Here is a 57,671-nt window from a genome sequence, read left to right as displayed (position 1 = left end):
TTTTGAAGATTTTAAAGTTAAGTATTTAGAAACATCTTTAAAAAAAGAGTTGGATGAAAGAATCTATTTAGTAAAAAATATAAAAAACAAAGTGGATGGAGATTTTTTAAATATTATTTTAGAAAAAGAGTCTCCAAGATTTATGAATTTAACATTCGAAGAGGTATTATCTAAAGAAATTGAATTCTGGGATAGTTTTGATAAAAAATATGAATTTTTAAGAAGAAATGTAGTTAATCAAATAAAAAATTTTTACCTTATTTCTACGAGTAATTATGCTCAAAATAGTTTGAATATGAACATGAGTAGAGTAAACTATATAAGGCAATTGAAAGTACTACATTTAAATGCTATATTAAATAGAACAGAAAAAATTCCAAATTTTAATTTTAATAAAGAAGATAATATTCAGAATATTTATTCCTACTATTATTATTTTAAAATATTAGAATTAAAAAATAAAAAAATAAGTACAGAATTAATAGCTAAAAATTCTAAGTTAATAACAAATGACATTCTTGAAATTTATAAAAGTATAATTAATAAAGAAGGAGAATGGTTAGAAAGTTCTGTTATATTTTATAGATTTCTATTAGACGTAGAAAAATATAATCTAATTTTTTTAGATTTTGAAAGTTTAGAAAAAATGAAAAGTGAGATTCAAAATGTAGTAAAAAAAGAAGTGATTAATTCTTCTGGAAATCTAAAAAACAATGAATATATAAAATATTTAGATGTTTTATCAACTGCTGAGCAAGAAAAAATTATAAAAAATGAATTGAAAAAAATAAATAATAATTCATTTTATTTATTAGAAAGTCCTACAGGTGTAGATATAACAGCAAATTTAAACTTGGCTTTATTATTGTATAAAAATAATTTTGTAGTAGAAAGTGATAAAATATTCTATAATATAGATTACTTCGTTAATCTTAATGATATTTATTCTAAGCTCGATTTAGAAGAAATATTCTCATATTTATTAAATATTCATTATAGGGGATTAATATGAAAATGAACGATATAATAGGAATTAAAGAACATATTGAGTCAATACTTTTATTAGGTGGAGATGAAATAAAAATAAGAGATTTAAGCAAGTTTTTTTCAATAACTGTGGAAAAGATTTTAGATTTATTAGAAGAATTGAAAAAAGAGCGTTTTAATACTGGAGTAAATTTAGAGATAGATCAAGAGGTTGTACGTTTAATAACAAACCCAAGATGCGGTGAAATAGTAAACATGTACTTTAAACAGGATATAAAGCCCAAAAAATTATCGAATGCAGGATTAGAAACACTATCAATAATAGCTTATCGTCAACCTGTAACTAAAAGTGAAATAGAAGCAGTTAGAGGAGTTTCAACGGATAGAGTTATTCAAACACTAGAAGAAAGAAAATTTGTATGTGTTTGTGGAAAAAAGGAATCAATAGGAAAACCAAACTTATATGAAGTGACAGATAAGTTTTTAGGATACCTAGGAATATCAACGGTAGATGAGTTGCCACAATATGAAATAATGAAGGAGAAATTAAATGGAACCAATGAGAATAAATAAGTACCTAGCTCAAAACGGATATGCATCAAGAAGAGAAATAGACAAATTAGTAGAAAATGGAGATATCAAAGTTAATGGACAAGACACTACACCTGGTCAAAAAGTAACTGATGATGATAAAATTTCTATTAAAGGAAAAATATTTGAAAAAGTAAAATCAGAAGATAAAGTTTATTACCTACTACATAAACCAAAAGGTGTTTTAAGTGCTTCAAAAGATGATAGAGGAAGAAAAACTGTTGTAGATTTTATAGATACAAAAGAAAGATTATATCCTATTGGTAGATTAGATTCAGATACAGAAGGAGCTATAATTTTAACAAATGATGGAGATATATTTAATAGAGTTATACATCCAAAAGGTGAAATATACAAAGAGTATTTTGCAATTTTAAAAGGTGAAATAAGAGATAAAGATCTTTCAAGAGTTGCAAAAGGAATTTTACTTGAAGATGGTCAAACATTGCCAGCTAAAACAAAAATATTAAAAAGAGTACAAGGAAGAAGTGAAGTTATAATTTCTATTAGAGAAGGTAAAAATCGTCAAATCAGAAGAATGTTTGATGCTGTAAAACATCCAGTTGTTTATTTAAGAAGAGATGCTATTGGTAAAATAAACTTAGCAGATTTAGAAGTAGGTAAATATAGAAAACTAACAGGACACGAGATAAAATACTTAAAATCACTATAGAAATAAAGGAGGAAAATACATGGCTTTAACAAGAGAAGAAGTTCTAAATGTAGCTAAATTAGCAAGATTGGAATTTAAGGAAGAGGAAATCATAAGATTTCAAGCAGATTTAAATAATATATTAAACTATATAGATGTATTAGCAGAAGTAAATACAGATGATATTGAACCTTTAGTACAAGTTCATGATACTGGAGTTAAATTAAGAGAAGATGTTATAAAAGAATCATTAACATCAGAAGAGGCTATGAAAAATGCCCCAGCTTCAGAACATGGAGCATTAATAGTACCTAAGGTAATTGGAGAATAATTTAATGGAGGATTTATCTGTGGAAAAAATATATAACTTAACAGCTTTTGAAATAAGAGAGAAAATTTTAAATAAAGAGCTTACATCTGAAGAGGTTGTTACAGCAATTTTTAATAGAATAGAAGAAACTGATAAAGAAATTGGAAGTTTTGTATCTTTAAGAAAAGAAAAAGCTTTGTTAGAAGCTAAAGAAGTCGATAGAAAAATAAGATCAGGAGAAAAAGTTGGAAGCTTAGCAGGAGTTCCAATTGCAATAAAAGATAATATGGTATCTATAGGAGAGCCATCTCAATCAGCTTCTAAAATTTTAGAAGGATATGAGGGAATATATGATGCAACTGTTGTAAAAAAATTAAAAGCAGCTGATGCTATTATAATTGGAAAAACAAATATGGATGAGTTTGCAATGGGATCAACAACTACAACATCAGTATATAAACAAACAACAAGAAACCCATGGGATTTAGAAAGAGTTCCAGGAGGAAGTAGTGGTGGAGCAGCAACGTCTGTTGCTGCAAGACAATGTTTTATTTCTTTAGGATCTGATACTGGTGGAAGTATAAGACAACCAGCTTCATTCTGTGGAGTTGTAGGATTAAAACCAACTTATGGAAGAATTTCAAGATATGGATTAATGGCCTTTGCTTCGTCTTTAGATCAAATAGGACCTTTTGCAAAAACAGTTAAAGATATAGCATTAAGCTTAAATGTTATTTCTGGAGCGGATGATTATGATTCAACATCAGAAGAGGTTAAAGTTCCAAATTATTTGGATTATTTAACTGGAGATATTAAAGGAATGAAGATTGGTGTTCCGAAAGAATATTTTATAGAAGGACTAAATCCAGGAGTAAAAAAGGTTGTTGATGAAGCTCTAGAAACTTTTAAATCTTTAGGAGCAGAAATAATTGAAATATCATTACCACACACAAAATATGCAGCTCCAACATATTATGTTTTAGCACCAGCAGAAGCAAGTTCAAACTTAGCTAGATTTGATGGAATTAGGTATGGGCATAGAACAATAGATGCAAACAATATAGATGAATTATACATCAAATCAAGAAGTGAAGGATTTGGAGATGAAGTAAAAAGAAGAATTATGATAGGAACTTATGTTCTAAGTGCTGGATTCGTTGATGCATACTTTAAAAAAGCTCAAAAAGTTAGAAATTTAATAAAAAATGATTTTAATGAAGCTTTTGATAAAGTGGATATTATATTTACTCCAGTAACACCAGGACCTGCTTTTAGATTAGATGAAAAAAAATCACCAGTAGAGTTATATTTAGAAGATATCTTTACAATACCAGCAAACTTAGCTGGCATTCCAGGAATTTCAATTCCAGCTGGAATGACAGAAGGATTACCTGTAGGGATTCAACTGTTAGGTAGAGCATTCGGAGAAAAAGATATCTTAAAAGCTGGAGATGCTTTTGAAAAAGCTATAAAGGAGAGAGTATAATGGCCAAACAATGGGAATCAGTAATAGGACTTGAAGTACACCTTCAATTAAAAACAGGAACAAAAGTATGGTGTGGATGTAATGCAGATTATGACAATTCACCAACAAATACACATACTTGTCCAATATGTTTAGGACATCCAGGAGCATTACCAAAATTAAATAAAAAAGTGGTAGAGTATGCTATAAAAGCAGGATTAGCTTTAAACTGTAATATAAATAATGTAAGTGGTTTTGATAGAAAAAATTATTTTTATCCAGATACACCAAAAAATTATCAAATAACTCAATTTGAAAAACCCTACTGTGAAAAAGGTCATTTAGATGTTAAATTAAATTCTGGTAGAGAGTTAAGAGTTGGAATTACAAGAATTCAAATAGAAGAAGATGCTGGAAAATCTATACATGCTGGCTCAGAGTCACTAATAAACTTTAACAGAGCATCAATGCCTCTTATAGAGATAATATCTGATCCTGATTTAAGAACTTCTGAAGAAGCTTATGAATATTTAAATCTTTTAAAGAGTACAATAAAATATACTGGGATAAGTGATGTCTCAATGGAGTTAGGTTCTTTAAGATGTGATGCAAATATATCTGTAATGGAAAAAGGAAGTAAAGTTTTTGGAACAAGGGTAGAAGTTAAAAATTTAAACTCATTTAAGGCAGTAGCTAGAGCTATTGATTATGAAATTGGAAGACAGATAGATGCTATTGAAAATGGAGAAATAATAAATCAAGAAACAAGACTTTGGGATGATGAATCTCAAGTTACAAGAATAATGAGAAGTAAAGAAGATGCAATGGATTATAGATATTTTGCAGAACCAGATTTACCAAAATTAATCATAAAAGATTCAGAAATTGAAAGAATAAAAGCATTAATGCCTGAATCAAAAACAGCTAAATTAAAAAGATTTGAAGAAAATTATGGTTTACCAAAATATGATGCAAATATATTAACAGACGAAATAGAATTAGCTGATTATTTTGAAAGAGTTGTTTTAATAACTGACAATGCAAAACTTTCTTCAAATTGGATAATGACAGAAGTTTTAAGAGATTTAAAAGAAAGTGGAAAAACAATAGATGAATCTAAAATATCATCTGAAGAATTAGGTAAAATAATTAATCTAATTCAAAAAAATGTAATCTCTTCAAAAATGGCTAAAGAGTTATTTACTATAAAATTAAATGATAGTAGAGATCTTGAAGTTATTGTAAAAGAAGAAGGTATGATTCAGGTTGTTGACTTAGGGGAAATAGAAACGATAGTAGATGAAGTATTAGCTCAAAACCCTAAGATGGTAGAGGACTTTAAAAACTCAGATGAAGGTAGAAAACCTAGAGTTTTAAAGGGGTTAATAGGACAGGTTATGAAGTTATCTAAGGGAAAAGCTAATCCACAGATAGTGACAGATCTAATGGAGTCAAAATTAAAATAGGCGGTTTATAATGAAAAAAAGCAAATTGATCTCTTTAGGGATTATGGTATTTGGACTAACTTTTTTATCACAGCCACTTCATGCAGTTACTAAAATATTGAAAGAAAAGTATGAAAATATAATACCGATGAGTGTTTACGTAAATATAATGAACAATGAAGCAGAACCAGAATATTTAAATTATGCATTTATAAAAAGTGTAGAAGCACCAATAAGACAGGATTCTTCAATATATTCTAAAGAAATTGTAAGGTTTCCATTCAATACAAAATTACAAGTTTTAGAAAAAGTTGAATCAAGTGGAAATGAATGGTATAAGGTAGAGTTAAAAGATAATAATGGAAACAAAGTATATGGATATGTTTCTGCAATGCTTGTAACTTTAAGAAGATTTAGGTTTGATGAAATGAATAATAGAGTTCATAAATTATCACAATTTTTACAAACAGAATCACAAAATGGAAAAGAGTTAGTATCTGTAAATACTTATGTACCTAATCCAAGTAATCAAAATATGAGTAGAGAAAAAGATAAATATGGAGTTTCAGCAGATCAGAATGCAAGAGCAACTTCAAATGGTGAAACTATATTTATACCCGATAGGTCTTTAATGTCTGTTGAATCTACAAAAGGAAATGATGTGTATGTAAATGCACTTTCAATACCAGAAAAATCATTAAAAATTACTAAAAATGCAATAACAAGATACCCTGCTGTAAATGCAAATTTCAGAAAAGTTATAGCAATTGATTTAGATAATGAAAACCAAGGAATATTCCAAAAAAATTCTGATGGAAGATGGGAATTGATATCATACACATTAAATAAAACTGGAATAGAAAGTGCTTTAGGATTTGAAACTCCGAAGGGTTACTTTATAGTACCAGTATTAAAGTATGAAATGGCTTATAGAGATGAGTACAATAATGCTGCAGGTATGGCAAAATATGCAATTCGTTTCTCTGGTGGAGGATATATTCATGGTACACCTGTTAATTTTGAAGAAAATATTAATAGAGATTTTTTCTTAAGAGAAAAAGATGGTTCGTTGGGAACAGTTGAAGGAACAAGAAAATGTATTAGAAATATGGAATCACATATAAAATTCTTGTTTGATTGGGTAACCAATGGTAAAGTTAATAGAAAATCAAATGAACAAAGACCAGATGAAAATGTAATGGTAATAGTATTTTAAAGGTGGGTGAGCACTATGCTCACCCTTTTTGATATGCATAGCATAACTTCTTATTATATGATATAATAAATTTGTTGAAATAAATAGATAAGGTGATAAGGAAAATGTATAGACTTCAGTATTTAATATTTAAAGTTATTCGTCGTATTTTACTTCTATTTTCAGAAAAAACAAGGTTTAAATTTGCTGAAAAATTAGGAATTTTAGGTTATTATCTTATTAAAAAGAGAAGATTAATAGCTTTGGCGAATTTAAAGCTAGCTTTTCCAGATAAGCCATATAATGAAAGAAAAAAAATAGCAATGGAATCATATAAAATAATGGCTAAAGGTTTTATATCATCACTATGGTTTGAAGATTATTTGAAAACAAATGTGAAATTAGAAGACTTTGAAAAGTTAGTTTTGTTGAAAGAAAAAAATAATGGTTTAGCAGTAGCTCTAATTCATATGGGAAATATGGAAGCAAATTTAAAAGCAGGAGAAATTTATGATATTGTAACTGTTGCAAAAGCTCAAAGAAATCCATATATAGACAAATTCATAACAGAAGCTAGAAAAAAATTAAAGATTACTTTGTTAAAAAAATCAAAAAAAACTTCAAGAGAGTTGTTAAAAGAGATTGAAAAACAAAAAGTAATAGCTTTGTTTACAGATCACAGAGATAAAGGAGCAGTTGTTAATTTTTTTGGTGAAGATACTGTTTCTCCAACAGGAATAGTTAATATAGCATTAAAGCATAAGTTGCCGTTAGTTATAGGTTATAATGTTATGCATAGGGATAATACTTGTACAACATTTTTTACAAATGAGATAGAATTAATAAGAACGAGCTCATTTAAAGATGATGTGAAAGTAAATACTCAGTTAGTAATGAATGTGATTGAACAAATAATAAAAAATCATCCAAACCAATGGATGTGGTTTCATGATAGATGGAAATTATATAAAAAATTAAATAAAAACAACATAAAAAGTTAATTAGGAGGAAAGATGTTATTAGGAATAATTGGAGCAATGCATGAAGAGGTAATTGAACTAAAAGAGGTTATGGAATTAATTGAAACTAGTGAAATAGGAGGATACCAATTTTTTAAAGGAACCCTTTTAAATAAAGAGATAGTTTTAGTAGAATGTGGAATAGGAAAAGTAAACGCGGCTATTTGTTCGACATTATTAATTCAAGAATTTTCAGTAGATAAAGTTTTATTTACAGGAGTAGCAGGTGGATTAAATCCAGATATAAATATAGGAGATATAGTTATATCTACAGATTTAATTGAGCATGATTTTGATTGTACTGCTTTTGGTTATGAACAAGGAGTAATTCCAAGAATGGAAAATTCAAAATTTAAAGCAGATTTAGAGCTTATAGATTTAGCAAAAAAAGTAGCTACAGAAAACTTTGGAGAAAATAGAGTTTTTGTTGGAAGAATACTAAGTGGAGATATGTTTGTTGCATCAAATGAAAAGATAAACTGGTTAAGAGAAACATTTATTGGTGAATGTACAGAAATGGAAGGAGCTTCAGTAGCTCATGTATGTCAAATTTTAAATAAACCATTTGTAGTAATAAGATCAATTTCTGATAAAGCAAATCATGATGCAAATATGAATTTTGATGAGTTTGTAAAATTAGCAGCCCAAAATTCTAAAATAATAATAGAAGGAATGCTAAACGCATTATAATTTTATAATTAATAAGGGGGAAATTTTGTGAATATTGAAAAGTTATTAGAAGAGCTATATTCATACTCACTTCATGGAATAAAACTAGGATTAAAAAATATTGACGATATATGTAATGCTATGGGTAATCCTCAAAATAATTATAAAACTATACATGTAGCAGGAACGAATGGAAAAGGTTCTACGTCAACAACAATAGAAACAGTTTTAATAGAATCTGGAAAAAAAGTAGGGAAATACACTTCACCTCATATTCTTAAATTTAATGAAAGAATATCTGTAGATGGAAAAGAAATTACAGATGAGGAAATTGCATATTACTATTCTTATATAAAAAATGTAGTTAAGGAGTTAGAAATAACTCCTACATTTTTTGAAATGACAACAGCTATGATGTTTAAATATTTTTCAGATAAAGAAATTGAATATGCAATAATAGAAGTAGGTATGGGTGGAAAATTTGATGCTACTAACATAATTAAAAGTGATATATGCGTTATAACAAATGTTAGTTTAGATCATACAGATTTTTTAGGAAAAACAATATATGAAATAGCAGGAGAAAAAGCTGGAATAATAAAAAAAAATTCAAAAGTTATAGTAGGAAGTTGTAATCCTTATTTTATAAAAGCTATTGAAGATAAAACTAAAATATATATAAATGTCATAGAGAAATATAAAGATATAAACTATAGTTTAGATTTTAATAATTATAAAACTATTATTGAAATAGAAAATAAAATATATAATTTTTCTTTATTTGGTGATTATCAATACAAGAATTTTTTATGTGCATTTGAAGTATTAAAACAATTAAATATTTCAACAGATATTATAAAAAAAGGAATAGAAAAAGTAAAGTGGCAGTGTAGATTCGAAGTTGTTCCTATAGATAATAAAATTTTAATATTAGATGGAGCTCATAATGAAGATGGCATGAAAACTCTTTGTGAAACACTGAAATGTGGTTATAAAAAAAATGAAATTGTAGCGGTTGTTTCTATTTTGAAAGACAAAGATTCCAATAAAATATTAAAACTTTTAGAAAATAATGTAGATGAAATTATATTTACTTCTTTAATTGAAAATCTAAGAGGCCAAAGTGCTTTAGAGCTTTATAGTTCGTCAAAAATTATAAAAAAGAATTATAAAGAAGATATTTTAGAAGCTTATCAATTAGCAAAAAAACACTCAGGAAAAGTAATTTTATTTTGTGGATCATTTTATCTATTGAGTAAATTTAAAAAGGAAGTATTTTTAAATGAAAAGTAAGTTTTTTTTTAAAATTATAATAATAGTTTTAACAATAGTTTTGAGTTATTATTTATATAATCAAATTATAATATTAAAATCTGAATATATAAAAAGAGAAAATCAGAAAAAAATATTTTTAGAAAAAATAGAGGAAACTTATAAACAAAGAAACGAAGATTTTTATAAACAAAAGTAGGGGAGTAAGATGGAAAGAATAAGAATGAGAAGATTTCCAAATATAAAAGACCTGTCAAAGATTTTAGATTTAGTTCCATTGTTAGAAGTAAATATGGAAATAGAAATAAAAACACAAAGTATTTATAGAGCTGGTTATGAATTAATTGGTTTTTTTTGTGATGGTGAAGAGCTAGAAACAAATATAAACGTTTTAGGAAGAAAAGAGCTTAATTATTTAGAAAAAATGGATAAAATACAAAGAAATGAAATATTACAGAAGTATTTGAGCTATTCATTTCCAGTTTTAGTAGTGACAACAGAAAATGAAATTGTTCAAGAGATTATAGAAATAGCAAAGAAATATAATAAACCAGTATTAAAATCTAATAACAAGACAATTGAATTTATAAGAAATGCTAAATTTTATTTACAAAAAGTCTTAGCAACAGAGATTTTAATTGATAATTGTATATTGTTAGATATCTATGGGGTTGGAATATTATTAAAAGGTTATGAAGATGCTAGATTAGGTGCAACAGTTGAATTGTTAGAAAGAGGCCATAAGTTTATAACAGATACAAAGTTAAAAATTCAAAATATAGCAAATAGATTTATTTTAGGATCAAATACATCAGATAAAGAGAATGGGGATAGCAATTTTTATCTTTTTGGAAAAGATGGTAATGATATAAATGTGACAACTCATTTTGGAATTAAGAGTACAAAAAAAGAAAAAAAGATAACACTTTTGATTGAATTAGAGAAATGGGATGAAAAAAAATTTTATGATAGACTTGGATTAGATGAGGTTTATGAAGAATTTATTGGATTTAAACTACCTAAAGTCACAGTTCCTGTTAGAAAAGGAAGAAATCTTGCGATAATAATAGAAACAGCAGCAATTAATTATAGATTGAAAAAAACAGGTGTTAATTCAGCAGAATATTTTTGGAAAGAATCGAAAAAAATGATAGAAGAAAACAAAGAAAATAAAAAGAGAGGTTTAGTTGTGAACGATAAGACAAGTATGCCAGTTAGATATATAAAATCTAGATTTAATTTGAATGTTTTAAATGGAGAGGAATATTTAGATATAAAAAATATTACAACGACAGGTGTTTATAGACCTTCTTTAGCATTAACAGGATATTTTGATATATCTAATGATGAAGGGTACAAAGGTTTACAACTATTCACAGATACGGAATTTAAATACTTAGATAGTATCTCAATTGATAGTAGAGATAAAAATTTGGATAGATATTTAGAAGATGAATTTCCAGCGATTATAGTTTCAGGAGTAAAAAATATTCCTGATTATTTTTTAGAAAAAATAAGACAAAATAAAATGATTTTGTTAGAAACAAAACTAGAGAAGCCGAGTTATGTAGTAGCTACTTTTAGTGCATATCTAGAAAATTATTTTGCACCATCAATTTCATTACATGGAGTTTTTGTTGAATTATATGGTTTTGGTGTTCTACTTACAGGGAAAAGTGGAATAGGGAAAAGTGAAACAGCATTAGAATTAATACATAGAGGACATAGATTGATTGCAGATGACTCTGTAAAATTTGAAAAAGGTATTGTAGGAGATATAACAGGAAGAGCCTCAAAACTACCGTATTTTATGGAAATTAGGGGATTAGGAATAATAGATATAAAAGCTTTATATGGTGTTGGAGCAGTAAGAATAAGTAAAAGACTAGATGTAATAATAGAATTACAAGAATTAAAAAGCGAGGATTATTTAACTGCAATGGATTATCAAGAATCTACAGAAACACTTTTGGGGAATGAAATTTCTAAAATAAAATTGTATATATCTTCTGGAAGAAATGCTGCAGCAATGGTTGAAATAGCCGTGATGAATTTGATGGCAAAAAGAATGGGATATAATTCTGAAGAAGTTTATTTAAAAGAGTTAAAGAATAAACAAAGTATAGAAAACAATTAAAAATTGTGGGGGTTAAATTGAAAAGAAAAAAACTTAAAGTTTTAATAGAATATATTTATATCTATATAGGAACTTTGATAGCATCGATAGGTATTAAAGCTTTTTTAGTTCCATCTAATTTAGCTCCAGGAGGAGCAACAGGTCTTGCGATTTTAATTAATTATGTAACAGGAATTTCGGTAGGAGCATTAGTTTTCACTATAAATATTCCACTGTTTTTAATAGGAATAAAAATATTTGGAAAATCTTATGGCTTTAAAACTTTAGCTGGAATTTCATTTTTATCTTTGAATATTGAGTTAGTTAGAATTTTTTTACCTCAAATAGATAAAGTGGTAGATTTCACAAATTCAAGTAATATCTTATTGGGAACTCTTTATGGTGGAGTATTAATGGGAGTAGGTATTGGAACAGTAATTAAAAATGGTGGTACAACTGGTGGAAGTGATATTATTTCAGGAATAGTAAATAAATTCTTTAAAATACCTATAGGGCAAGCACTAATAATAATAGATTCAATTGTTGTACTTTTAGCAGCATATATATTTGGTATAGAAAAAGCATTATATGCTCTTATAAATTTGTATACAACAGGAATAGTGATAAATAAGATGATAAATGGATTGGGGAATGCTAAAATGGCATATATAGTTACAACAGAAGTTGAAAAAGTTAGAAAAATAATAGTTGAAGATTTAGGAAAAACAGGAAACTATTATAAAGCAGAAGGACTTTATTCAAAAGAAAATAGAAATGTTGTAACAACTGTTTTGAAAAATCGAGAAATTTTCTTATTAAAAGATTTAATTACAGAAGTTGATAAAGAAGCTTTCGTAGTAATTTCAGATGTTTATGATGTTGTAGGAAGAGGTTATACATTTGATAAAGAGAGTAGTAAAAAAGAGGAGAGATTAAGTTGATAATAAAAGTTAAAGAAAAAATAGAAAAAAGTAAAAATATAATTATAGCGGGACATATAAATCCAGATGGTGATACAGTAGGAGCAGGATTAGCTCTTTTACTTGGATTAGAAAAAAAATATCCAGAAAAAAAAATAGAATTTGTTTTACAAGATAGTATACCGAAAAACATTTCTTTTTTAAAAGGATCTGAAAAAATAAAGAAAATAGAAGAGGTAATAAATCCTAATTATGATTTAGCTATCCTTGTAGATTCTGCTACAATTGATAGAGTTGGAACAGTATTTAACTTGGTAGAAGATGTTTTTAAAATAAATATAGATCATCATATTAGTAATTCTAAATATGGTGATATAAATATAGTTAAAGAAATATCTTCTACGTCAGAGATGATGTATACAATTTTAAAAGAACTAGATGTTGAGATGACCTTAGAGATGTGTGAAGCGATTTATTTAGGATTAGTAAATGATACTGGTAATTTTGCTCATAGTAATGTTACAGATAAGACATTTTTAGTTGCATCAGAGTTGATGGCATTAGGAGTCAACAACAATAAAATTGTAAATGAATTTTTTAAGACAAAATCTTTTGAAAAGATGAAAGTTTTAGGTACTGCTTTAAGTGAAATGGTATTCGTAGAAAATAAAAAATTAATGTATTTTAATCTTTCGGCAAAAAAGTTAAAATCTTTAAATGCTGTAAAAGATGATACTGAAGGTGTTGTTGAAGAACTTATTAATTATAGTGGAAGTGAAGTTTCTTTATTTTTAAGAGAAGATGAAAATGGAAAAATAAAAGGAAGTTTAAGAAGTAAATATAATGCTGATGTTAATAAAATAGCAGCTCTTTTTGGTGGTGGAGGTCATATAAAAGCAGCAGGTTTTACAAGTGAGTTATCAGTGGATGAAATTATAAAAAAAGTAGTAGAAAATTTATAAATAGTGTATAATTTTATTAAAAAGGATGGTGTATAAATGGCAGATTTTGATATAATTTTTTTAAAGCCTAATAGATTTGAAGATTGCCTAAAATGTGTAGAGCATATAAAAGCAGAAAAAATAGTACATATAAATTTATGTGATTTAGACTCAGAAAAGTCTCAAAGAATTTTAGATTTTATTAGTGGAGCAGTTCATATACAAGAAGGACAAATTATTAATCCAGGAGATAAGATATATTGTTCACTTCCTAAGAACAAAAGTTATCAATTAGATTATAGAGAAATTAAAAATAATATAACGAATCCAAGATTTGATGAAGAAGAGGAAATAATTCCAATATACAATAGAAGATAAAACTAAAAAGGCCAAAAGGTCTTTTTTTTTAAGAGAAAATCTATCGTAGGAAAATAGATTAGAATTCTTGGTAAATTACAAAAAATAAAAAAACTTGGCAACTTCCTATCCTCCCAGGGGGCTGCCCCCCAAGTACTTTCAGCGTTTACGGGCTTAACTTCCAGGTTCGAAATGTGACTGGGTGTACCTCCGTAGCTATCGTTACCAAGCTATACAATTATAATAACATTTTTTCAAACAAAAGTCAATAAAAAAAATGGGTAAAACCCATTTTTTTTATTTTATAATTTCAAAAACTAAATTGTTATCGATATAATCAACTTTAATAGTTTCTCTTTCTTTTACTTCACCTTTTAAAATAATTTTAGCAATTTCAGTTTCCAAATATTTTTGGATATAACGTCTTAATGGACGAGCTCCAAATAAAGGGTCGTAGGCTGTTTTAGATAAGAAGTCTATTGCAGCTTCAGTAGTAATAAAATTAATTTTTCTATCTTTTAATTTTATTTCAAGAGTTTTTAAAAGTTGATGAACTATATTTTTAATTTCATTAATTCCAAGTCCTTTAAAAATAATGGTTTCATCAATTCTATTCAAAAACTCAGGTCTGAAATTAGAAAGAAGCATTTTATTAATAAGTTCTCTTGTTTCAGGCTTTAAAGAAGGATCTTCTAAAATTAAGTGACTTCCAATATTAGAAGTCATTATAATTAATGAATTTTTGAAATCGACAACTTTTCCTTGTCCATCAGTTAAACGACCATCATCTAAAACTTGAAGTAAAATATTAAAAGTATCAGGATGAGCTTTTTCAATTTCATCAAAAAGTATAACAGAGTAAGGTTTTCTTCTAACAGCTTCTGTAAGTTGTCCACCTTCTTCATAACCAACATATCCTGGTGGTGCACCGATTAATCTAGTTACAGAGAATTTATCCATATACTCACTCATATCTATTCTTAAAACATTTTCTTCATCGTCAAATAGGAAGTATGCCAAAGATTTAGCTAAGTAAGTTTTACCAACACCAGTGGGTCCTAGAAAAACAAAAGAACCAATAGGTCTGTTAGGATCCTTAAGTCCAGCACGAGCTCTTAAGATAGTTTCAGAAACAGCTTTAACGGCTTCATTTTGTCCAATCACCTTAGCATTTAAATTTGCTTCTAACTGTAATAGTTTTTCTTTTTCACTTTCCATTAATTTTGAAAGAGGAATACCAGTCCATTTTGAAATAATTTCTGAAATTTCCTCAATTCCAACTTCTTGTTTAACCAATCTACTCGTAGAAGATTCTTCAATACGTTTTTGTTCTTCAATTAGTTTTTTTTCTAAAGTGGCAAGATCTCCATATTTTAATTCAGCTAATTTATTTAAATCATATTTTCTTTCAGCTTCTAAAATTTGAAGTTTAACTTTTTCAATTTCAGACTTAATATCCTTAATTTTATTTAAATCTTGTTTTTCATTTTCCGATACAATAAATATATACATTCAAAAAAATTATTTTATTTTTAAATTTATTTATATATTTATCTTATTCACTGTAAAACGCAACTCTTACAGCAGTCTTTTCATTTCTGATAGACCTCTTATGCTTTCACATAAGCGTAGACTATATGTTTTTCTCTAATTTATATTTTATAGAGAACGGAATTTTTCCACTACCATTAGCTTGTAGTGTACTCCCCCTCAAGGGGATAGTCGTTAGACGTCTTGCATATCGTTTTAAGACTTAGCACTTTCGTAACGGAACTACCATTAAACCACCCTTAGTGCCTAATGTATCTTATCTATCACTTATAAGACCTAATTAGATTTTTTTCAACATAGGCTATCCTTATTGTTTTTTCTGCTTTCGCCACATTCACACTTACCATTTCTAGTTATGTTGTAGTCAACAAGGCTTTAGGTTTTCCACCGTTTTAACACCTTTAGTACGCACCCCTCACGAGATACGCAGGGCTTTTAATTAATTAAATTTATTACAATTTAATGTAACTATTTTGTTACCCATTGAATTTTTAAAATAGATTTATTTTGAATTAAGTTAGAAAGTTCTTTTTGTAAAGTTTCAAGTCTTTCTTTTGAATATAGATCAGTTTCTTTTTTTAAAGCTTCTTTTTCAATTTCAAGTTGCATAACTTTCCGAGTTAGTTGATCTAATTCTTCAGGCATAGAATCCATCTCAGTTCTAATCATAGCTGCAGCTTCATCAATTAGGTCTATAGCCTTATCAGGCAGCTGCCTATCTGTGATATAACGGTTACTAAGTACAGCCGCTTCAACGATAGCGCCATCGCTTATTCTTATACCATGATAAACTTCAAACTTTTCTTTTATTCCTCTTAAAATAGAAATTGTGTCTTCAACAGTAGGTTCATTAACCAAAACAAGTTGAAAACGTCTTTCAAGTGCGGGATCTTTTTCAATATATTTTCGATATTCATCTAAAGTAGTAGCACCAATAACCCTGATTTCACCTCTAGCAAGCATAGGCTTTAAAAGATTACCAGCATCCATAGCGCCATCGGACTTTCCAGCTCCAACTATAGTATGTATTTCATCTATAAATAAAATAATTTCACCATCAGAATCTTCAACTTCTTTTAAAACCGCTTTTAAACGCTCTTCAAATTCACCTCGAAATTTTGCACCAGCAATTAGAGATCCCATATCTAAAGAAAAAACTTTTTTATTCTTTAAAGAATCAGGAACATCTCCATTTAAAATTCTTTGTGCAAGACCTTCTGCAATAGCTGTTTTACCAACTCCAGGTTCACCAATCAAAACAGGGTTGTTTTTAGTTCTTCTAGAAATAATTTGAATAGTTCTTCTAATTTCACTATCTCTTCCTATAATTGGATCAATTTTTCCTTTTCGCGCAAGTTCAACTAAATCACGACCATATTTTTCTAAAACTTCATACTTTACTTCTGGATTAGGTGAATCAACTTTTTTATTTCCTCTGATTTCTACAATATTTTTTTTAAATAAAGTATAATCAATACCTAAACTATTTAAAAAAGAAGTTTTAGATAAAAGTGATAGAAAAATATGTTCTACACTAATATATGAATCACCCATAGATTCCATTAATACCTTGGAATCACTTAAAACTTCATTAGTTTTTTGATCTATTCCTATTTGTGTAAAAGTTCCAGTTACTTTAGGTAGCTTATTACAAATGTTTTCTAGTGATGCTTGTAAAATTTTACTATCTAATCCCATCTTTGTTAAAACTCTAGTTATTAAACCTTCTTTGTGGGCAACAAGTGCTAGTGCTAAAATTTCAGGCTTAATATTTTGTTGTGAATAAGTTTGTGCTAAAGTTTGTGAATCGGTTAATGCAAGCATTGAGTTTTCTGTAAAATTATTAGGATTCATAAAATCACCTCTTCTTAAAAAATATTTTTTTACTTTAAATTAACAATTTTATCTTCTTCTCCAATATCTTTAAGATGTTTATTTCTTACAATTTCTAAAACAGTCATCATTTTTTTTTGGATATGATCATATCCAATATCTTTTATATGTGGCAAAATACAATCTGAACAGTCTTTAATTCCTCCAACAGTATGTTTATACTGACCACCGCACTCATTTCCTAACATATAAAGTGGACAATAACAGAACAAGCAGTTAAAATCCTCTTTGTTCTCTATTTTATGGCACGGAAAAAATTCACAATTTTTATTCTGATTAAACTTATAATTCATAAAGAACCTCCTAAAATAAAATATAATTAAAATATACTACTGTATAGTTATAAAATCAAGAAAATAAAAAAAAATCTAAAGTTTAACTTTAGATTTTTTTTTATTTAAATATTTCAGTTGCATTTTCTATAGGTTTATTTAAAACTACTTTTATAGCAACAATAGCAACTTCAAGTTGATCAAAATCAGGCTCTTTAGTTGTTATCTTTTGTAATGCCATTCCAGGCGCTGCAATTAATTTAATAAACCAGTTATCTAGATGATTACTAGTATATCTTTGAAGTTCATAAGAAATTCCTGCAATTAAAGGCATAAATAGAACTCTTAGAACTACCTTAGTAAGTAATTTTGCCGTAAAACTACTCGGTGGTGGAAGAATGAAATCTAAGCTTGTAAAAACTATTATAGCAATAAACATAACTATAAGAAGAAAGCTAGTTCCACATCTAGGGTGTAAAGTTGTAAACTTTGCAGCATTTTGAGGAGTTAAATCGAGTTGCTTTTCATAAGCATATATGGATTTATGTTCTGCTCCATGGTATTGAAATACTCTTTGAATATCTTTAGAAAAAGAAATTAAAAATATATATAATATAAAGAATGATAATCTAAGTCCAGCTTCAGATAAATTACTATATATTTTATTATCTTTAAATAAAAAACTACTAACGACAGAAGGTAAAATAATAAAAAGGCCAATTCCTAAAGCTAAAGAAGCAACAGTTGTCATAATAGCTTCTTTTTGAGAAAGTTCTCCTTCTTCAGCTTCAGCTTGATTAGCTGAAAAAGTAAGCTCTTTCACTCCTAAAACTAAAGAGTCAAAGAGAGTGATTGCACCTCTTATAAAAGGTATTGTAGAAAGTATATTTCTATTTTTTGATATTATTGTTTTTTTATAAACAATTTTACCGTTAGGTTTTCTCACAGCTGTAGCAATTAGGTTAGAATTTCTCATCATAACCCCTTCTATAACAGCTTGTCCACCTATACTTGAAAATTTTTCTTTACTCATTTTGAACACCCCTAATTAGTTAGATTGTATTTTTATCATAAGGTTTTCCAGAAGCACTAGGTGCAACGGCTTTACCAACAACTCCAGCTAAAGCTAAAAGAGTTAATAAGTAAGGTATCATCTGTATAAATTGAGGCGGAATAAATGTAACATATTGTTGTATAACTGTTTGCCCTGCATCAGCAAATCCAAAAAGTAAACTTGCAAATAAAACACCTTTTGGTTTCCATTTGCCAAAAACGAGAGCAGCTAAAGCAATAAAGCCTCTTCCAGCTGACATCTCTTTAGAGAATTGACTAAGAGAACCAATAGATAGGTATGTACCACCAAGACCAGCAAAAACTCCTGATAGAACAACACCTAAATATCTTACATTAGCAACACTGATACCCACAGTATCAGCAGCTAAAGGATATTCTCCAACAGCTCTCATTCTTAAGCCTGTAACTGTTTTATATAAAAAGTATCCAGATCCAATTGCAAGTCCATATATAATGTAAGTTAGTAAAGAGAAATTAAATAATAAAGGAATTCTAGTTGCAGAAGGACTATTTGAAGCTTGTTCAAATAAAACTCTAAGCATAAAAATTGTAAATCCAGAGGCAAAAAGATTAATAGCAACTCCAGATACAGTTTGGTTTCCTCTATATTTAATACTAATTATAGCATGAATTAAAGCAACTAATCCACCAGATATAGCTCCAGCGAAAATACCAAGAACCCAACTACCAGTATAATAAGAAACTACAGCAGAGGAAAAAGCACCAATAAGCATCATTCCTTCAAGACCAATATTAACAACACCACAAACTTCAGAAAACATTCCACCAATAGCTGTAATAAGAATTGGAGCAGCTTGCCTGATTGTAGCTAAAATTAAACTAAAAATAATATTCCCCATTATTCTGCTCCTCCTTTTGATCCTTTTTCTAACCAAGATCTAATCATATTTTCAGCAGCAATTAATAAAATAATTATAGCTTGAATCATTATAACCATTTGGCTAGGGACACTTGTATTAAATTGCATAGATCTTCCACCAACTCTCAAAGCAGCAAATAAAATTGCAGCTAATAAAGCTCCGAGAGGATTATTTTTTCCAAGTAAAGCAACAGCGATTCCATCAAATCCATAAGTTGCAGTTAAACCAGTTTTATAAGCATATTGTCCAACTCCACCAAGAACTCTTTCAACTCCACCAAGTCCAGCAAGAACTCCAGAGATACCAAGAGTTAAAACAATAATTTTTTTAACATTAATACCGTTATTTTCAGCTGCGGTAGGATTGTAACCAACAGCTTTTATATGGTATCCTAAAACTGTTTTCTCAAGAATAAACCAAACTAAGAAAACACAAACTAAAGCGATAATAAATCCATAATTTAAAGGAACTCTAACATCTAATAGTTTTCCTAATCTAGCTCCTACAACCACAGCAGGAGTTTGTGGATTAATTCCAGGAGCTTTAAGTGGATAATTTAAAGCGTATTGTTCAAAACTAACCGCTATATAGTTAAGCATAATAGTAGAAATAACTTCATGAACACCCAATTTAGCTTTTAACCAACCAGCAATTGAAGCCCATAAGAATCCAGCAGCTCCTCCAATTATTAAAATAACAAAAACATTACTGACAAAAGTATTGGCAACAAAACCACCAACAGCAGCAGCAGCAAGTCCAGCCATAGTCATTTGTCCTTGAGCACCAATATTAAACATTCCACCTTTAAACGATATAAGAACAGATAGTCCAGTAAAAATAAGTGGTGTAGCTTCTAATAATGTTCTAGCAATTGGAGTAACTCCGTCAAAAGCTCCTGTGAATAAGTAATAATAAGCTTTTGTAGGACTTTCACCCATATAGAAAATTATAATTGCTCCGATTAACAATGCTAATAAAACAGCAATAAAAGGAACAATTGCATTTAAGATTTTTTTATTTTTAATCAATTTTACCACCCGCCATAAGAATTCCAATTTTTTCTTCATTTGCTTCTTCTCTAGAAAGAATTCCTGTTATTTTTCCAGCACACATAACTGCTATTCTATCTGAAAGATTCAAAATTTCAGATAACTCAGATGAAACGACCATAATGGCTTTACCTTTTTCTTTTTCGTTTAATATAAGTTTATGAATTGATTCAATAGCACCAATATCAACACCTCTAGTTGGTTGTCCAGCAATAATAAGACTGTTATTTTTCTTTTCTAGTTCTCTAGCAACAATAATTTTTTGTTGATTACCACCAGAAAGTCTTCCAAAATCAGTATCAACACTTCTAGGTCTAACATCATACTTGTCCATAAACATTTCAGCGTCTTTTCTTAATTTAGAGAAGTTAAGAAGTCCAAATTTAGAATACTCATCTCTTTCTAATCCAAGAGCAAAGTTTTCCATTACACTAAATTGTGAAATGGCAGCTCTTTTATGTCTATCTTCTGGAATATGAGCTAAACCAAGTAAAGATATTTTTCGAGGAGTTTTTCTCTTTAATATAATATTATCAAGAATCATTTCGCCAGAAAAATTTTCTTTAAGTCCAGTTAAAGCTTCAACAAGTTCAGTTTGTCCACTTCCTTCAACTCCAGCTATTCCTAAAATTTCACCTTCTTTTATTTCAAAGGTAGCATCTTCAACTTTAATAACTCCAAACTGGTCCTTAACACCAACATTTTTAATTGATAAAACAGTTTGTCCGATTTCAACTATAGGTTTTTCAGTTGTAAATAAAACAGCTCTACCAACCATAGCATTGGCAATTTTTTCTTTAGTGGCTTCAAGAGTTGAGAAGTTAGCTATGTCAGCACCTCTTCTAATAACAGTTATATTATTTGATATATCTAATACTTCTTGAAGTTTATGAGATATAAAAATAATAGTTTTTCCTTCTGCAATTAAATTATCCATAATTTTATAAAGTTCTTTAATTTCTTGTGGTGTTAAAACAGCTGTAGGTTCATCAAATACTAATAAATTAGCACCTTTAAAGAGTATTTTAAGTATTTCAACTCTTTGCTGCATACCAATTGAAAGATTAGAAATTAAAGCGTCGGGATTAATTTCAAGACCATATTTTCTTGAAACTTCAAGAACATCTTTTCTAGCTTTGTGTATATCTAAAGATAATCCTTTTTTTGGTTCTACACCTAAAATCATATTTTCTGCAACTGTTAAAGTAGGAACGAGCATAAAATGTTGATAAACCATACCAATCCCTATTTCTGCAGCTTTACCTGGTGAATCTATTTGCACTTCTTTTCCTTTGTAGAATATTTTTCCAGAAGTTGGAGTATAAAGACCATTTAACATCTTCATAAGCGTTGACTTTCCAGCCCCATTTTCTCCAACGATAGCATGCTTTTCACCTTCTAAAATTTTTAAAGTAATATCGTCATTGGCGACAACTTGTCCATCTAAGAAAGTCTTCCTGATGTTCTGCATTTCTAAGATATAATTATTCACTTAGAATCCTCCCTAATTTTTTTTTAAATTACGTTTAAAAAAATAATCTCGTAAAATTATATTATTTTATACTAAAGTAGTCAACTGTTTTTATTCATCTCGTTTTATTACTACAAATGTGATATCATCATTTTGTTCACAACCGTTTTGAAAACTATTAACTTCAGCAAGTAGTCTTTTCTTGATTTCTTTAGAGGAAAGAGAAGAAGTTTCCATTAATATATTTTTTAATCTTTCAATTCCAAAGAGGTCTTTGTTAATATTTTCAGCTTCTGTAATACCATCTGTATAGTAAATAACAACATCACCAATATTAAGTTTAATTTCACCTTGTTTATAATTATAGTCATCTAAAAATCCAATAGCAACTCCTTTTACAGAGTGAGACTCAATAGACTGAGTAAGACTGTTATAGACTACTAATGGATTATGGCCAGCATTTGAATAAGTTAAAATTTTTGTATCATAATTATATTTGCTGTGCATCATAGTGATAAACATATCTTCTGTAATATCAGGATAAATCAGCTTATTAAGCTTTTTAACATTGAAACAAGGTTCTTCACCTTGAAGTTCAAGAGTTTTTAAAACAGATCTAACCAATGCCATAAGAAATGCTGCAGGAACTCCTTTTCCACTCACGTCAGCAATCGTAATACTAAAAATTTTTTCATTTAAGAGAGAATAGTCATAGTAATCTCCACCAATTTCTTTTGCAGGTTCAAAAAAAGTAGCGACATCAAGACCTAAAACTTTTTGAATTTTTTTAGGAATAATTCTTTTTTGAATTCTTGAAGCTACTTCTAACTCTTGGGACATTCTTTCTTTAATAACTAAATCTGAATATATTTGAGCATTATTAATGGCAATAGCTACTTGTATAGTAAGTGCAGAAATAGTTTCTTCATCACTTTTGATAAGTTTAGATTTATCTTCAATGATAAAAATAACACCTAATTCTTTACCTTTTACATTAAGTGGTGAAGCAATAATTTTTTCATCACATGTAAGTGGAAAGCCTTTAAGAAGTTCAATATAGACATTTTTATAATCTTTTCGAGTGAATTGAGATAAAACTTCTTCAGGATAACTTAATTCACCTTTGAAATAGATATCACCTTTAATTCTTTTATTTTGAAGCTTACCGTCTTCCCAAAGATACAAAGATATTCTTTTAGCTCCAGTTAAAACAAAATAAGCATCAAGAATTGTAGAAATTATTTTATCTAGTTCCATAATTGAAAGAACAGTTTTAGACAAAGAATTTATATTAGATAAACTAGCTACTCTTTGCTCTAGAACTTGATTGCTGTATTCAAGTTGTTTAGATTTAGTAAGTAGAGACTCATAAGTTACTTCGAGTTCTTTTTTATAATCTTTAAGTTCTTCAATAGAGTTATCAAGCTCTAAATCTTGCTTTTTGATAGCCGCAGTAGCTCTTTCATAATCATTTTTTAAATCTTCTGATAAATCATCTAAAAATTCTTTGCTTATAAAACTTTTTAAAATTTTACTCGTTTCTTCAAAATTTCTTTTTTCCATTTTTTTTATAATTAAAAAGAAAATAAATGATAAAATAATAAAAGCAAAATATGTAATCAATTATTTAGCCTCCCAATTATAAAACTTAACATCCAGAGAGTCAATTTCATTGTTTACTTTCAAATCTTTTCTTTGCCATTTTAACAAATCGGAAACTGACTTAGAATTTCTAGAAATTTCTTTTAATTTATTAAAAGAAGTTATAAAAATTAAGTTTGAAGTAAGTGTAAAATCTTCTGTTGATAAAAAGTTTTTACCATTTCCGTTGAATAGAACTAATGAGTTAGGAAGAACTTTAAAACCTGAATACCCATTAGACTCTTGGAAGATAACAGGATTAGTAAGTAAATTTATATCTGATGTATTAGAAGCTAAATATAAAGGTTTATTTTTAATGTTAGATTCTTCTAAATAAACAAAATTATTTTTTAATTTATTAAGAGATTCAATTATAATTTTTCTACTTATTAAAATATCTTGCATAAGTAAACTTTTATCAAGCTCTGTATATAGAAATTCAGAATTATACATAGTTTCATTTTTTGTAATCTTTAAAAGTAGATAATATTGTTGATTTAATAATTTTTGAATATCTCCAGCGTTTGTAGGAGTAGGAATATTCAGTTCTTGAAGAATTAATTTGTCGTTATCATTTAAATCTTCAACAATTTTCATTCCAATAATCTCTTGATCAAACCATCCATTTTTTAAAATAGAATTAAAATCATCTTGAATATCTTTGGTTATAATTAAATTTATACTATTTTTTTGAACTTCATTAAGTTCTGATAGATTTTGGCTTAAATCATTGTAAAAATTAATTTTATCTTTGTAAAGTTTTGGATAAGATAAAGAAATTAAAGTGAAGTTATGTTTTCCTTTTAAAAGAGAGCTTTTAAAAGAAATATTTTGACTATGGTCTTTTCTATTTGAAAATTGAGAACATCCAATTAGAGTAATTAAAGAAAAAAGTAAAAGAATTTTTTTCATAATTATTAAATCATCTCCTTTATTTTTAAAATTTCAGACTTTAAAGAGTGAGTATAAATCTTACCAATTACCTCGCTCTTTTTCTCTGTGCATAGAATAAATATTGATATCTTCGATATTGTTTAAATCTTTTTGTAATCTTCTAACAAAAGAAACGGATCGGTGTTGGCCACCACTACATCCAATACCAATAGTTAGATGTCTCTTTTCATCTTTTATATACGATGGAATTAAAAATGTAACTAAATCTAAAATTTTATTGTATAAAGTTTGAGAAGATTCAAAACTCATAACATAATCAAAAACATCATCATTAAAACCATTTTTTTCTCTTAATTCTTCTAGATAATAAGGATTAGGAAGAGTTCTTACATCAAATATCATATCTGCATCAATAGGAACACCATGTTTGAAACCAAAAGATTGTAAATGGATATTCAAAAGAATATTTTTAGAAAAAGAAGCAACAGCGGTTTCAATTTTTCTCGAAAGTTCTTTAGCGCTTAAAAAACTGGTATCAATAATTAAGTTAGTTTTATCTTTTATATCTTCCATCAAGAAAATCTCATCTTCAATACTTTGTAATAGTGTATTTTTAGTTAAAGGGTGTTTTCTTCTTGTAAGGTTATATCTGTTTAAAAGACACTGTATAGAAGCTTCTAAAAAAATAATTTTGTAATCAATGTTTAAATTATCGATTTCTGTAAAGAAGGTGTTGAAGTCATCCGCATCAATAATAGTTCTAACATCAAGTCCCAAAGCAATTTTTTGTACTTCTTTATTTTTAGCGGAATTCTTTAAATCTTTTAGAATTAAACCAGCAAATCTAAAAGGAATATTATCCATTGTAAAAAAACCCAAATCTTCCAAAGTTTTTAGTCCTGTAGACTTTCCAGAGCCACTAAGTCCAGTTAAAATAATCAACTCCATAATAATTTCCTCCAAATCTATTTTATTTTATTATACAATAAACTAGATTAAAATTATATAAGAAAATAAAAAATGGATAGAAAATAACTATCCATTTTAAAATTATAACAAATTAATTTTAGAGATGCTATCTCTAATTAAGTTTAAATCTATAAATCTAAATTCTTCAAGAGAAACATTTGATTGTTCTTCTTTTGGAATAAAAGTAACTTTTTTTACAATATCGAGAACACCAAGCATTATTTTAATAGAATGAGAATTATCTTCAATTTGTTTATTCGTAATTAATATCGATTTAAAAGGATTACTTTGATTTTCTAAATTATATAGAATTGGATCACTTAAAAGTCTATGACCTTCTAAACATTTTGATTCAACAAAAGTCAAAACTTCATTAATATTATTATCATCTAAAAAAATAACACAATCTGTTTCTTTGAAAAAATTGAAAACTTTATTGTTGTTTGTAATTATATTATAGTCCATAAATTCCTCCTTAGTTTGTGAATGTAATTTTCAGTAATTATATTACAACGTAAATAACAATATATCAAGATTAAAAAAAATAAAATAAAATTATAAGATGAACAATGTATTTTAAATGCACTAGTAGAGCTAATAATGTGCAAAAAAAATAATTGACAAGTTTTTAAAATTAGTATATACTTTCTCTTAGAGCAAAAAAAGGAGGATGAAATATGATTTTTAAAAGCGGCAGAAAAGTAAAAAAAAGAAAAAAAAATCACTTGTCAGTTTTAATTTTATTTATTTCATTTTTTAATAATTTGCTTATGTTTTTCAATTTTATAGTTATTAATTTTAATATTTATATAGATAAGGAATATGATTTTCATATTCCTTTTTTTATGGAAAAAATTTGGGAGGTTTAAATGAAGGGGAAGTTAATTCTTGAAAACGGAATGTGTTTTGATGGAAAAATTTTTGGAGAACTTGGTGAAAGTGTAGGAGAACTTGTATTTAATACAGGAATGACAGGTTATCAAGAGTTATTAACAGATCCATCATACTATGGGCAAATAGTTGTTATGACTTATCCAATGGTTGGAAATTACGGAATAAACCTAGAGGATATGGAGTCTACAGGAATAAAGTTAAAAGGATTTATCATCAAAGAGGATGCTAAACTTCCAAATAATTTTAGATGTGAGATGACATTAGATGGATTCTTAAGACAACATAATGTTGTAGGATTTAAAGGGGTAGATACAAGACATTTAACTAAAATAATTAGAGAGCAAGGAGCTATGAAAGCTCTAATAACTGCAAAAGAGCTTACTCAAAAAGAAATAGATGCACACTTTACAAAGTTTAATAATAGCGATGCTGTAGAACAGGTAAGTACGAAAGAGATATATGAAATTTCAGGAATTGGAAAAAGAATAGGTGTAATAGATTTTGGAGTTAAGAAAAATATTTTAAGATGTTTTGAAAAAAGAGGAATTCATCAGATTGTTTTTCCTTGGAATGTAACAGCAGAAGAATTACTTTCTCATAAATTAGATGGAATATTTTTATCGAACGGGCCAGGGGATCCTGCAGAATTAACAGAAGTAATAAATGAAATTAAAAAATTAGTTGGGAAATTACCGATTGTTGGAATATGTTTAGGGCATCAACTTTTAGCTTGGGCTTTAGGAGGAACAACAACAAAATTAAAATATGGTCATAGAGGGTGTAATCATCCAGTTAAAGATTTAGAAAAAAATAGAATATTCATAACTTCTCAAAATCATGGATACGTTGTAGATAAAGTGCCTGATTCAATGGAAGTTACTCATATAAATTTAAATGATAACTCAATAGAAGGTATGAGAAGTAAAGAGTATAAAATACTATGTGTACAATATCATCCTGAAGCTTGGCCAGGTCCAGCAGATTCAGAGTATTTATTTGATGATTTCTTAAAAGTAATAGAGGGATAAAAGTTTAGGAATTATTTTAGTAGAATTTTCAGGAGGAGAATAAATGTTAGATAAATCAATTAAAAAGACACTGGTAATCGGATCAGGACCAATTATAATAGGACAAGCAGCAGAGTTTGATTACTCAGGGACACAAGCATGCGAAACTTTAAAAAAAGAAGGAATAGAAGTAGTTTTAATTAATTCTAATCCAGCTACAATAATGACTGACAAATCAGTTGCAGATAGAATATATATAGAGCCAATTACAGTTGAATTTGTTGAAAAAGTAATTGCAAAAGAAAGACCAGATTCAATTTTAGCTGGAATGGGTGGACAAACAGCTTTAAATATGGCAATTGAACTTGAAGATAAAGGAATACTTAAAAAATATGGAGTAAAAGTTATTGGAACCTCAGTTGAGTCTATCAAAAGAGGAGAAGATAGAAAACTATTTAGAGAGGCTATGGATAAAATAGGAGAGCCTGTAATAGAGAGTAAAATAGTTGAAACTTTAGAAGACGGATTTAAAGTTGCTAAAGAGATTGGTTATCCTATTGTTGTAAGACCAGCATATACTTTAGGAGGTACTGGAGGGGGAATTGCTGACACACCTCAAGAATTGGAAGATATATTACTAAAAGGATTAAAACTATCTAGAGTTGGTCAAGTTTTAATTGAAAAATCAATCTTAGGTTGGAAAGAGGTTGAATATGAAGTAATTAGAGATAAAGATGGAAATTGTATAACTGTTTGTAATATGGAAAATATAGATCCAGTTGGAATACATACAGGAGATTCTATAGTTGTGGCACCTTCACAAACTCTTTCAGATAGAGAATATCAAATGCTAAGAACATCAGCATTAAAAATAATAAATGAAATAGGAGTAGTAGGAGGATGTAATGTTCAATTTGCTCTTCATCCAAAATCATTCCAATATGCAATTATAGAGATTAATCCAAGAGTTTCAAGATCATCAGCACTAGCTTCAAAAGCTACAGGATATCCAATAGCTAGAGTTGCTACAAGATTATCTTTAGGTTACACTTTAGACGAAGTTATAAATGAAGTAACAGGAAAAACATTTGCTTGTTTTGAACCAGCATTAGATTATATAGTTGTAAAAATACCTAAATGGCCTTTTGATAAATTCAAAAAAGCAAATAAAAGATTAGGAACAAAGATGATGGCAACAGGAGAAATTATGGCGATTGGTAATAATTTCGAAGCAGCTTTTTTAAAAGGATTAAGATCACTTGAAATAGGAACTTATAACTTAGAGCACCCTGTTGTTAAAAAGATGACGATGGAAGAATTAAAAGAGATAGTTGTAAGACCTGATGATGAAAGAATATTTGTAGTGGCGGAAATGCTAAGAAGAGGTTATGTAAAAGATAAGCTTCAAAAATTAACTGGAATAGATAAGTTCTTTATGGAGAAATTAGAGTGGCTTGTGAGACAAGAAGAAATAATGAAAAAAATGGAACTAAAAGATTTAGATGAAAAGTTCTTAAGAAATATAAAGAAAAAAGGATTCTCAGATAAAGGAATAGCTCAGCTTTTAAATATTACTGAGCAAGATATAAGAAGAAAAAGAAGAGATTTATCAATAAATCCAGTTTATAAAATGGTTGATACTTGTGCAGGAGAGTTTGCAGCAGATTCATCATATTTCTATTCAACTTATGACCAATTTGATGAAGTTGAAGTAACAGATAATAAAAAAGTAATAGTTATTGGATCTGGTCCAATTAGAATTGGACAAGGTATAGAATTTGATTACTGTACAGTTCATTCAATTAAAACTTTAAGAAAAATGGGAATTGAAAGTATTATTATAAATAATAATCCTGAAACTGTTTCTACAGATTTTTCAACAGCTGACAGATTATACTTTGAGCCGTTAGTAACAGAGGATGTTATGAACGTAATTGATAAAGAAAATCCAGAAGGAGTAATTATACAATTTGGAGGTCAAACAGCTATAAAATTAGCTAATGATTTGAGAGATCGAGGAGTTAAAATTTTAGGAACTTCAGCAGAAATGGTAGATGCAGCAGAAGACAGAGAAAAGTTTGAAGCTATAATGGAAAAACTAGATATAAAAAGACCTAAAGGAAAAGCTGTATGGGATATTGAAGCTGGAAAAAAAATAGCAATTGATGTTCAGTACCCTGTTCTAGTAAGACCTTCATATGTTTTAGGTGGTCAAGGTATGGAAATTTGTCACGATGAATTTAATCTAGTAAATTATTTAAAAGCATCTTTCGAAAGAGATCCAGAAAATCCAGTTCTTATAGATAAATATTTAAATGGAATAGAAGTTGAAGTTGATGCTATTTGTGATGGTGAAGATATTCTAATACCTGGAGTTATGGAGCATTTAGAAAGAGCAGGGGTTCACTCGGGTGATTCGATAACAATATATCCACCACAAAATCTTTATAAGGGAACAGAAGAAAAAATTGAAGAAATTACAAAAAAATTAGCTAAAGAATTAAAAATTAAAGGTATGATGAATATTCAATTTATCGCTTATGAAAATGAGTTATATGTAATAGAGGTTAATCCAAGATCTTCAAGAACAGTTCCCTATATAGCTAAAATATCAGGAGTTCCTGTAATTGATTTAGCAACAAAAGTAATAATGGGACAAAAACTTAAAGATCTAAATTTTGGAACAGGGATATATAAGAAACCATCAGTTGTAGCTGTAAAAGTACCAGTTTTCTCTACAGAAAAGCTTTCAGGGGTTGAGGTTTCTTTAGGACCAGAAATGAAATCAACAGGAGAGGTTTTAGGAGTTGGACATACAGCAGATGAAGCAATATTTAAAGGTCTTTTAGGTGCAGGAAGAATTCAGTGTATAAGAAATAAAAAGATTCTTTTAACAATAAGAGATAAGGATAAAGATGAGTTTTTACCTGTAGCAAAATCTCTAAAAAATTTAGGATGTCAATTGTTTGCAACAGAAGGAACACAAAAATATTTAGAGGAAAATGAAATTGAAGCAGTAGCAGTGAAAAAGATAAATGAAGAATCTCCAAATATTTTAGATTTATTAAAAAATAGAGATGTCGATTTATTAGTAAATACGCCTACAAAAGCAAATGATGCCCAAAGAGATGGGTTTAAAATCAGAAGAACTGCTATAGAATATGGAGTAGAAGTTTTAACATCTCTTGATACGTTAAATGCAGTTATAAGAGTTCAAGAGTTAAATGTAGATAAGATGGATCTAGATATATTTGATATATCTAAAATATAAAAATAATAAAATACTCAAAGGGAGTAGTCAAAAGTATAATATCAACATCACGATTGAAAAATCTGGTATTATACACCTAAATGGTGACAAGACTTTAAGTGTAAGTTTTAACTTATACTTAAAGTCTTTTTTTTATTTTAAAATGAAAATCTAGCTAAAATTAGTAAATAAAATATGAAAGTAAAATGTTTAAAGGAGGATTTTGATGAATTTTTTTTATTCTAAAAGTAATGATGAGGTAATGAGGTATTTTAATACTTCTGAATATGGATTGAAAAGTAATGATTTGGAAGTATTAAAAGAAAAATATGGAAGTAATATTTTAAATAGCAAAGAAAAAAAGAGTGGTTTTAGAATTTTTTTAGAACAATTTAAAGATTTTCTAGTAATTATTCTTTTAGCTGCGGCAATAATATCTTTTGTTTCTGGGAATAAAGAAAGTACATTAGTAATTTTAATAGTTATAACCATGAATGCTATATTGGGAACTGTTCAGCATTTAAAAGCTGAACAATCACTAGAAAGTTTGAAGAAAATGTCTTCGCCAAAGGCAAGAGTGATTAGAGATGGTCAGAAACAAGAGATAGACTCTTCTCAATTACTTCCTGGAGATATAGTTCTTATTCAAGCTGGAGATATAGTTCCAAGTGACGCAAGAATATTAGAATCATATTCATTGATGGTGAATGAAAGTTCTTTGACAGGTGAATCAGAAAGTTTAGAGAAAATATCTACTGTTATAGATGATCAAAATTTAACTGTAGGAGATCAAAAAAACATGGTTTTCTCAGGTAGTTTAGTTACTTATGGAAGAGCAAAATTAATTATTACATCAATAGGAATGAAAACAGAATTAGGAAAAATAGCTTCACTATTAGATGAAACAGAGGATGCAGCAACACCTTTGCAAAAATCTTTAGAAAAATTTGGACATAAACTTTCAATAGCAATAATAGTTTTATGTATAGCTGTATTCTTTATGAGTATAGCAAGAGGAGTAGCTTTATTGGACTCATTGATGTTTGCAGTAGCACTAGCAGTAGCTGCTATTCCAGAAGCTTTAGGTTCAATAGTTACAATAGTTTTAGCAATAGGAACTCAAAAAATGGCAAAAGAAAATGCTATAATAAAAAAATTACACTCTGTTGAATCTTTAGGATGTGTATCTGTAATTTGTTCAGATAAAACAGGAACATTAACACAAAATAAAATGAAAGTAAAACAGCTATATGTTGATAAAAGAAATATAGATGCAGATAAAATAGATTTGAATTCTAAAATAGAGATGGGGTTATTAAGAGCAGCAATTTTATGTAGTGATGCTGTAAATATAAATGGACAAGAGATTGGAGATCCAACAGAGATAGCACTTGTAAATATAGGTCATAAATACAGTATGGTTGAAAATAAAATTAGAAACAATTATCCAAGATTGAAAGAGTTACCATTTGATTCAGATAGAAAAATGATGAGTACTTTAAATAAAATAGATGAAAGAGATTATCTTATAACAAAAGGTGCACCTGATATTGTAGTGAATAAAGCAAAGTATATTTTAAGAGAAAATGGAGAAGTAGAAATTATAACAGAAGAAGATAGGGAAAATATAAAAACAGCTAATCTAGAATTTGCCCAACTAGGCCTAAGAGTTTTATCTTTTGCAATGAAAGAGTTAGACATTGCTCGAGATTTAGATTTTCAAGATGAAAAGGATTTTATATTTATAGGATTAATAAGCATGATAGATCCACCAAGAGAAGAATCTAGAGAAGCAGTTCAAAATTGTATAAGAGCAGGTATAAAGCCAGTTATGATAACAGGTGATTATAAGGTTACAGCTAAAGCAATAGCAAAAGAAATTGGAATATATAAAGATGGAGATGAAACATTAGATGGTTTTGAAGTAGAGCAGATGACAGATGAAGAATTGTTAAAACACGTAGAAAAAATATCTGTATATGCAAGAGTTTCTCCAGAGCATAAAATAAGAATAGTTTCAGCTTGGCAGAAATTGGGAAAAATTTGTGCTATGACTGGTGATGGAGTAAATGATGCACCAGCTTTGAAAAAAGCTGATGTGGGTATAGCTATGGGAATAACAGGAACTGAAGTATCTAAAGATGCAGCTTCAATGATACTTACAGATGATAATTTTTCAACTATAGTAAAATCAGTTATTATAGGAAGGAACTTATATTCTAATATAAAAAACTCTATAAAATTTTTACTTTCTGGAAATACAGCAGGAATTTTAGCTGTTTTTTATGCATCTTTAATGGGACTTCCAGTTATATTTGCACCAGTACATCTTTTATTTATTAATTTATTGACGGATAGTTTACCAGCAATAGCTATTGGAATGGAACCATCAAGAGGAAATGTTCTAGATGAAAAGCCTAGAGAATCAAATACACCATTGCTTGATAAAAAGCTTTCAATTAAAATATTAATAGAAGGATTATTAATAGCAGTAGCTACAATTGTAGCTTTCTATTTAGGATTTGCGAAGGGTGATTCAAAATTGGGTAGTACAATGGCGTTTTCGACGCTATGTTTAGGAAGATTATTTCATGGATTTAACTGTAGGGGAAATGAATCGATTTTAAAATTAGGAATAACAAAAAATATGTTTAGCATCTATGCATTTTTATTAGGATCAGTGTTATTGTATGTTGTATTAATAGTACCGTTATTTCATAGTATGTTTGCAGTATCAGATTTGACGTTATTGAATTTTCTTCAAATAACACTGTTAGCGTTTGTTCCAACGTTAATTATTCAGATAATAAAATATATAAAGTATAATAAATAGAAACAGGTTGCTTTTTAGCAACCTGTTTCTATTTATAGGTAAAAAAAAACACTCTTTAAGAGTGTTAAAATTCTAAATGGTGCCTAGAAAAGGATTCGAACCTTCGACCGCCCGGGTATGAACCGGGTGCTCTAGCCAACTGAGCTATCTAGGCAATGGTGGAGATAAGCGGAATCGAACCGCTGACCTACGCAGTGCAAGTGCGTCGCTCTCCCAACTGAGCTATATCCCCAAATGGTACCCCGTAGGGGAATCGAACCCCTGTCTATAGAGTGAAAATCTATTGTCCTAACCGTTGAACGAACGGGGCAAAAGTACCAAAATTTATGGAGCGGGAGACGAGGGTCGAACTCGCGACATTCAGCTTGGAAGGCTGACGCTCTACCAACTGAGCTACTCCCGCAATCACAAAATAATAGTACCATAATAAATATTGAATGTCAATGTTTATTATAAAAAATTAAAACTCATTCACAATAAATTTAGAACACTTATTATAAGCTTCATCACTTAAAGTTACAATCATTAAAGTACCATCACCTTCATAAGACTCACTTTCAATTATAGAGTTTCTATGAAGATAAGAATTTATAGATGATTCTGTATATGGAATTAGAAGTTCAACTTTTTTCATAGTTCTAGGTAAAGACGCACTTACTTTATCTATCAACAAATCAATATTAACCTCATTTTTAGCACTTATTTCAATAATATCTAGATGACTATAAAGTTCTTTTAATTTTTGAATTTGTTCTTCTGTAGCAACATCACATTTGTTTAAAACCAAAATAGTAGGTTTGTCAAAAGCACCCAATTCAGTTAAAACATTTTCTACGGATGTAATCTGTTTTACAACAGTTTCGCTAGAAGCATCAACAAGATGAACTAGAAGATCTGAGAATATAACTTCTTCAAGAGTGGACTTGAAAGCTTCTACAAGATCATGAGGTAATTTTCTAACAAAACCAACTGTATCAGTTAAGGCTGTAACTCTTTTATCAGGTAGAATCATAGTTCTAGTAGTAGCATCAAGAGTAGCAAAAAGCATATTTTCAGCAAAAACAGCTTCTTTTCTAACTGTATTATCACTAGGGTACATTTCAACTAAAAGGTTTCTAAGAGTAGATTTACCAACATTAGTATATCCAACAATAGAAACTCTAGGAATACCAGAACTTTCTCTTTTAGTTCTTTGAAGAGCTCGTATTTTTTTTATTTTTTCTAATTCTTGTCTAAGAGCGAAAATATCATCTTTGATTCTTCTTCTATCAATCTCTAATTTTTTTTCACCAGGTCCTTTTGTACCAATACCTCCACCTATTCTAGACATAACACTTCCTAGCCCAATAAGTCTATGACTTCTATATTTAAGTTGAGCTAACTCAACCTGAATTTTAGCTTCTCTAGTTCTAGCTCTTCTTGCAAAGATTTCAAGAATTAAAATAGTTCTATCAATAACTTTACATCCAGTAATGGCTTCTAAATTTTTGATTTGAATTCCACTTAACTCTTCATCAAAAATTATAAGATTAGCATTTTTGATTTGTCTTAAAAGTGCAAGTTCTTTAACTTTTCCACTACCAATATAGAAAATATTGTCTATTCTTTTAATTTTTTGGAAGATTCTTCCAGCGACATTAACTTCACAAGCTCTAGCAAGTTCTTCAAGCTCATCTAAACTTTCTTCAGAATCAACTCCAACAATAATTGCATATTCACTTTCATCCTCAACAACATCATTTTTTCTAAGCTCAGATTCTATATCTAAAGCTTTATCAAGATAGTCAATATCTAAAGTTTTTTCAAGAGAAAGATTTTGAATTTCTTCATATGTAAGCTCTTGATTTTTAATTTTACAATAACCAATATTGATACCAGTAATTTCTGTTTCTGAAACCCCAATAGCTAAAATAGCATCTAACTTTAACTTTAAAAGAGCAGAAATATCAATCATTGAAAGTTTAGAATATCCATTTGGATGTGTATGTATAACTTTTACACCACTTAATTTTTTACTTGAAATTTCAAGAATAGGTAATTCGACACTATTACTATCTCCAATTGCAACTTCTAAAATCCTACCTTTTCTATCAATCGAAACACTAATTTCACGATTAATAAGTCTTGTTATATCAGTAATAAGTTCAACAATTTCATGATTAACGAGTTTTCCTTTTTCTACATTCATACTATAGATATTTTCTAATTCAGCTAAAACGGAATCTCTAATACCTTCAACATTACCTTTTATCATTTTTCACATCCTCAACTCTTAATATAATTTGATTTTTATATTAATTATATTACATATATAGAAAAAATACAAACTTAATGATAGTTTGATAAGATATATTTGCAAAATTAAATATAATGTAGTAATAGTTATACAGTAACTTCTTTATACAAACAAATTTGACTGGGAGGAATGTAATATGAAAAGAATAGGTCTTTTACCAAGATTGATTTTAGCAATTTTGATAGGAATAGGAATAGGAATGACGGGGCTTGAGATTCCAGTCAAAGTATTAGCAACATTTAATGGTATTTTTGGAAACTTTTTAAAATTCTCTATACCATTGATAATAATAGGTTTTGTTGCTCCTGGAATTGGAGAACTTGGAGCAGGAGCAGGTAAATTATTGGGAATAACAACAGCAATTGCATACTTCTCAACAGTGTTATCAGGAACATTTACATATTTTGTAAATACAGCTGTGTTTAAAATGATTTTAAAAACAGGATCAATGGTTTCTAAAGCAGAGAATCCAGAGCATGGACTTTTAGAAGGGTATTTGACAATAAATATGCCACCAATAATGGATGTTATGACAGCTCTATTAATTGCGTTTATTCTAGGAACAGGAATCGCAATAGTAAAAGGAAATGCAATAAAAGATGTTATGAATGAATTTCAAAGAATTGTGGAAGCTATAATTAAAAATATAATTATTCCATTCTTACCTTTACATATAGCAGGAATTTTTGCAAATATGACTTATGCTGGGCAAGTTGTAACAATACTTTCAGTATTCTCTAAAGTATTTGCAGTAATTATTTTATTACATATAACTGTGTTATTAGTAATGTATTTTATTGCGGGAGGAATATCAGGTGGAAATCCAATAAAACTAATAAAAAATATGTTACCTGCATATTTTACAGCAATTGGAACACAATCTTCAGCAGCAACTATTCCAGTAACATTAAATCAAACAAAAGAAAATGGAGTTAATCCAGGAATAGCTGAATTTGTAGTACCATTATGTGCAACAATACATCTGTCAGGAAGTACTATAACTTTAGTTAGTTGTGCTATGGCTATAATGATGTTAAATGGAATGGCAGTAACATTTGGAACAATGCTTGGATTCATATTAATGCTAGGTGTTACAATGGTTGCAGCTCCAGGAGTTCCAGGAGGAGCAGTAATGGCAGCGTTAGGAATAATAGAAACAATGCTTGGATTCCCACCAACATTAACATCAATAATGATTGCACTATATTTAGCGCAAGATAGTTTTGGAACTGCTTGTAATGTAACAGGAGATGGAGCGATAGCTATTATAGTAAATAAAATTGCAGGATTCAAACTTCAAAAAAAATAAAAAACTATTGAAAGGAATGTGAAAAACATTCCTTTTTTAATAAAAATAAAATTGAATGTTAAAATTGTGTAAAAAACAAGTCGAAAATAGGTTTTTTATTTTACAATTTTTAAAATACGTGATAAAATCTAGCTAATTAACTATTTTACTGAAAATTTAAGATTAAAAATACAATTAGGAGGAAAAATGTACTTAGATATTTTTTTAAAAGTTCTCGGAGGACTGGGATTATTCTTATACGGAATGGAGAACATGTCTAAAGGAATGCAAAAAATGGCAGGAGAAAGATTAAAAAAAATCTTAGCATTGCTTACAACAAATCGTATTATGGCAATAATAATGGGAGTTTTTGTTACAGGATTGGTTCAGTCATCATCAGTAAGTACTGTAATGACAATAGGATTTGTAAACGCGTCGCTGTTATCATTAAAACAAGCTTTAGGAGTAATCTTAGGAGCAAATATAGGAACAACAATAACAGGATGGATTTTAGTTTTAAATATAGGTAAATATGGACTTCCAATGGCAGGAGCAGCAGCAATATCAACAATGTTCTTTACTAGTGAAAAAGCTAGAACAAGAGCGATGGCAGTAATGGGATTAGGATTAATTTTCTTTGGATTAGAATTAATGAGTGATGGATTAAAACCATTAAGATCTTTACCAGAATTTGTTTCTCTATTCCATGCATTTTCTGCGAGTAGTTATTCAGGAGTGTTAAAAGCCGCTGCAGTAGGAGCTCTTTTAACAGCGGTAGTTCAATCGTCATCAGCAACACTAGGGATCACAATAACTTTAGCAGTACAAGGTTTAATTGATTACCCTACAGCAGTAGCACTAGTTTTAGGAGAAAATGTAGGAACTACAATAACAGCATTATTGGCATCTTTAAATGCAACAGCAAATGCAAAGAGAGCAGCATATGCACATACAATAATAAATATAACTGGAGTTATATGGGCTACAACTTTATTTAGACCATATTTAAGATTATTAGAAAATGTAGTAGACCCAGTAAATAATTTAACAGCAGCTATAGCAACAGCACATACAATGTTTAATATATTAAATGTAGTTATGTTTGTTCCGCTTGTAGGTTATTTAGGTGACTTCTTATGTAAAGTAGTAAAATCAGATTCACCAGTAGCTAAGGAAAGAGTAACACATTTAGATATTTTAATGGCTGAGACGCCTTCAGTAGTTGTAGAGCAAACTCAAAAAGAGATTTTAGCTATGGGAGTTAAAATAAAAGAAATATTTGGAGAATTAAATCAAGTGTTTACTGGTGAAGAGAAAATAGAAAATCAAGTTGGAAAAATAGAAAAATTAGAGGATACATTAGATTTATTCCAAAAGGAAATTTCAGATGTAAACTTCCGTATATTAAATGGAACATTAGATTATTCAAACACAGAAGATACTAGAGAAAATTTACAAACTTGTGATGAATATGAAACGATAAGTGATTATTTATTAAGAATTGCAAAAACGTTAAAGAAAATGCAAGATAATGGAATTGAATTAAATGATTATAAGAGAACAACTTTAAATAATCTACATAAAAGTGTAGAAACTTTATTTGGTGATATAAATAGAGCTTATGAGTTGAGAGATAAAGATTTATTTATAGATTCAATAAAAAAATGCAATCTTATAAAAGTAGAGTACAAGAAAGCAAGAGCTTCTCATTTAGAGCATGTATCAGAAAATGTAATGCCAGCTATGCTAAGTACAGGATATATGGATATATTAAATAACTACAGAAGAATAAAAGATCATTTGTATAATATAGTTGAAGTTTTTGCAAAAATAAACTAATATAAAAAGAGAGGAGAAATCCTCTCTTTATTATTTTATTAAAAAAGGAGATGAAATGAAAGTATATTATTTTGATAATTCAGCTACGAGTTCTCCTAAACCAGAGATGGTTTATAGAATTGTAGACACAGCAATAAGAGAATATAGTGCTAATCCTGGAAGAGCAGGTCATAGAAAAGCTATTGAAGTTGGTAAAAAAATATATGAAGTAAGAGAGAAAGTAGCAATTTTTTTTGGTGTTAAAAATAGTTTAAATGTAGCTTTTACATCAAATGCAACAGAATCTTTAAATTTTGCGATAAAAGGTGCAATACCAAAAAGTTCACATGTGATAACTACGAATTTTGAGCACAATTCAGTTCTTAGACCTTTGTTTTATATGCAAGATGAAAAAGATGTTAAACTTACTTTTATTAATACGTATGAAGAACTAGAGAAAAATATAACTTCAAAAACAAAAGCAGTTGTGATAAATCATATATCAAATGTGAATGGAACGGTTCAAGATATAAAGAAAATTGGAGAAATTTGTAGAAAATATGGGATATTATTTATATTAGATGCTTCACAAAGTGCGGGTTATATAGATATAAATATGGAGAGAGATAATATTGATATTTTATGTTTGACAGGTCATAAATCTTTATTTGGAATACAAGGAATTGGTGCTATATGTTTGAAAGATGAAGTTAAAATCAAGCCGATTATAGAAGGAGGAACAGGAAGTTTTTCAAAGCTTTCAAGACAGCCAGAAGAGATGCCTGAAGTTTTAGAGGCTGGGACTTTAAATACGCCAGGAGTGATGAGTCTCGGTGCTGGAATTGATTTTATATCAGAGATTGGAATTCATAAAATAAAAGAGCATGAAGACAATTTAAGTCAAAAATTTATAAAAGGTTTGGAAAAAATAGAAAAAATAAAATTGTATAAAAGCCTTACAGGAGAGCAAGGACCAGTTATAAGTTTAAATATAGAAGGAATTGAGAGTGGAGACTTATCAACTATTTTAGATGAAGAGTTCAATATATTAGTTAGACCTGGTTTTCATTGCGCACCTTTGGCTCATAAAGCAATTGGGAGTTATGAAGTAGGAACTGTAAGATTTTCTTTTGGATTTTTTAATACTGAAGAAGAGTTAAATTTTATATTGGAAGCTTTAAAAAATATCGCTTTACAAATTTAAAATAGGATGTTATACTTTTGAAAGCATAAAAAATGAGGAGGATAAAAGTGAGAAAACTATTAAGTATTTTTGTATTGCAAAAGGAAAAAAAGAAAAATACATTGTTCTCATTATTTTTATCTTTTAATATTGATATATGGAGTAGAAGTTACAATAATTTGTAATTTCTATTCCTTTTTTTTTAAAGTTAACTTTTAAGGAGGAAAAATGAGAAATTTTATTTCAATGAAAGATTTTACAAAAGAGGATATTTTAGAGGTTTTAAGAGTAGCGAAAGAACTAGAAAATAAAAATGAAGAACTTTTAAGTAAGAAAATAATTGGAAGCTTATTTTTCGAACCATCAACAAGAACAAGGTTATCTTTTACATCAGCAGCATATAGATTAGGTGCAAAAGTTTTAGGCTTTGATTCACCTGATTCAAGCTCTTTAAAAAAGGGAGAAACTTTAAGAGATACAATAAAAATGACAGAAGCTTATTCAGATATAATAGTTATGAGACACAATAGAGATGGAGCAGCACGTTTTGCATCTGACATTTCAAAAGTTCCAGTTATTAATGCAGGAGATGGGTCAAATGAGCATCCAACTCAAACTCTTTTAGATTTATATACAATTGAAAAAGAGCTAGGAAGAATAGAAAATAAAAAAATAGCTTTTGTAGGTGATCTAAAAAATGGTAGAACAGTTCATTCATTGACGAAAGCCTTAGAGTTGTTTAATTGTGAATTTTACTTTATAGCACCAGAAATAATTCAAATACCTCAATATATAATAAGAGGAATGGAAAAAAAAGGAATAAAGTATCATATTAGTTCAGACTATAAAGCAGTTTTAAAAGAAATTGATGTTTTATATATGACAAGAATACAAAGGGAAAGATTTGAAAATATAGAAGATTATAAAAAAGTAGCGGGAACTTATATTATAGATAAAGAGAGTATTGTTGGGAAATGTAAATCTGAAATGATAATACTTCATCCTTTACCAAGAGTAGATGAAATAAAAATAGATTTAGATGATACAAAGCATGCTAAATACTTTGAACAAGCAGCAAATGGAGTTCCAACAAGAGCTGCAATTTTCTCAATAGCTTTGAATTTAGTAGAGGTATCTAAAAGTAAAGTAAAGAAAGTAGATATAAAAGAGTCTGAAAAAATAATTTGTAAAAATGAAAGATGTATAACAAAGTTTGAAGAAACTAATAATAAATATATAGTAGAAAAAGAGCATATGTATTGCTATTACTGTAATAGGGATATAACAAAATAAAATATTAAGAATAGATTCGGGAGGAAAAAATGTTTTTAGAAGATTGTAAAGTATTGGAAAATTATAAAGTTGGTGAAGACTATTACTTAATGAAAATAGAATCTGATAAAGCTTCTCAACACTCAAAAGCTGGTCAGTTTTTTATGATAAAGTTAAAAAATGAGATAAGAATTTTAAGAAGACCTATAAGCCTTCACTATGCAGATAAAGATAGAAACATTTTAGAGTTTTATTATGAAGTTAAGGGTGGAGGAACAAAAGAGTTTGCAGCTCTCAAAAGTGGAGATAATTTAAATATTCAAGGACCACTAGGAACAGGTTTTACAACTGAATTAAAAGATAAAAAATGTGTAGTTGTTGGAGGGGGAATGGGTATAGCTCCTACCAAACTACTGATAGACAAATTAAAAAAAGAAAATGAAGTAATATTTATTGCAGGTGGTAGAAGTAAAGAAGCTTTAAATATACTTCAAAACTTAAACTTAGATGGAGTAAAGATTTATATAACAACTGATGATGGTTCTTTAGGGGAAAAAGGAAACGTAGTAACAGTTTTAAATAGAGTTTTAGCTGAAGAAAAAATTGATATAGTTCAAACTTGTGGGCCACATAAGATGATGGAGGCAGTTGCTGAAGTGTCGTTAAAAGCCAGTGTGTTTTGTGAAGTGTCACTAGAAGAAAGAATGGCTTGCGGAGTCAAAGCTTGTGTAGGTTGTTCAATAAAGACATTAGCAGGAATGAAAAAGGTTTGTCATGATGGACCAGTTTTTGATGCGAGCATAATAATAGATGTAAATCCAAAAGAAAATACAGGGTGTAATTGTGGAAAATAAGGGAGTGAGTAAAATGAATAGATTAAAAACTAACTTTTTAGGGAAAGATTTCAAAAATCCAATGGTAACATCATCAGGTTGTTTTGGATTTGGATTAGAGTATAAAGAATATTTTGATCCAAATGTTTTAGGTGGAATAGTTGTAAAGGGAATAACTATGGAACCTAGAGATGGAAATTATGGAACAAGAATAGCAGAAACTCCAGGTGGAATGTTAAATTGTGTAGGACTTGAAAATCCAGGAATTGATTATTTTGAAAATGTTATTGTAAAAGAGATCAAAGCTTCAGGAATAAATTCACCTATAATTGTAAATATAAATGGTAAAGTTATAGAAGACTACATAGAGATAGCTAAAAGAGTTGAGAAGATTCCAGAAGTTGATATGATTGAATTAAATATTTCGTGTCCAAATGTAAAAGATGGTGGAATGGCATTTGGAGCTAAACCAGAAGTAGCTGGAGCAGTAACAAAAGCAGTAAGAGCAGTGACTACAAAACCTCTAATAGTAAAACTATCACCAAATGTAACTGATATTGCACATATAGCAAAAGTTGTAGAAGAGAATGGTGCTGATGCAGTTTCTTTAATCAATACATTATTAGGAATGGCAATAGATATCAAAAAAAGAGCACCTGTATTAGGAAATACTTTTGGAGGATTCTCTGGTCCAGCAGTAAAGCCAGTTGCGTTAAGAATGGTATATCAAGTATATCAAAATATAAATATACCGATAGTCGGAATGGGTGGAATATCATCAACAGAAGATGCAATAGAATTTATGATGGCAGGAGCAACAATGGTATCGCTAGGGACAGGATTATTTACAAATCCAATTTTACCACTAGAAATAAAAGATGGATTAGAAAAGTTTTGTGAAGAAAATGGACTAGATAATATCGGAGAAATAATAGGAGCAGCACACACAAAATAGTAAATACATAAACTGAAGGAGGATAAAATGAATATTAAAGATAGATTAATAGTTGCATTGGATTACTCAAACATAGAGGATGCAAAAAATATAGTTGAGATTTTAGGCGATACAATTTCATTTTATAAAGTTGGATTAGAGCTATTTTTAAACTCAAAAGGAGAGATGGTAGATTATTTAACTAAAAAAGGAAAGAAAGTTTTTTTAGACCTAAAGTTTCATGATATTCCAAATACAACAACAATGGCATCATTATTTGCAGCAAAACAAAATGTATTTATGTTCAATGTTCATGCAAGTGGGGGAAAAGCTATGATGGAATCAGTAGCTAAAAAAGTTAAGGAAATAAATCCAGAGATTCTTTCAATAGCTGTAACAATTTTAACTAGTTTCTCAGAAGAGGGATTAAAAGAAACTTTCCAAAGTGAACTTTCGTTAAAAGATTTAGCTTTAAATTTAGCTAAATTAACTAAAGACTCAGGAATGGATGGAATAGTTTGTTCTCCTTGGGAAGCAAAAGCAATAAAAGATTTATGTGGTCAAAACTTTAAAACAGTTTGTCCAGGAGTTAGACCAAAGTGGTCTGTTGCTGATGATCAAGAAAGAATAATGACTCCTAAAGATGCAATGTTAAATGGTTGTGATTATTTAGTTGTGGGAAGACCAATTACTAAAAACGAAAACCCTGTACTAGCAGCTCAGAAAGTTCTAGATGAAATTGAAGAGGGAGTAAAAAATTTATGTTATTAAAAAATTGTAAAGTTTTATACAAAAATAAAGAGAGTATAAAAGATATTTTAGTAGCTGATGGAAAGATAGTTAAAGTATATAATTGTTCAGAGATAGAAGAGTTAGATATTGATGATATTATAGATGTCGATAACAACTGGGTTTTACCTGGAGTTATAGATGTTCATACTCACATGAGAGATCCAGGTCTTTGTTATAAAGAGGATTTTGAAACTGGAAGTAAAGCTTGTGCTAAAGGTGGAGTAACAACATTTATAGATATGCCAAATACAGTACCAAATACAACAACAAAGAAAATATTAGATGATAAAGAGATGAACTCTAAGAATAGGAGTTATGTTGATTATGGATTTCATTTTGGAGGAAGTAAGTTAGACAATAGTGGCGAGATAAGAAAAGTTAAAAATAGAGTAGCTTCAACTAAAATATTTCTGAATATGTCAACAGGTGATATGTTAGTAGAAGAAGATAAAGTTTTAGAAAATCTTTTTAAAGAATCAAAAATAGTTTCAGTTCATGCTGAAGAAGAAATGGTAGATAGAGCAATAGATTTAGCTAGAAGATTTAAAACCCCATTATATCTTTGCCATCTATCAAAAAAAAGTGAAGTAGAAAAATTAAGAGCAGCTAAAAAAGAAGGGTTAAAGATATATGGAGAAGTAGCACCACACCATTTATTTCTTAATTCATCTATGGCGAATTCATTGCTAATGATGAAACCAGAATTAAAAGAAAAATCAGATAATGAAGCACTTTGGTTAGGCTTACAAGACGGAACTATAGATACTATAGGAACAGATCATGCACCACATACTTTAGAAGAGAAAAATTTGAAAGTTACATATGGAATTCCAGGAGTTGAAAATTCATTAGAATTAATGTTAAAAGAACTCTATAAAAAATTAGATATGAAAACTTTACAAAATATTATGTCAAAAAATCCAGCAAAAATATTTGGAATAGAGAATAAAGGTAAATTAGAAATAGGATATGATGCTGATTTAGTAGTTGTAGATACAACAGCTAAAGAAACTATTAAGAATAAAGATATAGTTTCAAAGTGTTCGTGGACACCTTACGATGGAATTGTTGGAGGGGGAAAAGTACTTTCAACTATAGTTAGAGGTAAATTAGTTTATGATGGAAAAAACTTTATAGAAAAAATTGGAGAAGGAGTGAGTTATAAAAATGTCTAGAGAGAAGAATATAGCAAAATCATTATTAGGAACAGAAGCAGTTAGGTTAAGTGTTAAGGATCCATTCACATTTGTATCAGGAATTAAAAGTCCAATTTATTGTGATAATAGAAAAATGATAGGATTTCCTAAAGAAAGACAAGTAGTTGTAGATGCATTTATAGAAGTTTTAAAAGATAAAAACTTTGATATTGTTGCAGGTACAGCGACAGCAGGTATTCCTTGGGCAGCGTTTATAGCACAAGAGATGAATGTTCCAATGGCTTATATAAGAGGAGAAAAAAAGGCTCACGGTGCTGGAAGACAGATTGAGGGAGCTGAATTCGAGGGAAAAAAAGTTATAATAATAGAAGATTTAATTTCTACTGGCGGAAGTTCAATAAAAGCTGTAGCAGCAGCAAGAGAAGCAGGAGCTTTGGATGTAGAAGTTTTAGCTATATTCTCATATGAATTTGAAAAAGCTTATAAGAATTTTGAACAAGATTCAATTCCATGGACAACTCTTTCAAACTTTGCATCATTGATTAATGTTGCAACAGAAGAGAATTATATTGATTCAGAAGATGCAAAAGTTGCATTAAAGTGGAATAAAGCTCCAGATACTTGGGGAAAATAGTAAAAAAGTAAGGAGAATCAAAATGAAATTATCAAAAAAAGCACTAGAAATGAATTTTTCACCAATAAGAAAATTGATTCCTCTAGCTGATGCAGCAGAAGAAAAAGGAATAAAAGTATACAAGTTAAACATAGGACAGCCCAATGTAGTAACACCAGATTCATTTTTTGAAGGGTTACATAATTATAAAGAAAAAATTGTGAAATATTCACATTCTCAAGGAATTCCACAACTCTTAGAAAGTTTTGCTAAAAGTTATCAAAAGATGGGAATAAACATAGAAGAAAAAGATTTGTTAATAACTCAAGGTGGAAGTGAAGCTATACTTTTCGTTTTGATGGCTGTCTGTAATGAAGGAGATAATGTTTTAATACCAGAGCCTTTTTATTCAAATTATACAAGTTTTTGTCAACTTGCAGGAGCAGAGGTAATACCAATTGAAACAACAATTGAAACAAGTTTTCATTTACCATCAAAAGAAAAAATAGAATCTCTAATAAATGAAAAAACAAGAGCAATAATGTTATCAAATCCAGTAAATCCAACTGGAACTGTTTATACTAAAGATGAAATAAGAATGATAGCAGAAATTGCGAAAGAAAAAGATATATTTATAATAGCAGATGAAGTATATAGACAATTTGTATATGATGATATTCCATATACATCTTTTATGCAATTAGAAGATGTAGAAGATAGAGTTATATTGGTTGATAGTATATCAAAACACTATAGTGCTTGTGGAGCTAGAATAGGTCTTATAGCTAGTAAAAATATAGAATTGATGAATTGCATAATGAAGTTTAGTCAAGCTAGACTTTGTGTTTCAACAATAGAACAACATGCAGCAGCTAATTTAATTAATACAATGGATAATTATTTAGAAGATGTAAGAATGAAATATCAAAACAGAAGAGATTTATTATTCTCTTATCTAAATAGAATTCCAGGTGTTGTTTGTTACAAACCGCATGGAGCATTTTATGCATTTGCAAAATTACCAATAGATAATGCAGAGAGATTTGCAAAATGGTTATTAACAGATTATTCATATGAAAATCAAACTTTATTATTAGCACCAGGTCCTGGATTTTATCAAACCGCTGGAAAAGGTGAAAATGAAGTTAGATTCTCTTTCTGTACAAGTGTTGATGATATAGAAAACTCAATGATTATACTGAGAAGAGCTTTAGAAGAGTACAATAAACTTTAATATTCAAATAGAAAAAAGAGAAATTGATTTAAATCAATTTCTCTTTTCTTAATATATTATTGACCATATTTTTAGTATCATTGACAGCAGCAACGACAGTTTTAGGACCAGTAACAACATCTCCACATGAGAATACGTTAGTTAAAGTAGTCTCAAAATTGTCATCAACAACAATAGTTCCCCATTTTTCAGTACTGATTCTATCTTCAGATGAAACAATATTTTTTTTAGGTCCTTGGCTAACAGCAACAATAATTGAGTTATAAGAAATAGCAATATCACTATCTTCTAAAGTAATAAGGTTTCTTTTACCATATTCATCAATTTTTGATTCTGTTCTCAAGAATACCATTGTATCATCTAAAATTTCTTTTGGAGAGTAATAAAATTTAAAATCTATTCCATCCTCTTTAGCTTCAGCTATTTCAACTTTAGTAGCGGGCATATCTTCTTGAGCACGTCGATACATGATTGTAACGTCACTACCGAACCTTTTAGCAACTCTCGCAGCATCCATAGCAACGTTGCCACCGCCAATAACCAAAACTCTTTTACCGAGCCTATAAGACTCAGGAGAGACCAAATAGTTTATAGCATAATGAATATCTCCTTTTGTTTCTCCTTTTATTCTCATAGGTTTTGGATTCCAAACACCTGTTGTAATAATAATATATTTAAAACCATCATCCTTTAAATTTTGAATAGTGTGTGTCGGTCCAACTAAAGTATTATATTTTATTTTAACTCCAAGATTTAAAAGATATTCTTCAAAAGTATCTATAAGTTCCCTAGATAATCTAAAATCAGGAATTCCATATCTTAAAACCCCACCTAGTTTAGAAAAAGCTTCAAATATAGTTACGTTAAATCCTTCTTTGGCTAAAAGTATAGCAGAAGTTATACCAGCAGGTCCACCACCGATAATAGCAACATTGATATTATTTTTTTCTTTTTTCTTTGTAGGAAGATTTAAAAGATACTGAGAAGAAATTTCTTTTTCAATAAGTGGAAAATCTACAGGAGTATCTTTAATACCTTTAATACAATGTCCTTTACATTGTTCTTCATGAGGACAAACAATAGAACAAAATATAGATAAAGGGTTGTTGTAAAATAATACTTCACCAGCTTCAGATATTTTATTATCTTTAAACAGATTTATAATATGTGGTATATCCGTTGAGATAGGACAGTGTATTTTACAAAGTGGTTTTTTACAATTTAAGCATCGATGAGCTTCATTTATTAAATCTATTTTCAAAATTATCACCTCTTTAAAAAATGGCTGAGAATACATTCTCAGCCTCTAGTAATATTATAATGCTTTTTTAAGAATTTCTCTACTAATTTCTAAAGTTAAATCCTCTGTTTCAGAAAGAGCAGTTCTGTTATTATTCTCTAAAGCTTTAATAAGGTTTTCTATTTTATCTTCTGTTATTCCATAATCTGAAAGATGAGTCTTTACTCCAAGGTCTTCAAAGAATAAACGAGTTTTCTCGATAGCTAGTTCAATTTTTAAATCATCATTAGTCTCAACGATATTTAAAACACGTTCAGCATATTGAATTAGTTTAGCTTTCTTTTTTTCTTTTCTTACTTCCCAAATAGCTGGTTGTAAAATAGCAAGAGTTTTAGCGTGGTCAATACCAAACATTGCAGTAACCTCATGACCTATCATATGAGTAGTCCAATCTTGTGGAACTCCAGCACCAATTAATCCATTTAAAGCCATAGTAGCACACCAAACAAGATTTGCTCGAGCATCATAATTTGTAGGTTCTTCTATTGTAGTTTTTCCAATTTCTATTAAAGTTTTTAATATCCCTTCAGCAGTTCTATCTTGGAATCTAGCATCAGCGGGAAATGTAACATATTGTTCAACTGTATGGATAAATGTATCTATAATTCCATTAGCAACTTGAGTTACTGGAAGTGTAAAAGTTAAAGTTGGGTCAAGTATAGAGAACTTAGGGAAAGTAAACATACTAAAAACTGGAACCTTTAAATTTTTATGACTGATTACAGCTCCATTATTCATTTCAGAACCAGTAGCTGGAAGAGTCACAACAGTTCCCATAGGAATGGCAGAGTCAACAGGAGCTAAATTAAATTCAGGAGTTAACAAATCTAAGCAATTACCATCATATTTTGATGCTAAAGCTATAAATTTTGTACCATCCATAACAGAGCCACCACCAACTGCAAGAAGAAAATCAATATTTTTAGCTTTAATAATATCAACAGCTCTCATAAGAGTCTCATATTGTGGATTTGGTTCTATTCCTCCAAACTGAAATATCTCTCTTTCGGGAAGATTTTGAATAACTTTATCAAGAGTTCCAAACCTATTTACAGAACCACCACCAAAAGTAATTAAAACTTTAGCATTTTTAGGAACTAAAGAATCTAATTGGTCTAAAGTATCTTTACCAAAAACAATGTGAGTAGGGTTATAAAAATTAAAATTTAACATGAAATCGACCTCCTATTATTAGTTAATAAGATTATAAACCTTAGAGTCAACTCGAAGTCAATATATTATTTACAATTAGTTGAATTATTTTCATACCATTCAATTTTTAAGTCTAATTTTTTTAAATTATTATTTAGATCTTGAATTTTTTCAAGAATTTTCTTTCTATGTTCTAAAAGAATGTTCTTTCTTTCATCTTTAGTATGATCACCTTTTAAACTTAAATCAACGATTAATCTAATATCTTCAATTTTCATACCTGTATTTTTTAAACATTTGATAATCTCAATCCAAAAGATATCATCTTGTGTAAAATCTCTTACACCATTTTTATTTCTAGCAACATATGGCATCAATCCACATTTATCATAATATCTAATGGTATGAGAAGAAAGACCTACAATTTCAGAAACACTTTTAATAGTATACATAAATTTTTGCTCTCCTTATAATAAATTTAAAAAAACAGCTAAGAAAAATCTTAGCTGTTAAAATTACATTGTAATTTGGTATTCTTTTATTTTTTTTCCAAGAGATTCAAGATCAACAATTGGAATAGTGATATCATTATTGTTCATTAGGAAAGTAATTTCTTCATGACCTTTAATTTTAGAATATCTAGAGAAAAGATTAAGAGAGAATTCAATTTCTTCTTCTGAAAGCTCACCAAAACCAAGAATATGTGGTCCAGGGACTTCTTTTCCTCTAATAAATAAAGAACCGAAAGTTTTAAGTTCATCTATTTTAAGATTATCACTTTCTTCTCTTCCAACAATTAAATATTTTCCTTTCTCAAATCTAAAGAATCTTCCAACTTTTAGAAGATGGAATAAATTAGAATACTCATCTTCTAGAAGACCATCTTGCTCTAAAATTCGAAGTCTTTTTGAATAGCCAGGATCAGTTAAAAGACATCCACCACCAGGAGTAGGATAATCTACAAGACCAAATTTGTCCATCAATTCCATTTGTATTTTTCTACTTCTTCCTTCAATATCAAGAAGTTTAGTTCTATCAACCCATCCTAATTTTTCAGGTTCACTTTCAGGTAAAAGTTTAGCTGATAATGGTCTCACAATAAGATTTTCAAGACCAGGTGAAAGAGCTTTAACTTTTTCTAAAGCTTGATAATTTTGAGACATAGGTCTTTGACCAAGAACTTCACCAGATATAATGAAAGAAGCTCCAAATTTTTTAAGAAGATCTCCAGCAGTTTTAAACATTAATGCATGACAATCTATACATGGATTCATATTCTTACCACGTCCATGTACTGGATTTTTTAAAATTTCAGTATGTACATGACTAAAGTTAACATACTCTAATTGAACTCCAAGTTGTTTTGCCATATTCTCGGCTTTTTCATCTTTCCCACCAAAGAAGTGAGAAACAAAATTAAGGGCAATAACTTCAATCCCTTGATCTTTTACAATTTTTATTGCTAGAGCACTGTCAAGTCCTCCAGAAAAAAGTGCTAATGCTTTCATTTTATTAACCTCCATCAATTATTCGTGGTCAATATCTAAAAAAGTATTTTGTTTTAAATCATTTCTTCCGTCATAAAGGAAGTTGATATTTTTAGGAACAGATGTAAATACATTTTTACTAATAGGAATCCATTTAGCTTCTTTTATATTAATAGCCCCACTTAAGAAATCAATTATTCTTTGAGCATCTTTTCCATGTACATTTTCTAGATTTAGTGTAACCACTTTATCATTCTTTATATAATCTGCAATTTTTCTACATTCACCAAAACTCTTAGGATTAACAAATATAGTTTGGCAATTTTCTTCTGCTGTATTTTGAGTAGGTTTTTTAACCTCTTCTTTAATAACTACATTATCAAAAGGAAAACCTGGTTTTTCAAGAGTATTAGAAGTAATAGGTGCAGTAACTATCACGTCCTCTTCATTTTCTTCTGGATCAAATGTAAGTCCAAGACTATCAGTAAAATCTCTAAAAGAATTTTTAAATTTATTAATTTTCATTTAAACCTCCGTAATTACTCAAATATTTTAGTACCAATTCTTATAAAAGTTGCACCCTCTTCTAGAGCTATTTTATAATCGTTACTCATGCCCATAGAGAGTTCAGTTAATGTATCATTGAAATAAAGAATATTTAGTTCATCTTTTAATTCTCTTAATTTTTTAAATCCATCTCTAATTAAGTCATCATTATAATTGTATGGAGCCATAGTCATAAATCCTTTAATATTTATATTTTTTAACTCTAAAAGAAAAGGAATATCATTTAAAAAATCAGTATAAATATATCCTTCTTTATTATTTTCTTCAAATAAATTAATTTCAATTAACACATCAATTTTTCTATTGTGCTCTTGAGCTCTTTTATTAATCTCTAAAGCTAGAGAAAGTTTATTAACAGAATGTATCATATCTATAAAAGAAGCAATATATTTAACTTTATTTTTTTGAAGATTTCCAATAAAATGCCATTCATGTTTTAAATTAAAATGGAGAAGATCTTCATATTTTTTAGTTAAAACTTGTACTTTGTTTTCACCTAAAAGATATGCACCACTTTCTAAAACTTCTTTTATAATTGTAGTATTAACATATTTTGTTACAGAAATCAAATTAACTTTCTCAGGATGTGGCGAGTATTTTTTTATATCAAGTGTGATATTGTTAATATTTTCTGAAATGCTCACAAAGTCCTCCTAATATTTAAATAAATTTATCAAAAACATCATTGGCCATAAGAACACCTTTTTGAGATAAAGTATATTTTAAAGAGTTTTTTAACAAAAACCCATCTTGAACTAATTTATCACAAATATCTATATATTTTCCTCTTGGAATAATTCCATCTGGTATAATTCTTAAACCTAAAATATATTCATAAATTTCTTTTTCATCTTTGTTGACAAATTCTTCTTCTAAGATTGGTTTAACACCATTAAGTATTTTACCATAATATTCAGGAAAATTTAAGATGTTTTTGTATCTAATATTTTCAAAGTAACCAGAAGCACCAATACCAATACCAAAATACTCTTCATTTTTCCAATATTTAGTATTGTGTATAGCTCTTTTTTGCGGTAAAGAAAAATTAGAAATTTCATAATGAATGTATCCATTATTATGAGCAGATTCAATAATTGTTTCATACATAGAAGCTTCTAAATCGTTGTCAGTCTCTTTGTATATTCCTGCTTTTAGTTTTTCAAAAAAATTTGTTCCCTCTTCCCAAATTAAAGAGTAGATAGAAAAGTGTTCAGGCTTCAATAAGAAGAGATGGTTTAAATCACTTTTTAAATCTTCTAAAGTTTGATTTGGTAGAGAGAACATTAAATCTAAACTAATATTATCAAACCCAGCTTTTCTAGCTAGAAAAAAAGCTTCTTCTCCTTCAGAAGAAGAGTGCAATCTACCTAGAAGCTTCAGTTTTTCATCATTGAAACTTTGAATGCCAATACTAACTCTATTAATCCCAGCAGCTTTGAAAAGTTTAAACTTTTCAAAGTTTACTGTTTTAGGATTAACTTCAAGAGTAATTTCAGCGCCCTCTTTTAAATTTAAATTGGATATAATTCTACTAACTTGTTCAGGTGTTAGTAAAGAGGGAGTACCCCCACCAAAATAAACTGTTTCAAGAGGTAATTTAGGATACATTTCAATCTCTTTAATAAGTGAATCTACGTATTTATTTCTTTCTTCTAGAGTAGATTTGAAAGATAAAAAGTCACAGTAGTTACACTTATTTAAGCAGAAAGGAATATGTATATACATTCCACTAAGCATAAGTTCCTCCAAGGTTTAATCAACAAAAGCTTCGAAAGCCTTCATAGATTTTGCTAATTTTTCATCAGCTTCTTTTTCTGTTGTTCCAACAACACAGAAATAATATTTGATTTTTGGTTCTGTTCCAGAAGGTCTAGCAGTTATATATGTATTGTCTTCTAATACAAATTGAACAACATCAGATTTAGGTAAACCATTGTATCCAGTATTAAAATCTCTTTTTGAAATAACATTTTGTCCAATTAAAGATTTGTTGATATTAGTTCTTAGACTTGACATTATTTTAGAGATAGCTTCAACTCCATCTTTTCCTTTTTTAGTAACAGCAATAATACCTTCTCTGTAGTAACCAAATTTTTCATATAATTTTTTTAACTCTTTAGAGATAGATGATTCAATACTGTTGTAGTAAGCAGCCATTTCAGCAATAAGAAGAGTTGATACAACAGCATCTTTATCTCTAGCATGAGTTCCTACAAGGTATCCATATGATTCTTCAAATCCCATAAGGAATGTAGCATCATATTTGTCCTCTTCAAATTCTCTTATTTTTTCTCCAATGAATTTAAATCCTGTTAAAGTTCTAAAAATTTGAATTCCCTTCTCTTTTGCAACATCATCGAGCATCGGAGTAGAAACAACTGTTGATATAACAGCACCATTTTTAGGTAGATTTTTTTTATTCTCTAAAATATAATTCATTAGCAAAAGTCCAATTTGGTTTCCATTTGGATAAATCCAAGTTCCATTTTCATCTTTTACAGCAACTCCAATTCTATCTGCATCAGGATCATTAGCCATACAAATTTCAGAACCAATTTTATCAGCTAATTCAATGCTAAGCTTAAATACAGCAGGATCTTCTGGATTTGCATAAGAACATGTAGGGAAGTTTCCATCAGGGGCTTCTTGCTCAGGAACAATATAGATTGATTTAAATCCAGTTTCTTCAAAAACTCTTTTTACAGGTCTTCCACCAGTTCCATGTAATGGAGAATAAACTATTTTAAAATCATCTTTGCCAGGAATTTCATTATGAATAATTTGAGTTTTAACAGCTTCAATAAAATTAGTATCCATTTCTTCTGAAATATAATGAAGAAGACCATTTTGGACAGCTAATTCTTTACTAATAAGCTTTATATCTTTGAATGAATTAATATTACTAACATTATTAACTACACCACTAGCTTGGGGTTCGATAATTTGACAACCATCATTCCAGTAAACTTTGTATCCATTGTATTCTTGTGGATTATGAGACGCAGTTACTACAATTCCAGCTATACATTTTAATTCTCTAACAGCAAAAGAAAGTTCAGGAGTTGATCTTAAAGACTTAAATAAATAAGCTTTAATTCCATTTCCAGCTAAAACTAATGCAGAGTTTAAAGCATACTCTTCAGAACCAATCCTACAGTCGTATGCAATTGCTACACCCATACTTTTAGCTTCTTCACCAGCAGCCTCAAGAATGTAGTTAGAAAGACCTTGGGTAGCTTTTCTAATAGTATATTTATTAATTCTATTAATGCCTACTCCCCTAACTCCTCTCATTCCACCAGTACCAAAAGAAAGATTTGTATAGAATCTATCTTCAATCTCTTTTTCATTATTTTTAATACTTTCTAAATCCTGTCTGTCCTGTAAATCAATGTAATCTGAATTTAACCAATTGTTGTAGTTTTCTAATGTAAATTTATCCATTTTTAAAGCCTCCCCTTATATATTATCCCCCATATTAGAGTTTGAATTTTCACTAATAGGTTGTTTTTTATTTGCAATAATAACTTCAGTAGTTAAAATTAAAGCAGCAATAGATGTAGCATTTTGTAAAGCTGAACGAGTTACTTTAGTAGGATCAATAATTCCATTATCAATCATATTAACATATTCTTCAGTAGCAGCATTTAAACCAAATCCATTTGCTAAATTTTTAACTTTCTCTAAAACAACGCCACCATCTAAACCAGCATTAATAGCAATCTGTTTTAATGGAGTAACTAGAGCTTTTTTTAATATTTCAGCTCCAATCCCCTCTTCTCCATCTAATATAAAACTTTTCATTTCATCAGCAATTTCAGCAAGAGCAACACCACCACCAGAGATAACTCCCTCTTCAATAGCAGCTCTAGTTGCATTTAAAGCATCCTCTATTCTAAGTTTTTTTTCTTTCATTTCAACTTCAGTAGCAGCTCCAACTTTAATGATAGCAACACCACCAGAAAGTTTTGCTAATCTTTCTTGAAGTTTTTCTTTATCATAATCTGAATCAATTAAAGAAAGTTGGTTTTTAATCTGTAAAACTCTATTTTGTAAATCATCAATATTACTAAATCCATCAATAATAACAGTAGAATCTTTTGTAACCTTAATTTTTTTAGCTCTTCCTAAGTGAACTAAATCAGTTTCTTCAATTTTCATACCTTTTTCTTCTGAAATAACAATACCGCCAGTTAAAATAGCAATATCTTCGAGCATAGCTTTCCTTCTATCTCCAAAAGCAGGAGCTTTAACACCAGTTACATTAAGTGTACCTCGAATCTTATTTAAAACTAGTGTAGCTAAAGCTTCACCATCTAAGTCATCAGCTATAATAAGTAAAGGTTTAGATGTTTGAACTGTTTTTTCTAGAAGAGGAAGTAATTCTTTCATAGTAGATATTTTTTTATCAGTAATTAAGATATATGGATTCTCTAAAATAGCTTCCATTCTTTCAGAATTAGTTACCATATATGGAGAAAGATATCCTTTCTCAAATTCCATTCCTTCAACAACATCTAAAGAAGTATCCAATGAACGAGCTTCTTCAACACTTATAACACCAGTTTCCCCAACTTTCTCCATAGCTTTAGCTATTAGAATTCCAATTTCTTCATCACCAGCAGAAATTGCTGCAACTTGTGAAATTTCACTATTTGATTGAACTTTTTTAGATTTACTTATAAGTAATTCAACAGCTTTTTTAGTAGCTTTTTCAATTCCTTTTTTTACAAAAATAGGATTAGCTCCAGCAGAAACCATTTTAAGTCCCTCTTTAACGATAGCTTGGGCTAAGATAGTTGCTGTGGTTGTACCATCTCCAGCAACATCATTAGCTTTACTAGCTACTTCTTTTATAAGTTGAGCGCCCATATTTTCAAAAGGATCATCTAGTTCAATCTCTTTGGCTATAGAAACACCATCATTTGTAATAAGAGGAGGTCCATATGCTTTTTCTAAAACCACATTTCTTCCTCTAGGTCCTAAAGTTATTTTAACAGCATCAGCTAAAATATTAACTCCATTTTCGAGTTTTTTTCGTGCTTCTGCATTAAATTTTAATAATTTAGCCATGAAAAAAAACCTCCATTAAAACTTGATTTCCTCTTTTAAATACTTCATAAGGTCATCTTTAGTTTCTTCATTTCTAAGTCCGAATTCGATATTAGCCTTTAAAAGGCCAATTTTATTTCCGATATCATATCTTTTACCTTCGAAAGTATGTGCTAGAACTTTTTTATTGTCGTTTAGCATCTGTAAAATTGCATCAGTAAGTTGTATTTCTCCACCTTTTCCAGGAATAGTCGCTTCTAAGTATTTAAAAATATCACCATCTAAAAGATATCTTCCAAGACATGCTAAATTAGAAGGAGCTTCTTCTAATGAAGGTTTTTCAATAAAATCTACCATTTCAACTGTATTCTTATCAAGAATAGTTGAAGGTTTAACAATTCCATATTTAGATACATCATCGTTGTTTACTTCTTGTACTCCAACAACACTAGAACCATATTTTTCATAAACATCAATTAGTTGTTTAGCAACAGGAGCACCAGGATTATAAACAATATCATCTCCTAGAGCTATAATAAAAGGTTCGTCACCAATAAATGATTTTGCTTTTAAAATAGCGTGCCCTAGACCTAAAGGATGATTTTGTCTAACATAATAAATATTAGCCATACTTGAAATATCATCAATTTTTTTTAAAAGCTCTACTTTACCATCTCTTTGAAGAGTATTTTCAAGCTCAAAAGAAAAGTCGAAATGATCTTCAATAGAATTTTTATTTCTTCCAGTAACAATAACAATATCTGTAATTCCAGATTCTACAAGCTCCTCTACAATATATTGCAATGATGGTTTGTCAACAATAACAAGCATTTCTTTCGGTTGAGCTTTTGTTGCAGGTAAAACTCTAGTCCCTAAACCAGCTGCAGGTATAACAGCTTTTGTAACTTTTTTCATCAATGAATCCCCCTAAAAAATTATTGTTTCTGTTAACTTAAAAATTATTGAAACTACTCTAATCCTTTGAGGTATAATAGTTATTCAAACAACCAATATTCCCCCCAAGAAAGGAGCAGTTTTTAACTATGTATATTAATAATATCTCTTGTCCTCGTTG

At 28.9% G+C, this 57,671-nt stretch carries 48 protein-coding genes, 4 tRNA genes, 1 rRNA gene and 2 pseudogenes (1 of these 55 running past the window's edge); 28 read left to right on the top strand and 27 right to left on the bottom strand.

The window, feature by feature from the left end; translation table 11 throughout:
* From ACRCZX_RS04605 to ACRCZX_RS04535, 15 genes are all read left to right on the top strand, one after another.
* On the top strand, positions 1–1,012 hold the 3' portion of the coding sequence (locus ACRCZX_RS04605) for a hypothetical protein (protein ID WP_438581760.1). The gene continues 497 nt to the left of window position 1, outside the view; only the last 1,012 of its 1,509 coding nucleotides appear in the window; its start codon lies off the left edge, out of view; its stop codon occupies positions 1,010–1,012.
* 14 nt (positions 1,013–1,026) lie between these two features.
* Complete coding sequence (gene scpB / locus ACRCZX_RS04600; RefSeq protein WP_438581864.1) at positions 1,027–1,560, top strand: SMC-Scp complex subunit ScpB; 534 nt, start codon at positions 1,027–1,029, stop codon at positions 1,558–1,560.
* Positions 1,547–2,251, top strand: a complete 705-nt coding sequence (locus ACRCZX_RS04595) for a pseudouridine synthase (protein WP_438581863.1) — start codon at positions 1,547–1,549, stop codon at positions 2,249–2,251. The genes scpB and ACRCZX_RS04595 overlap by 14 nt, the downstream gene beginning before the upstream one ends.
* Positions 2,252–2,270: 19 nt before the next feature.
* Positions 2,271–2,561 (top strand): Asp-tRNA(Asn)/Glu-tRNA(Gln) amidotransferase subunit GatC, encoded by a 291-nt coding sequence (gatC, locus tag ACRCZX_RS04590; RefSeq protein ID WP_438581759.1) that lies wholly within the window; start codon positions 2,271–2,273, stop codon positions 2,559–2,561.
* A 19-nt stretch (positions 2,562–2,580) separates the two neighbouring features.
* Positions 2,581–4,026 (top strand): Asp-tRNA(Asn)/Glu-tRNA(Gln) amidotransferase subunit GatA, encoded by a 1,446-nt coding sequence (gene gatA, locus ACRCZX_RS04585; RefSeq protein WP_438581758.1) that lies wholly within the window; start codon positions 2,581–2,583, stop codon positions 4,024–4,026.
* Positions 4,026–5,471: an Asp-tRNA(Asn)/Glu-tRNA(Gln) amidotransferase subunit GatB gene (gene gatB / locus ACRCZX_RS04580; protein ID WP_438581757.1), complete on the top strand. Its 1,446-nt coding sequence runs from the start codon at positions 4,026–4,028 to the stop codon at positions 5,469–5,471. The genes gatA and gatB overlap by 1 nt, the downstream gene beginning before the upstream one ends.
* Positions 5,472–5,481: 10 nt before the next feature.
* Positions 5,482–6,666 carry a L,D-transpeptidase family protein gene (locus ACRCZX_RS04575; protein WP_438581756.1) on the top strand — a complete coding sequence of 395 codons (1,185 nt, stop codon included), beginning with the start codon at positions 5,482–5,484 and terminating at the stop codon, positions 6,664–6,666.
* A 104-nt stretch (positions 6,667–6,770) separates the two neighbouring features.
* Complete coding sequence (locus ACRCZX_RS04570) at positions 6,771–7,646, top strand: lysophospholipid acyltransferase family protein (protein ID WP_438581755.1); 876 nt, start codon at positions 6,771–6,773, stop codon at positions 7,644–7,646.
* A 12-nt stretch (positions 7,647–7,658) separates the two neighbouring features.
* Positions 7,659–8,354 (top strand): 5'-methylthioadenosine/adenosylhomocysteine nucleosidase, encoded by a 696-nt coding sequence (locus tag ACRCZX_RS04565; RefSeq protein WP_438581754.1) that lies wholly within the window; start codon positions 7,659–7,661, stop codon positions 8,352–8,354.
* A gap of 27 nt (positions 8,355–8,381) precedes the next feature.
* The gene (locus ACRCZX_RS04560; RefSeq protein WP_438581753.1) at positions 8,382–9,626 is read left to right on the top strand and encodes a bifunctional folylpolyglutamate synthase/dihydrofolate synthase; all 1,245 of its coding nucleotides are present in this window, start codon (positions 8,382–8,384) and stop codon (positions 9,624–9,626) included.
* Positions 9,616–9,804 carry a hypothetical protein gene (locus tag ACRCZX_RS04555; protein WP_438581752.1) on the top strand — a complete coding sequence of 63 codons (189 nt, stop codon included), beginning with the start codon at positions 9,616–9,618 and terminating at the stop codon, positions 9,802–9,804. Before ACRCZX_RS04560 ends, ACRCZX_RS04555 begins: the two co-directional genes overlap by 11 nt.
* A gap of 9 nt (positions 9,805–9,813) precedes the next feature.
* Positions 9,814–11,742 carry an HPr(Ser) kinase/phosphatase gene (hprK, locus tag ACRCZX_RS04550; RefSeq protein WP_438581751.1) on the top strand — a complete coding sequence of 643 codons (1,929 nt, stop codon included), beginning with the start codon at positions 9,814–9,816 and terminating at the stop codon, positions 11,740–11,742.
* A 17-nt stretch (positions 11,743–11,759) separates the two neighbouring features.
* Positions 11,760–12,662: a YitT family protein gene (locus ACRCZX_RS04545; protein WP_438581750.1), complete on the top strand. Its 903-nt coding sequence runs from the start codon at positions 11,760–11,762 to the stop codon at positions 12,660–12,662.
* A complete protein-coding gene (locus tag ACRCZX_RS04540; protein ID WP_438581862.1) occupies positions 12,653–13,603 on the top strand; it encodes a DHH family phosphoesterase in 951 nt (316 codons plus the stop codon). Before ACRCZX_RS04545 ends, ACRCZX_RS04540 begins: the two co-directional genes overlap by 10 nt.
* A 36-nt stretch (positions 13,604–13,639) precedes the next feature.
* Positions 13,640–13,960 carry a cell division protein SepF gene (locus tag ACRCZX_RS04535; RefSeq protein WP_438581749.1) on the top strand — a complete coding sequence of 107 codons (321 nt, stop codon included), beginning with the start codon at positions 13,640–13,642 and terminating at the stop codon, positions 13,958–13,960.
* A gap of 92 nt (positions 13,961–14,052) precedes the next feature.
* On the opposite strand, the gene rrf is transcribed toward ACRCZX_RS04535, so the two are convergent.
* The 12 genes and pseudogenes from rrf to ACRCZX_RS04475 form a co-directional block, all read right to left on the bottom strand.
* A 5S ribosomal RNA gene (gene rrf / locus ACRCZX_RS04530) occupies positions 14,053–14,169 on the bottom strand.
* 67 nt (positions 14,170–14,236) lie between these two features.
* Positions 14,237–15,430: pseudogene (locus ACRCZX_RS04525) on the bottom strand (AAA family ATPase); the annotation flags it as partial.
* Between the two features lie 540 nt (positions 15,431–15,970).
* A pseudogene (locus ACRCZX_RS04520) lies at positions 15,971–17,344 on the bottom strand (Clp protease N-terminal domain-containing protein); the annotation flags it as partial.
* A gap of 29 nt (positions 17,345–17,373) precedes the next feature.
* Complete coding sequence (locus ACRCZX_RS04515; protein ID WP_438581748.1) at positions 17,374–17,676, bottom strand: cysteine-rich small domain-containing protein; 303 nt, start codon at positions 17,674–17,676, stop codon at positions 17,374–17,376.
* A 100-nt stretch (positions 17,677–17,776) separates the two neighbouring features.
* Positions 17,777–18,688, bottom strand: coding sequence for a DUF1385 domain-containing protein (locus ACRCZX_RS04510; protein WP_438581747.1), 912 nt, complete (start codon positions 18,686–18,688; stop codon positions 17,777–17,779).
* A 19-nt stretch (positions 18,689–18,707) separates the two neighbouring features.
* Positions 18,708–19,589 carry an ABC transporter permease gene (locus ACRCZX_RS04505; protein ID WP_438581746.1) on the bottom strand — a complete coding sequence of 294 codons (882 nt, stop codon included), beginning with the start codon at positions 19,587–19,589 and terminating at the stop codon, positions 18,708–18,710.
* Positions 19,589–20,638, bottom strand: a complete 1,050-nt coding sequence (locus tag ACRCZX_RS04500; protein ID WP_438581745.1) for an ABC transporter permease — start codon at positions 20,636–20,638, stop codon at positions 19,589–19,591. Before ACRCZX_RS04500 ends, ACRCZX_RS04505 begins: the two co-directional genes overlap by 1 nt.
* On the bottom strand, positions 20,631–22,151 hold the full coding sequence (locus ACRCZX_RS04495) for an ABC transporter ATP-binding protein (protein ID WP_438581744.1): 1,521 nt from the start codon (positions 22,149–22,151) through the stop codon (positions 20,631–20,633). Before ACRCZX_RS04495 ends, ACRCZX_RS04500 begins: the two co-directional genes overlap by 8 nt.
* Before the next feature lie 90 nt (positions 22,152–22,241).
* On the bottom strand, positions 22,242–23,753 hold the full coding sequence (locus tag ACRCZX_RS04490; protein ID WP_438581743.1) for a SpoIIE family protein phosphatase: 1,512 nt from the start codon (positions 23,751–23,753) through the stop codon (positions 22,242–22,244).
* On the bottom strand, positions 23,754–24,683 hold the full coding sequence (locus ACRCZX_RS04485) for a hypothetical protein (RefSeq protein ID WP_438581742.1): 930 nt from the start codon (positions 24,681–24,683) through the stop codon (positions 23,754–23,756). It lies immediately after the preceding gene.
* A 60-nt stretch (positions 24,684–24,743) separates the two neighbouring features.
* The gene (rapZ, locus tag ACRCZX_RS04480) at positions 24,744–25,613 is read right to left on the bottom strand and encodes an RNase adapter RapZ (RefSeq protein ID WP_438581741.1); all 870 of its coding nucleotides are present in this window, start codon (positions 25,611–25,613) and stop codon (positions 24,744–24,746) included.
* A gap of 102 nt (positions 25,614–25,715) precedes the next feature.
* Entirely contained in the window at positions 25,716–26,099 is a 384-nt protein-coding gene (locus ACRCZX_RS04475; protein WP_438581740.1) for a GrdX family protein, read from the bottom strand.
* A gap of 404 nt (positions 26,100–26,503) precedes the next feature.
* Here ACRCZX_RS04475 and ACRCZX_RS04470 point away from each other — a divergent pair, with 404 nt between their 5' ends.
* The 3 genes from ACRCZX_RS04470 to ACRCZX_RS04460 all read left to right on the top strand — a co-directional run bounded on the left by ACRCZX_RS04470 (position 26,504) and on the right by ACRCZX_RS04460 (position 33,618).
* The gene (locus ACRCZX_RS04470) at positions 26,504–27,556 is read left to right on the top strand and encodes a carbamoyl phosphate synthase small subunit (RefSeq protein ID WP_438581739.1); all 1,053 of its coding nucleotides are present in this window, start codon (positions 26,504–26,506) and stop codon (positions 27,554–27,556) included.
* 43 nt (positions 27,557–27,599) lie between these two features.
* On the top strand, positions 27,600–30,806 hold the full coding sequence (gene carB / locus ACRCZX_RS04465; protein WP_438581738.1) for a carbamoyl-phosphate synthase (glutamine-hydrolyzing) large subunit: 3,207 nt from the start codon (positions 27,600–27,602) through the stop codon (positions 30,804–30,806).
* Between the two features lie 205 nt (positions 30,807–31,011).
* Positions 31,012–33,618, top strand: coding sequence for a cation-translocating P-type ATPase (locus ACRCZX_RS04460; protein WP_438581737.1), 2,607 nt, complete (start codon positions 31,012–31,014; stop codon positions 33,616–33,618).
* A gap of 77 nt (positions 33,619–33,695) precedes the next feature.
* On the opposite strand, the gene ACRCZX_RS04455 is transcribed toward ACRCZX_RS04460, so the two are convergent.
* From ACRCZX_RS04455 to hflX, 5 genes are all read right to left on the bottom strand, one after another.
* Positions 33,696–33,772: transfer RNA gene (locus ACRCZX_RS04455), tRNA-Met, on the bottom strand.
* Positions 33,773–33,774: 2 nt separating this feature from the next.
* A tRNA-Ala gene (locus ACRCZX_RS04450) sits at positions 33,775–33,850 on the bottom strand.
* 3 nt (positions 33,851–33,853) lie between these two features.
* Positions 33,854–33,928, bottom strand: a tRNA-Glu gene (locus tag ACRCZX_RS04445).
* Positions 33,929–33,945: 17 nt separating this feature from the next.
* Positions 33,946–34,021: transfer RNA gene (locus ACRCZX_RS04440), tRNA-Gly, on the bottom strand.
* Between the two features lie 57 nt (positions 34,022–34,078).
* A complete protein-coding gene (gene hflX, locus ACRCZX_RS04435) occupies positions 34,079–35,872 on the bottom strand; it encodes a GTPase HflX (protein WP_438581736.1) in 1,794 nt (597 codons plus the stop codon).
* 178 nt (positions 35,873–36,050) lie between these two features.
* Here hflX and ACRCZX_RS04430 point away from each other — a divergent pair, with 178 nt between their 5' ends.
* The 10 genes from ACRCZX_RS04430 (at position 36,051) to ACRCZX_RS04385 (ending at position 47,038) form a co-directional block, all read left to right on the top strand.
* Entirely contained in the window at positions 36,051–37,223 is a 1,173-nt protein-coding gene (locus ACRCZX_RS04430) for a dicarboxylate/amino acid:cation symporter (protein ID WP_438581735.1), read from the top strand.
* Between the two features lie 186 nt (positions 37,224–37,409).
* Positions 37,410–39,041: a Na/Pi cotransporter family protein gene (locus tag ACRCZX_RS04425; RefSeq protein ID WP_438581734.1), complete on the top strand. Its 1,632-nt coding sequence runs from the start codon at positions 37,410–37,412 to the stop codon at positions 39,039–39,041.
* Positions 39,042–39,096: 55 nt separating this feature from the next.
* Positions 39,097–40,224 (top strand): aminotransferase class V-fold PLP-dependent enzyme, encoded by a 1,128-nt coding sequence (locus tag ACRCZX_RS04420; RefSeq protein ID WP_438581733.1) that lies wholly within the window; start codon positions 39,097–39,099, stop codon positions 40,222–40,224.
* A gap of 207 nt (positions 40,225–40,431) precedes the next feature.
* The gene (gene pyrB, locus ACRCZX_RS04415; RefSeq protein ID WP_438581732.1) at positions 40,432–41,496 is read left to right on the top strand and encodes an aspartate carbamoyltransferase; all 1,065 of its coding nucleotides are present in this window, start codon (positions 40,432–40,434) and stop codon (positions 41,494–41,496) included.
* 29 nt (positions 41,497–41,525) lie between these two features.
* A complete protein-coding gene (locus tag ACRCZX_RS04410) occupies positions 41,526–42,329 on the top strand; it encodes a dihydroorotate dehydrogenase electron transfer subunit (RefSeq protein ID WP_438581731.1) in 804 nt (267 codons plus the stop codon).
* A gap of 13 nt (positions 42,330–42,342) precedes the next feature.
* The gene (locus tag ACRCZX_RS04405; RefSeq protein WP_438581730.1) at positions 42,343–43,263 is read left to right on the top strand and encodes a dihydroorotate dehydrogenase; all 921 of its coding nucleotides are present in this window, start codon (positions 42,343–42,345) and stop codon (positions 43,261–43,263) included.
* A 27-nt stretch (positions 43,264–43,290) separates the two neighbouring features.
* Positions 43,291–44,013: an orotidine-5'-phosphate decarboxylase gene (pyrF, locus tag ACRCZX_RS04400; RefSeq protein ID WP_438581729.1), complete on the top strand. Its 723-nt coding sequence runs from the start codon at positions 43,291–43,293 to the stop codon at positions 44,011–44,013.
* A complete protein-coding gene (locus tag ACRCZX_RS04395; protein ID WP_438581728.1) occupies positions 44,004–45,209 on the top strand; it encodes a dihydroorotase in 1,206 nt (401 codons plus the stop codon). The genes pyrF and ACRCZX_RS04395 overlap by 10 nt, the downstream gene beginning before the upstream one ends.
* Positions 45,202–45,825, top strand: a complete 624-nt coding sequence (pyrE, locus tag ACRCZX_RS04390) for an orotate phosphoribosyltransferase (RefSeq protein ID WP_438581727.1) — start codon at positions 45,202–45,204, stop codon at positions 45,823–45,825. Before ACRCZX_RS04395 ends, pyrE begins: the two co-directional genes overlap by 8 nt.
* A 22-nt stretch (positions 45,826–45,847) precedes the next feature.
* Positions 45,848–47,038 carry a pyridoxal phosphate-dependent aminotransferase gene (locus tag ACRCZX_RS04385; protein WP_438581726.1) on the top strand — a complete coding sequence of 397 codons (1,191 nt, stop codon included), beginning with the start codon at positions 45,848–45,850 and terminating at the stop codon, positions 47,036–47,038.
* Between the two features lie 28 nt (positions 47,039–47,066).
* Here ACRCZX_RS04385 and ACRCZX_RS04380 read toward each other — a convergent pair whose 3' ends face one another.
* The 10 genes from ACRCZX_RS04380 to galU all read right to left on the bottom strand — a co-directional run bounded on the left by ACRCZX_RS04380 (position 47,067) and on the right by galU (position 57,511).
* Positions 47,067–48,299: an NAD(P)-dependent oxidoreductase gene (locus ACRCZX_RS04380; protein WP_438581725.1), complete on the bottom strand. Its 1,233-nt coding sequence runs from the start codon at positions 48,297–48,299 to the stop codon at positions 47,067–47,069.
* A 54-nt stretch (positions 48,300–48,353) separates the two neighbouring features.
* Positions 48,354–49,511 carry an iron-containing alcohol dehydrogenase gene (locus ACRCZX_RS04375; RefSeq protein WP_438581724.1) on the bottom strand — a complete coding sequence of 386 codons (1,158 nt, stop codon included), beginning with the start codon at positions 49,509–49,511 and terminating at the stop codon, positions 48,354–48,356.
* A 65-nt stretch (positions 49,512–49,576) separates the two neighbouring features.
* Positions 49,577–49,942, bottom strand: coding sequence for a MerR family transcriptional regulator (locus ACRCZX_RS04370; RefSeq protein WP_438581723.1), 366 nt, complete (start codon positions 49,940–49,942; stop codon positions 49,577–49,579).
* Between the two features lie 63 nt (positions 49,943–50,005).
* The gene (locus ACRCZX_RS04365) at positions 50,006–50,998 is read right to left on the bottom strand and encodes a 7-cyano-7-deazaguanine synthase (RefSeq protein ID WP_438581722.1); all 993 of its coding nucleotides are present in this window, start codon (positions 50,996–50,998) and stop codon (positions 50,006–50,008) included.
* Positions 50,999–51,016: 18 nt separating this feature from the next.
* The gene (locus tag ACRCZX_RS04360; RefSeq protein ID WP_438581721.1) at positions 51,017–51,502 is read right to left on the bottom strand and encodes a cell division protein SepF; all 486 of its coding nucleotides are present in this window, start codon (positions 51,500–51,502) and stop codon (positions 51,017–51,019) included.
* 14 nt (positions 51,503–51,516) lie between these two features.
* Positions 51,517–52,188, bottom strand: a complete 672-nt coding sequence (locus tag ACRCZX_RS04355) for a YggS family pyridoxal phosphate-dependent enzyme (RefSeq protein ID WP_438581720.1) — start codon at positions 52,186–52,188, stop codon at positions 51,517–51,519.
* A 16-nt stretch (positions 52,189–52,204) separates the two neighbouring features.
* A complete protein-coding gene (gene hemW / locus ACRCZX_RS04350) occupies positions 52,205–53,281 on the bottom strand; it encodes a radical SAM family heme chaperone HemW (RefSeq protein ID WP_438581719.1) in 1,077 nt (358 codons plus the stop codon).
* Positions 53,282–53,296: 15 nt separating this feature from the next.
* Positions 53,297–54,988 (bottom strand): phospho-sugar mutase, encoded by a 1,692-nt coding sequence (locus ACRCZX_RS04345; protein WP_438581718.1) that lies wholly within the window; start codon positions 54,986–54,988, stop codon positions 53,297–53,299.
* A 15-nt stretch (positions 54,989–55,003) separates the two neighbouring features.
* Complete coding sequence (gene groL / locus ACRCZX_RS04340; protein WP_438581717.1) at positions 55,004–56,617, bottom strand: chaperonin GroEL; 1,614 nt, start codon at positions 56,615–56,617, stop codon at positions 55,004–55,006.
* Positions 56,618–56,632: 15 nt separating this feature from the next.
* Positions 56,633–57,511, bottom strand: a complete 879-nt coding sequence (gene galU, locus ACRCZX_RS04335; RefSeq protein ID WP_438581716.1) for a UTP--glucose-1-phosphate uridylyltransferase GalU — start codon at positions 57,509–57,511, stop codon at positions 56,633–56,635.
* Positions 57,512–57,671: the final 160 nt, after the last annotated feature.

The organism is Cetobacterium sp., from assembly GCF_051658645.1.
Taxonomy (GTDB): Bacteria; Fusobacteriota; Fusobacteriia; order Fusobacteriales; family Fusobacteriaceae; genus Cetobacterium_A.
The sequence above is the reverse complement of the archived record's forward strand: the minus strand, read 5'-3'. Positions and strand labels throughout refer to the sequence as shown.

Excerpts from the sequence above, each read along its gene's own strand:
- ACRCZX_RS04375 (WP_438581724.1), bottom strand. The coding sequence starts at position 49,511 with ATGTTAAATTTTAATTTTTATAACCCTACTCACATTGTTTTTGGTAAA.
- ACRCZX_RS04430 (WP_438581735.1), top strand. The coding sequence starts at position 36,051 with ATGAAAAGAATAGGTCTTTTACCAAGATTGATTTTAGCAATTTTGATA.
- ACRCZX_RS04425 (WP_438581734.1), top strand. The coding sequence starts at position 37,410 with ATGTACTTAGATATTTTTTTAAAAGTTCTCGGAGGACTGGGATTATTC.
- hprK (WP_438581751.1), top strand. The coding sequence starts at position 9,814 with ATGGAAAGAATAAGAATGAGAAGATTTCCAAATATAAAAGACCTGTCA.
- ACRCZX_RS04505 (WP_438581746.1), bottom strand. The coding sequence starts at position 19,589 with ATGGGGAATATTATTTTTAGTTTAATTTTAGCTACAATCAGGCAAGCT.
- ACRCZX_RS04460 (WP_438581737.1), top strand. The coding sequence starts at position 31,012 with ATGAATTTTTTTTATTCTAAAAGTAATGATGAGGTAATGAGGTATTTT.
- ACRCZX_RS04365 (WP_438581722.1), bottom strand. The coding sequence starts at position 50,998 with ATGAAAGCATTAGCACTTTTTTCTGGAGGACTTGACAGTGCTCTAGCA.
- ACRCZX_RS04515 (WP_438581748.1), bottom strand. The coding sequence starts at position 17,676 with ATGAATTATAAGTTTAATCAGAATAAAAATTGTGAATTTTTTCCGTGC.
- gatB (WP_438581757.1), top strand. The coding sequence starts at position 4,026 with ATGGCCAAACAATGGGAATCAGTAATAGGACTTGAAGTACACCTTCAA.
- ACRCZX_RS04565 (WP_438581754.1), top strand. The coding sequence starts at position 7,659 with ATGTTATTAGGAATAATTGGAGCAATGCATGAAGAGGTAATTGAACTA.
- ACRCZX_RS04475 (WP_438581740.1), bottom strand. The coding sequence starts at position 26,099 with ATGGACTATAATATAATTACAAACAACAATAAAGTTTTCAATTTTTTC.
- ACRCZX_RS04410 (WP_438581731.1), top strand. The coding sequence starts at position 41,526 with ATGTTTTTAGAAGATTGTAAAGTATTGGAAAATTATAAAGTTGGTGAA.
- ACRCZX_RS04570 (WP_438581755.1), top strand. The coding sequence starts at position 6,771 with ATGTATAGACTTCAGTATTTAATATTTAAAGTTATTCGTCGTATTTTA.
- ACRCZX_RS04510 (WP_438581747.1), bottom strand. The coding sequence starts at position 18,688 with ATGAGTAAAGAAAAATTTTCAAGTATAGGTGGACAAGCTGTTATAGAA.
- pyrE (WP_438581727.1), top strand. The coding sequence starts at position 45,202 with ATGTCTAGAGAGAAGAATATAGCAAAATCATTATTAGGAACAGAAGCA.
- gatC (WP_438581759.1), top strand. The coding sequence starts at position 2,271 with ATGGCTTTAACAAGAGAAGAAGTTCTAAATGTAGCTAAATTAGCAAGA.
- groL (WP_438581717.1), bottom strand. The coding sequence starts at position 56,617 with ATGGCTAAATTATTAAAATTTAATGCAGAAGCACGAAAAAAACTCGAA.
- ACRCZX_RS04370 (WP_438581723.1), bottom strand. The coding sequence starts at position 49,942 with ATGTATACTATTAAAAGTGTTTCTGAAATTGTAGGTCTTTCTTCTCAT.
- ACRCZX_RS04385 (WP_438581726.1), top strand. The coding sequence starts at position 45,848 with ATGAAATTATCAAAAAAAGCACTAGAAATGAATTTTTCACCAATAAGA.
- pyrF (WP_438581729.1), top strand. The coding sequence starts at position 43,291 with ATGAATATTAAAGATAGATTAATAGTTGCATTGGATTACTCAAACATA.
- ACRCZX_RS04575 (WP_438581756.1), top strand. The coding sequence starts at position 5,482 with ATGAAAAAAAGCAAATTGATCTCTTTAGGGATTATGGTATTTGGACTA.
- ACRCZX_RS04485 (WP_438581742.1), bottom strand. The coding sequence starts at position 24,683 with ATGAAAAAAATTCTTTTACTTTTTTCTTTAATTACTCTAATTGGATGT.
- ACRCZX_RS04360 (WP_438581721.1), bottom strand. The coding sequence starts at position 51,502 with ATGAAAATTAATAAATTTAAAAATTCTTTTAGAGATTTTACTGATAGT.
- ACRCZX_RS04345 (WP_438581718.1), bottom strand. The coding sequence starts at position 54,988 with ATGGATAAATTTACATTAGAAAACTACAACAATTGGTTAAATTCAGAT.
- galU (WP_438581716.1), bottom strand. The coding sequence starts at position 57,511 with ATGAAAAAAGTTACAAAAGCTGTTATACCTGCAGCTGGTTTAGGGACT.
- rapZ (WP_438581741.1), bottom strand. The coding sequence starts at position 25,613 with ATGGAGTTGATTATTTTAACTGGACTTAGTGGCTCTGGAAAGTCTACA.
- ACRCZX_RS04535 (WP_438581749.1), top strand. The coding sequence starts at position 13,640 with ATGGCAGATTTTGATATAATTTTTTTAAAGCCTAATAGATTTGAAGAT.
- pyrB (WP_438581732.1), top strand. The coding sequence starts at position 40,432 with ATGAGAAATTTTATTTCAATGAAAGATTTTACAAAAGAGGATATTTTA.
- ACRCZX_RS04405 (WP_438581730.1), top strand. The coding sequence starts at position 42,343 with ATGAATAGATTAAAAACTAACTTTTTAGGGAAAGATTTCAAAAATCCA.
- ACRCZX_RS04420 (WP_438581733.1), top strand. The coding sequence starts at position 39,097 with ATGAAAGTATATTATTTTGATAATTCAGCTACGAGTTCTCCTAAACCA.
- hemW (WP_438581719.1), bottom strand. The coding sequence starts at position 53,281 with ATGCTTAGTGGAATGTATATACATATTCCTTTCTGCTTAAATAAGTGT.
- ACRCZX_RS04395 (WP_438581728.1), top strand. The coding sequence starts at position 44,004 with ATGTTATTAAAAAATTGTAAAGTTTTATACAAAAATAAAGAGAGTATA.
- ACRCZX_RS04595 (WP_438581863.1), top strand. The coding sequence starts at position 1,547 with ATGAGAATAAATAAGTACCTAGCTCAAAACGGATATGCATCAAGAAGA.
- hflX (WP_438581736.1), bottom strand. The coding sequence starts at position 35,872 with ATGATAAAAGGTAATGTTGAAGGTATTAGAGATTCCGTTTTAGCTGAA.
- ACRCZX_RS04470 (WP_438581739.1), top strand. The coding sequence starts at position 26,504 with ATGAAGGGGAAGTTAATTCTTGAAAACGGAATGTGTTTTGATGGAAAA.
- carB (WP_438581738.1), top strand. The coding sequence starts at position 27,600 with ATGTTAGATAAATCAATTAAAAAGACACTGGTAATCGGATCAGGACCA.
- ACRCZX_RS04555 (WP_438581752.1), top strand. The coding sequence starts at position 9,616 with ATGAAAAGTAAGTTTTTTTTTAAAATTATAATAATAGTTTTAACAATA.